General features: G+C 50.7%; 50 protein-coding genes, 3 tRNA genes and 1 pseudogene (1 of these 54 running past the window's edge). 30 read left to right on the forward strand and 24 right to left on the reverse strand.

Translation table 11 applies throughout. The features are described from left to right. From RBT11_14665 to RBT11_14675, 3 genes are all read right to left on the reverse strand, one after another. Positions 1-413, reverse strand: a 413-nt coding sequence (locus RBT11_14665; protein ID MDX9788024.1) for a recombinase family protein, incomplete at its 3' end; no start/stop codon positions are given. Further along, positions 410-949 carry a DUF2924 domain-containing protein gene (locus RBT11_14670; GenBank protein MDX9788025.1) on the reverse strand — a complete coding sequence of 180 codons (540 nt, stop codon included), beginning with the start codon at positions 947-949 and terminating at the stop codon, positions 410-412. The genes RBT11_14665 and RBT11_14670, both read right to left, overlap by 4 nt. A gap of 65 nt (positions 950-1,014) precedes the next feature. Continuing rightward, the gene (locus tag RBT11_14675; GenBank protein ID MDX9788026.1) at positions 1,015-1,236 is read right to left on the reverse strand and encodes a hypothetical protein; all 222 of its coding nucleotides are present in this window, start codon (positions 1,234-1,236) and stop codon (positions 1,015-1,017) included. 792 nt (positions 1,237-2,028) lie between these two features. On the opposite strand from RBT11_14675, the gene RBT11_14680 reads away from it, so the two are divergent. The 7 genes from RBT11_14680 (at position 2,029) to RBT11_14710 (ending at position 9,817) form a co-directional block, all read left to right on the forward strand. Then, entirely contained in the window at positions 2,029-3,174 is a 1,146-nt protein-coding gene (locus tag RBT11_14680) for a site-specific integrase (protein MDX9788027.1), read from the forward strand. Then, positions 3,164-4,066: a hypothetical protein gene (locus RBT11_14685; protein ID MDX9788028.1), complete on the forward strand. Its 903-nt coding sequence runs from the start codon at positions 3,164-3,166 to the stop codon at positions 4,064-4,066. The genes RBT11_14680 and RBT11_14685 overlap by 11 nt, the downstream gene beginning before the upstream one ends. A gap of 161 nt (positions 4,067-4,227) precedes the next feature. Continuing rightward, entirely contained in the window at positions 4,228-4,428 is a 201-nt protein-coding gene (locus RBT11_14690) for a helix-turn-helix domain-containing protein (GenBank protein ID MDX9788029.1), read from the forward strand. A 74-nt stretch (positions 4,429-4,502) separates the two neighbouring features. Beyond that, a complete protein-coding gene (locus RBT11_14695) occupies positions 4,503-6,968 on the forward strand; it encodes a phage/plasmid primase, P4 family (protein MDX9788030.1) in 2,466 nt (821 codons plus the stop codon). 604 nt (positions 6,969-7,572) lie between these two features. After that, positions 7,573-8,241 carry a hypothetical protein gene (locus RBT11_14700; protein MDX9788031.1) on the forward strand — a complete coding sequence of 223 codons (669 nt, stop codon included), beginning with the start codon at positions 7,573-7,575 and terminating at the stop codon, positions 8,239-8,241. 173 nt (positions 8,242-8,414) lie between these two features. Beyond that, on the forward strand, positions 8,415-8,777 hold the full coding sequence (locus RBT11_14705) for a hypothetical protein (GenBank protein ID MDX9788032.1): 363 nt from the start codon (positions 8,415-8,417) through the stop codon (positions 8,775-8,777). Between the two features lie 569 nt (positions 8,778-9,346). Then, on the forward strand, positions 9,347-9,817 hold the full coding sequence (locus tag RBT11_14710; GenBank protein MDX9788033.1) for a hypothetical protein: 471 nt from the start codon (positions 9,347-9,349) through the stop codon (positions 9,815-9,817). Between the two features lie 319 nt (positions 9,818-10,136). Here RBT11_14710 and RBT11_14715 read toward each other — a convergent pair. Both RBT11_14715 and RBT11_14720 read right to left on the reverse strand, forming a co-directional pair. Further along, positions 10,137-10,212, reverse strand: a tRNA-Asn gene (locus tag RBT11_14715). A gap of 184 nt (positions 10,213-10,396) precedes the next feature. Beyond that, positions 10,397-12,706: a PAS domain S-box protein gene (locus RBT11_14720; GenBank protein ID MDX9788034.1), complete on the reverse strand. Its 2,310-nt coding sequence runs from the start codon at positions 12,704-12,706 to the stop codon at positions 10,397-10,399. 306 nt (positions 12,707-13,012) lie between these two features. Here RBT11_14720 and RBT11_14725 point away from each other — a divergent pair, with 306 nt between their 5' ends. Then, positions 13,013-15,490: a glycogen/starch/alpha-glucan phosphorylase gene (locus RBT11_14725; protein MDX9788035.1), complete on the forward strand. Its 2,478-nt coding sequence runs from the start codon at positions 13,013-13,015 to the stop codon at positions 15,488-15,490. 97 nt (positions 15,491-15,587) lie between these two features. Here RBT11_14725 and gptM read toward each other — a convergent pair whose 3' ends face one another. The 3 genes from gptM to RBT11_14740 all read right to left on the reverse strand — a co-directional run bounded on the left by gptM (position 15,588) and on the right by RBT11_14740 (position 19,297). After that, positions 15,588-16,901 carry a geopeptide radical SAM maturase gene (gptM, locus tag RBT11_14730; protein MDX9788036.1) on the reverse strand — a complete coding sequence of 438 codons (1,314 nt, stop codon included), beginning with the start codon at positions 16,899-16,901 and terminating at the stop codon, positions 15,588-15,590. A gap of 269 nt (positions 16,902-17,170) precedes the next feature. Continuing rightward, positions 17,171-17,302 carry a hypothetical protein gene (locus RBT11_14735; protein MDX9788037.1) on the reverse strand — a complete coding sequence of 44 codons (132 nt, stop codon included), beginning with the start codon at positions 17,300-17,302 and terminating at the stop codon, positions 17,171-17,173. Between the two features lie 66 nt (positions 17,303-17,368). Continuing rightward, positions 17,369-19,297 (reverse strand): TonB-dependent receptor, encoded by a 1,929-nt coding sequence (locus RBT11_14740; protein MDX9788038.1) that lies wholly within the window; start codon positions 19,295-19,297, stop codon positions 17,369-17,371. A 280-nt stretch (positions 19,298-19,577) separates the two neighbouring features. On the opposite strand from RBT11_14740, the gene RBT11_14745 reads away from it, so the two are divergent. The 6 genes from RBT11_14745 (at position 19,578) to RBT11_14770 (ending at position 28,437) form a co-directional block, all read left to right on the forward strand. Beyond that, positions 19,578-20,471: an ABC transporter substrate-binding protein gene (locus RBT11_14745; protein MDX9788039.1), complete on the forward strand. Its 894-nt coding sequence runs from the start codon at positions 19,578-19,580 to the stop codon at positions 20,469-20,471. A 14-nt stretch (positions 20,472-20,485) separates the two neighbouring features. Next, entirely contained in the window at positions 20,486-22,477 is a 1,992-nt protein-coding gene (locus RBT11_14750) for an ATP-binding protein (GenBank protein MDX9788040.1), read from the forward strand. Between the two features lie 49 nt (positions 22,478-22,526). Next, positions 22,527-24,191, forward strand: a complete 1,665-nt coding sequence (locus RBT11_14755; GenBank protein ID MDX9788041.1) for a PAS domain S-box protein — start codon at positions 22,527-22,529, stop codon at positions 24,189-24,191. A gap of 120 nt (positions 24,192-24,311) precedes the next feature. Beyond that, complete coding sequence (locus tag RBT11_14760; GenBank protein ID MDX9788042.1) at positions 24,312-26,405, forward strand: PocR ligand-binding domain-containing protein; 2,094 nt, start codon at positions 24,312-24,314, stop codon at positions 26,403-26,405. Positions 26,406-26,980: 575 nt separating this feature from the next. Beyond that, positions 26,981-27,514, forward strand: coding sequence for a cyclic nucleotide-binding domain-containing protein (locus tag RBT11_14765; protein ID MDX9788043.1), 534 nt, complete (start codon positions 26,981-26,983; stop codon positions 27,512-27,514). A gap of 359 nt (positions 27,515-27,873) precedes the next feature. Next, complete coding sequence (locus RBT11_14770) at positions 27,874-28,437, forward strand: hypothetical protein (GenBank protein MDX9788044.1); 564 nt, start codon at positions 27,874-27,876, stop codon at positions 28,435-28,437. Positions 28,438-28,767: 330 nt separating this feature from the next. On the opposite strand, the gene RBT11_14775 is transcribed toward RBT11_14770, so the two are convergent. Both RBT11_14775 and RBT11_14780 read right to left on the reverse strand, forming a co-directional pair. Beyond that, positions 28,768-28,842, reverse strand: a tRNA-Cys gene (locus RBT11_14775). Positions 28,843-28,850: 8 nt separating this feature from the next. After that, positions 28,851-28,925 (reverse strand) — tRNA-Gly (locus RBT11_14780). A 186-nt stretch (positions 28,926-29,111) separates the two neighbouring features. On the opposite strand from RBT11_14780, the gene RBT11_14785 reads away from it, so the two are divergent. Both RBT11_14785 and RBT11_14790 read left to right on the forward strand, forming a co-directional pair. After that, positions 29,112-30,317 carry an MFS transporter gene (locus RBT11_14785; protein MDX9788045.1) on the forward strand — a complete coding sequence of 402 codons (1,206 nt, stop codon included), beginning with the start codon at positions 29,112-29,114 and terminating at the stop codon, positions 30,315-30,317. A 96-nt stretch (positions 30,318-30,413) separates the two neighbouring features. After that, complete coding sequence (locus RBT11_14790) at positions 30,414-31,649, forward strand: hypothetical protein (GenBank protein MDX9788046.1); 1,236 nt, start codon at positions 30,414-30,416, stop codon at positions 31,647-31,649. A 58-nt stretch (positions 31,650-31,707) separates the two neighbouring features. Here RBT11_14790 and RBT11_14795 read toward each other — a convergent pair whose 3' ends face one another. The 7 genes from RBT11_14795 to RBT11_14825 form a co-directional block, all read right to left on the reverse strand. Further along, positions 31,708-32,136, reverse strand: a complete 429-nt coding sequence (locus tag RBT11_14795) for a response regulator (GenBank protein ID MDX9788047.1) — start codon at positions 32,134-32,136, stop codon at positions 31,708-31,710. A 52-nt stretch (positions 32,137-32,188) separates the two neighbouring features. After that, a complete protein-coding gene (locus RBT11_14800) occupies positions 32,189-32,848 on the reverse strand; it encodes a histidine kinase dimerization/phospho-acceptor domain-containing protein (protein MDX9788048.1) in 660 nt (219 codons plus the stop codon). Next, complete coding sequence (locus RBT11_14805) at positions 32,845-33,228, reverse strand: response regulator (GenBank protein ID MDX9788049.1); 384 nt, start codon at positions 33,226-33,228, stop codon at positions 32,845-32,847. Before RBT11_14805 ends, RBT11_14800 begins: the two co-directional genes overlap by 4 nt. Continuing rightward, complete coding sequence (locus RBT11_14810) at positions 33,197-34,963, reverse strand: ATP-binding protein (GenBank protein MDX9788050.1); 1,767 nt, start codon at positions 34,961-34,963, stop codon at positions 33,197-33,199. Before RBT11_14810 ends, RBT11_14805 begins: the two co-directional genes overlap by 32 nt. A 108-nt stretch (positions 34,964-35,071) precedes the next feature. Beyond that, complete coding sequence (locus RBT11_14815; GenBank protein MDX9788051.1) at positions 35,072-36,286, reverse strand: response regulator; 1,215 nt, start codon at positions 36,284-36,286, stop codon at positions 35,072-35,074. Between the two features lie 27 nt (positions 36,287-36,313). Then, entirely contained in the window at positions 36,314-38,440 is a 2,127-nt protein-coding gene (locus tag RBT11_14820) for a SulP family inorganic anion transporter (protein MDX9788052.1), read from the reverse strand. 12 nt (positions 38,441-38,452) lie between these two features. Next, on the reverse strand, positions 38,453-39,043 hold the full coding sequence (locus RBT11_14825) for a TetR/AcrR family transcriptional regulator (protein MDX9788053.1): 591 nt from the start codon (positions 39,041-39,043) through the stop codon (positions 38,453-38,455). Positions 39,044-39,253: 210 nt separating this feature from the next. Here RBT11_14825 and RBT11_14830 point away from each other — a divergent pair, with 210 nt between their 5' ends. From RBT11_14830 to RBT11_14840, 3 genes are read left to right on the forward strand one after another with little or no spacing between them, the layout of a single operon-like run. After that, positions 39,254-41,695: a TolC family protein gene (locus RBT11_14830; protein ID MDX9788054.1), complete on the forward strand. Its 2,442-nt coding sequence runs from the start codon at positions 39,254-39,256 to the stop codon at positions 41,693-41,695. Further along, the gene (locus RBT11_14835; GenBank protein ID MDX9788055.1) at positions 41,692-42,819 is read left to right on the forward strand and encodes an efflux RND transporter periplasmic adaptor subunit; all 1,128 of its coding nucleotides are present in this window, start codon (positions 41,692-41,694) and stop codon (positions 42,817-42,819) included. Before RBT11_14830 ends, RBT11_14835 begins: the two co-directional genes overlap by 4 nt. Then, positions 42,816-45,884 (forward strand): efflux RND transporter permease subunit, encoded by a 3,069-nt coding sequence (locus RBT11_14840; protein MDX9788056.1) that lies wholly within the window; start codon positions 42,816-42,818, stop codon positions 45,882-45,884. The genes RBT11_14835 and RBT11_14840 overlap by 4 nt, the downstream gene beginning before the upstream one ends. 844 nt (positions 45,885-46,728) lie before the next feature. On the opposite strand, the gene RBT11_14845 is transcribed toward RBT11_14840, so the two are convergent. The 3 genes from RBT11_14845 to RBT11_14855 are packed head-to-tail and all read right to left on the reverse strand — an operon-like array spanning position 46,729 to position 49,743. Then, positions 46,729-47,730: an electron transfer flavoprotein subunit alpha/FixB family protein gene (locus tag RBT11_14845; protein ID MDX9788057.1), complete on the reverse strand. Its 1,002-nt coding sequence runs from the start codon at positions 47,728-47,730 to the stop codon at positions 46,729-46,731. A gap of 8 nt (positions 47,731-47,738) precedes the next feature. Then, positions 47,739-48,605, reverse strand: a complete 867-nt coding sequence (locus RBT11_14850; GenBank protein MDX9788058.1) for an electron transfer flavoprotein subunit beta/FixA family protein — start codon at positions 48,603-48,605, stop codon at positions 47,739-47,741. Positions 48,606-48,612: 7 nt separating this feature from the next. Beyond that, complete coding sequence (locus RBT11_14855) at positions 48,613-49,743, reverse strand: acyl-CoA dehydrogenase family protein (protein ID MDX9788059.1); 1,131 nt, start codon at positions 49,741-49,743, stop codon at positions 48,613-48,615. Positions 49,744-50,089: 346 nt separating this feature from the next. Between RBT11_14855 and RBT11_14860 the strand changes: the two genes are divergently transcribed. The 4 genes from RBT11_14860 to RBT11_14875 all read left to right on the forward strand — a co-directional run bounded on the left by RBT11_14860 (position 50,090) and on the right by RBT11_14875 (position 52,135). Beyond that, entirely contained in the window at positions 50,090-50,290 is a 201-nt protein-coding gene (locus RBT11_14860) for a hypothetical protein (protein MDX9788060.1), read from the forward strand. 280 nt (positions 50,291-50,570) lie between these two features. Then, complete coding sequence (gene yedF, locus RBT11_14865) at positions 50,571-51,167, forward strand: sulfurtransferase-like selenium metabolism protein YedF (protein ID MDX9788061.1); 597 nt, start codon at positions 50,571-50,573, stop codon at positions 51,165-51,167. Positions 51,168-51,252: 85 nt separating this feature from the next. Next, positions 51,253-51,417, forward strand: coding sequence for a desulfoferrodoxin family protein (locus RBT11_14870; protein MDX9788062.1), 165 nt, complete (start codon positions 51,253-51,255; stop codon positions 51,415-51,417). Between the two features lie 343 nt (positions 51,418-51,760). Next, a complete protein-coding gene (locus RBT11_14875; protein ID MDX9788063.1) occupies positions 51,761-52,135 on the forward strand; it encodes an STAS/SEC14 domain-containing protein in 375 nt (124 codons plus the stop codon). A 306-nt stretch (positions 52,136-52,441) separates the two neighbouring features. Here the strand turns inward: RBT11_14875 and RBT11_14880 are convergent. Further along, positions 52,442-52,693: pseudogene (locus tag RBT11_14880) on the reverse strand (superoxide dismutase [Ni]). Positions 52,694-52,883: 190 nt separating this feature from the next. Beyond that, on the reverse strand, positions 52,884-53,078 hold the full coding sequence (locus RBT11_14885; GenBank protein ID MDX9788064.1) for a hypothetical protein: 195 nt from the start codon (positions 53,076-53,078) through the stop codon (positions 52,884-52,886). A gap of 747 nt (positions 53,079-53,825) precedes the next feature. Between RBT11_14885 and RBT11_14890 the strand changes: the two genes are divergently transcribed. The 4 genes from RBT11_14890 (at position 53,826) to RBT11_14905 (ending at position 56,025) form a co-directional block, all read left to right on the forward strand. After that, complete coding sequence (locus tag RBT11_14890; protein ID MDX9788065.1) at positions 53,826-54,164, forward strand: hypothetical protein; 339 nt, start codon at positions 53,826-53,828, stop codon at positions 54,162-54,164. Then, on the forward strand, positions 54,164-54,454 hold the full coding sequence (locus RBT11_14895; GenBank protein ID MDX9788066.1) for a hypothetical protein: 291 nt from the start codon (positions 54,164-54,166) through the stop codon (positions 54,452-54,454). The genes RBT11_14890 and RBT11_14895 overlap by 1 nt, the downstream gene beginning before the upstream one ends. Positions 54,455-54,549: 95 nt before the next feature. Next, the gene (locus RBT11_14900; protein ID MDX9788067.1) at positions 54,550-55,284 is read left to right on the forward strand and encodes an SDR family oxidoreductase; all 735 of its coding nucleotides are present in this window, start codon (positions 54,550-54,552) and stop codon (positions 55,282-55,284) included. Positions 55,285-55,860: 576 nt separating this feature from the next. Continuing rightward, the gene (locus RBT11_14905) at positions 55,861-56,025 is read left to right on the forward strand and encodes a hypothetical protein (GenBank protein MDX9788068.1); all 165 of its coding nucleotides are present in this window, start codon (positions 55,861-55,863) and stop codon (positions 56,023-56,025) included. A gap of 28 nt (positions 56,026-56,053) precedes the next feature. Here the strand turns inward: RBT11_14905 and RBT11_14910 are convergent, their stop codons facing one another. Continuing rightward, a complete protein-coding gene (locus tag RBT11_14910) occupies positions 56,054-56,329 on the reverse strand; it encodes a hypothetical protein (GenBank protein MDX9788069.1) in 276 nt (91 codons plus the stop codon). A 312-nt stretch (positions 56,330-56,641) separates the two neighbouring features. Here RBT11_14910 and RBT11_14915 point away from each other — a divergent pair, with 312 nt between their 5' ends. Genes RBT11_14915 through RBT11_14925 form a run of 3 tightly spaced genes read left to right on the forward strand, consistent with a single transcriptional unit; the run spans position 56,642 to position 57,632 of the window. Next, on the forward strand, positions 56,642-56,890 hold the full coding sequence (locus RBT11_14915; protein MDX9788070.1) for a hypothetical protein: 249 nt from the start codon (positions 56,642-56,644) through the stop codon (positions 56,888-56,890). Between the two features lie 31 nt (positions 56,891-56,921). Continuing rightward, positions 56,922-57,197 (forward strand): hypothetical protein, encoded by a 276-nt coding sequence (locus tag RBT11_14920; GenBank protein MDX9788071.1) that lies wholly within the window; start codon positions 56,922-56,924, stop codon positions 57,195-57,197. 12 nt (positions 57,198-57,209) lie between these two features. Beyond that, complete coding sequence (locus RBT11_14925; GenBank protein MDX9788072.1) at positions 57,210-57,632, forward strand: hypothetical protein; 423 nt, start codon at positions 57,210-57,212, stop codon at positions 57,630-57,632. Here the strand turns inward: RBT11_14925 and RBT11_14930 are convergent. Beyond that, positions 57,629-57,671 carry the 3' portion of a hypothetical protein gene (locus RBT11_14930; protein MDX9788073.1) on the reverse strand. 164 nt of this gene lie beyond the right edge of the window, so only the last 43 of its 207 coding nucleotides appear in the window; its start codon lies beyond the right edge, outside the window; its stop codon occupies positions 57,629-57,631. The two genes, RBT11_14925 and RBT11_14930, sit on opposite strands and share 4 nt — an antisense overlap.

Consider the following 57,671-nt stretch of genomic DNA (forward strand, 5'->3'; position numbering starts at 1 on the left):
GTGTTGAACTGCTGGGTGACCGAGACGAAGCTCACGGCATGCTTGTCGAAAAGCTCCATGATGCGGGCGAAGTCGAGAAGGGAGCGGCTCAGCCGGTCCACCTTGTAGACGACCACGCAATCGATGTCACCGGCCTCGATATCGGCGAAGAGTCTCTTGAGGGCGGGCCGCTCCATGTTGCCGCCGGTAAATCCGCCGTCGTCATACCGATCGGCGATGCACAGCCATCCCTCGTGCCGCTGGCTCGCGATATATGCCTCCGCAGATTCCCGCTGGGCATCGAGGCTGTTGAAGTCCTGGTCGAGACCTTCGTCGGTGGATTTCCGGGTATAGATGGCGCAGCGAACGGTCGCTCGCCGGTTATCCATAGATTGGTGGGTGGGTGTATTGCTTCTTTCGTATTGCCTGCTCATCCGTTCCTCCCGTCCGGCTCGTCGCCTTGATCTTGCGGTCCCTTGGGTTCCGCAAGCCCGAAAAAGAGGAACCCGTTCCACTTGCTTCCGGTGGCCTCCTGTGCGACAGCGGACAGGGACTTGAACCACCGGCCGTCATACTCGAAGCCCTTGTCCAGCACCTTGGCCACGATGTCCCGGCCCCTGAACTCCCTGACGAGCAATGTTCCCGGAAGCGGCAGTCTTGAATCGCGCTGCGGTTGCAGCCTGCCGCTCACCGACCGTTCCCTGACTTCCATCAATCCCGGCTTAATAGGGTCCCGCAGCATGCGGATTCGGAGGTCAGCATCATTGGCGATCTCTTCCGCCCTCCGCCTGGCCCGTTCGGATAGGCTGCCTTCGGCCAGGGCCTGCAACCGCCAGGCGATACGCTTCCGAAGAAAATCCTTGTGGTGGGACCTCGTCTCCTCTCCGAAGACATCGATATACCTTTCCCGGAGTTCCCCGACGGTCATTCGGGAAAGGGCCTGCACCTGCTGATACGTCGTTTCATTCATGACAACCTCCAAAGGTTTAATGGTCAGTATCCGAAAAAACTCGGCAATCCGGCCGTCTCTCGGCGTTAACCGCTGCTTGAATGAAGGCTTCTATCGGCGGAACAATCAAGTCGGTTCTCTGTAAACGCCTCGGATTCTTTGGTTTGCGTTACATGGCCGGCCATTTCGGGAGTGGATGTCGGCAACCGACGCCCCGCTCTGTAGCGGAGGTAGCCTTCCCCCAGGATCGAGGCGATCTCTGCAATCGTTTCCGCGAGATCGCGTTCTGCGGATTCTCTGAATTCCATCGTGCCCTCCTTGCGGCGACCGCTGAGCTATTGTGGATGCCGTCGAGGAGGGATGGGTCAGCCGCGAGGGTATCGACCGCGGAGCCCATTGGTCCGCCCCGAAGGGCTGACTCACCGGCACCCACAACGGTCTCCGTTCTTACGGCCGATTCCGCTGTCTGGTGTTTCTCTTCCGCCGGGCGTAGTTACCCGGCTTCGGTCGATACCTACTGGAGGACCCATCGGGGTGTCGGGCCGAGTTGACCAGGCGGGCGTTAACAGCGTCCGAAAAAGGAATGGAGAATCGGAGAATCCGGGGGGCACATCCGAGTGTGGCGGGCGCGAACGTCAACGTCCTTGGTTGAAACTCGAAAGCTGTGAGGGGAACGGAGAATCTGGAAAAATGTTCGGGCGGGCGTAAGTCGGCGTGAACACGCTGGAAACGACAAAACCCCGAGGGGAGAATCCCACGGGGCTTTGTGCTAACAAATGACCGTCGAAATCGACGGATTGAATTTTGGCTCCTCGAGTAGGACTTGAACCTACAACCTAGTGGTTAACAGCCACTTTTCTATTGATTACCGCTATTTACTTCATTTTAATTTATGATATATTTTACCATATATTTCAAATAGGTTATGGTCTTTACTTTTTTATTGACTTACTTTTTGATACCTGTATATTGGCCTTGCGGGTTGGAAATACGGTTGGAAAATAAATCCGCCTTTTCTGTAAACCAGTAACGGCGTAACCACCGGTTTTCGGCTTTCCAACAGGATGATAATATTTAATCTTTTGAAAAGGTGGTGGTCAATGAAACGCTTCAAAACGGACTATCCGGGCGTTTTTTTCCGGGAAGCAAAACGAGTCGGATCTAAGGGGGTGGACCGGGTTTATTATGTCGTTTTTAAAAAAGACGGTAAGGTCATTGAGGCAAAAGCCGGAAGTCAGCACCGCAACGACATGACACCGGCAAAAGCCGCACTTAAGCGGGCGGCTTTGATTGAGGGGAAGGCAGAAACGCCGGCCGAAAAGCGCGAAGCGGAAAGGGCCGCAAAAGACGCCGAAAAAAACCGGTGGACTATTGCTAAAATATGGGACCAATATTGTGAATCTTTCCCGGAAAACAAGGCGCTTCGACATGAACAAGGCAAGTTTGATCGTTATATTCGAGATGCTATCGGTGGCAAGGAACCGGCCGATCTTTTGCCACTTGATGTTGACAGGATACGCTTGTCACTTCAAAAAGCCGGGAAAAAAACGATGGCGGCAAGAGTCATAGAGCTTCTTCGAAGAACGATCAACCACGGTGTGAAACGCGGATTAATCCCTGCCCTGCCCTTTAAAATCGAAGTCCCAAAGCTCAATAACCAAACGACAGAAGATTTAACATCGGAACAGTTGGCGCGGCTCATTGACGCTTTAAATGGCGATGTGGACCAGGTAGCTGCAAACGTGATGCGGCTTGCTCTTTACACTGGCATGCGGCGCGGCGAAATTTTCAAGCTCAAATGGTCCGATATCGACTTTGACCGGGGGTTTATATCATTGAAAGATCCTAAGGGCGGCAAGGATCAAACAATACCCTTGAGTGAAAAGGCAAAGCGGATCTTTAGCGATATCAAAAAAACAGATGACTTTATATTTCCAGGTCGCATTCAGGGCTCGCATTTAAACGATTGCCGGAAAAGTTTTAACCGGATTGCCAAAGCAGCGCAGCTCCCGAAAGGGTTCCGGCCGCTTCATGGCTTGAGGCACGTTTACGCCTCAATGCTGGCGAGTTCCGGCCAGGTGGATATGTACACTCTTCAGCGCCTTTTAACTCACAAGAGCCCGTTAATGACGCAACGCTATGCCCATTTACGCGACGATACAATGAAGCGCGCGTCCGATGTGGCGGGCGATATCATCGACAACATAAGCAATTTGCAAAAACGGAAGAGCGAAAATGCCGAATAATTACAATCAAACCAAACTCTTAGGCAAAGCTGCCGTTGAATTTTTAAAACGCAATCCAAAGCAGTTTAAAACGTATTTGGATGAAACTGGCTTCGGGGATTTTTTTAAACAGCTTCGCGTGAAGTATCCAAATATTTCAGAGAAAGAGCTTGAAGACATACTGGCGGAATCGCTTGTAAGCCCGGCGGTTGTTTCGGATCGTGCGGCGGCAAGTGATGCTTATTATAGGGCCTTTAAGCGGCTTTGTGCTGAGATGGGATGGAGTAGGCAGGAAGAAGACGATTGGATATTTTTCGGAAAACCAGATCCTTTTGAAGATAGGCTCAATCAGTATTACGCGGAAGAGCTTTGCATGGATTCGGAAAAAATCATAAAAAATCTTATGGGCGATCACCCAACAAAAACACTGCTGGTGGCGATCGACACAGACCGCCCGATGGATGCGATTTTGTCAGAGGTCAAAGCCCTTGTGGCTACCGAAAAACACGGCCGATTTTTAAACGAGAGGCGGACGTTTTCTCGCGCCAAGTGGCTTCCAAAAGCCGAAGAATTGCTAAAGGTTTGGGACCTATACGGGCAGGCCGGGAAAACTCCGGGGACAGTGACTTTTAACATAATTTCAAAAATCGTGAAACGGCCGCTTTCAACCGTTAAAAGCCAGTGGCGATCAGCTTATGAGAAAATTTATAATGTTCCATATGAGCCCGCACAAAAGTTTTCAACCGAAGAAAAAAAAGAATCCGCGACGGAGCTTTGCGCCAAGTGCCCATATGGTGCAAAGTGTTACAAATCCGGCGATTGGTATCCTTGCGCTGATTATTTGCGGATTGCCGGAAAAGAGCGCGGCCTAAAAACGGTAGAGCTTTCCGAAAGCCTATTCGCCGACGACTAAAACAAAAACACACCTTTTATATAGGGCTCCTGGATTTTTTTTCCAGGGGCCTTTTTTATTGGCTGCGAAATAAACACCCCCCCTTATTTCACCCTTTTACATAAGTAAGAACGCGGAAAAAAAACTACGCGGACAACGCTTAAAAAGGGAGAAGTCAAAAAATGGACCTACATCTACTTGACGAAAAGCAAGTCGCCGAAGAATTACGTATAAAAGTTCAAACCCTTCGAAATTGGCGGCACCTGGGAAAAGGACCGGCTTATTTGAAACTCGGCAGTCGAGCGATTCGTTACAGAAAAGAGGACTGCGAAGCATTCGCATTTCAACGTCGAATCGATCCGAACGGCCAGTCAGCAGCCTAAGCCCATAAAACGCCGAAAAGCCCGAACCGGGGAAGGTTTACGGGCTTTCCGAAAGCAGCTTGAAGAGGTAGATAATGCATATCGCAAATGAAGCAGAAAGTCAATTAAAACTTAATTGGCAAAGTGTTTTCGACGCCATGAAAAAGGTGCTGACCGACCGGCGAATCGTTCTTGACCGCGAACCGAAATTCGATGGCAATATTGAACGATATCCGGTTGATGGCAGAAAACGCGGGAACCGTGACGCGTGGTTTGTCGGGCACATAGACGATTATCCCGTCCTTTACGGCGGAATTCATGGTGGAGAAGACTTTAAGTATTCGCCACTGAACGGCAGCCGTCAATGCTCGCCAGAAGAAAAACGCCGAATGGACGAGCGCATAGCAGAAGCAAAACGGAAGCGAGCCGAAGAACTTAAAGCGCAACACAGCCAGGCCGCAAAAGAAGCACGGGCCGAATTCGAAGCGGCAATACCGGCAACGGATGATCACCCCTACCTCATTAAAAAACAAGTCAAGGCGCACGGTATCCGGCTGGACAGCGACGGGCGGTTACTTATACCCGTTACGAGCGAATCGGGCGAAATTCGAAGCCTACAGCGCATTTACGCCAATGGAGAAAAGCGGTTTCTATCTGGTGGCGAAGTAAAAGGCAATTACTTCACCATAAATGGGAACGGACCGCCCATCATCTGCGAGGGATATTCAACGGGCGCAACGCTCTTTGAATGTACCGGGCGAAGCGTGTTTGTCGCTTTCAATGCCGGAAACCTTGAACCGGTTGCGCTGAAAATCCGCAAGCAATACCCGAGCGCCGAAATTCTGATAGCTGCCGACAATGACCAATGGAAACCCGAAATCGGCAACGTCGGCGTCAAAAAAGCGAAAGTGGCCGCGTCTGTTATAAATGCGCGGGTCGCGATTCCTGAATTTAAAGACGTTTCGAGCGAACCGACCGACTTCAACGACCTGCTTACGCTGGAAGGTGCCGACGAAGTTATCCGGCAATTATCGCCACAAAGCGAGCAGGAAGAAGACACGGAAGACTTTGACCAAACAGTAACGCGGGCGGAACTATCCGCGTTAATTGAACAATGTGCGGATTTTGACGAGCTTATCACCGGAATAGCGGAAAAGGTTAGCACCAGCGGGCTTCCCGCTACGCAAATATTATCACTGCGAAAATACATTGTAAAGCGATCGAAAGAATTAAATCCGAATGGTGGCGTTTCCGTTTCTTCGCTTGAAGCAGACGCCAAAGAGTTTAAACACATAAAGGCCGAAAAGGATTTTCAACACTTACAGGCAGCACGCGCGGTTATTGCCATGGTTGGCGCAGAAAACCTTATCCATGACGGCGTGTTTACCTGGAAGTATAACGGCCACGGTTTGTGGGTACAAGCTGATGATCGTGAGATAAAGAAAAGCGTTCACAAAATATCTGAATCCGAAGAATTGACGAAGACCATCGTCGGTTCAATTCTCGACCTTTTCAAAACAGAAATTTATAAAAGCGGACATGTTTTTGATGTGGATCGGCGGACAATAAACTGCCCCAACGGTGAGCTGCATTACGTTGATCACGATTGGGTTTTAAAGCCACATTGCCGAGAAAATTATCGCACAACGCAGATTGCAACGGCCTATGATCCGGCGGCAAAAGCGCCCCGGTTTTTAAGGTATCTCCAAGAAGTATTCCGCGATGATTCCGACCGGGTAAACAAGACAGCTCTGGTTTTGGAGTGCATCGGATACAGCTTGCTATCAAGCTGCGAGTACGAAAAGTTTTTCATTTTGAGCGGATCAGGCGCAAACGGTAAATCGAAGTTGATGAACGCGGTTCAGTCGCTTGTCGGAGTGAAGAATATATGCGCGGTACAACCGTCACAGTTTGACAATAAGTTTCAGAGGGCGCACCTGCACCACAGGCTGGTAAATTTGGTGACCGAAATAGCGCAAGGAGCCGAAATCCCCGACGCACAATTGAAAGCTATCGTTTCCGGGGAACTCACAACGGCCGAGCATAAACACAAGAATCCCTTTGATTTCAGACCTTACGTGACATGTTGGTTTGGTACGAACCATATGCCACACACAAGGGATTTTTCCGATGCGCTGTTTCGCAGGGCAATTATTATTCCATTCAATCGCATTTTTCAGGAAGAAGAGCAAGACAAGCAGCTTGACAAAAAATTAGCAGATGAGGCTCCAGGTATTCTTTCCTTAGCGCTTGAGGGCCTCACAACATTGTTTGAGCGGGGCAGCTTTATTGAAACGCAAGAGTGCTTGGCCGCCAAAAAGGCATGGCGTTACGAGTGCGACCAGGCGGCGCAGTTTGTTGACGAATGCTGCTTGCTCGGGCCGGGCTTATCGGTTTTAAGCGCGGACTTATATGTCGCTTATCAAAAGTGGGCCACGGATTCAGGCGTCCGGCGAACGCTTGGCAGGAATTCTTTCTCCAGTCGGGTTATCCGGTTGGGGGCCGAGGCCGGAAAAGGAACCGCCGGGGCTCGAATGCTCTATGGCGTCGGGCTAAAATGACAGCGCAAGTGGCGTTAGTGGCACATGTTTCGAGATCACCCCTGTTGTAAAATGTGTGTGTAGGAAAATACAACAGGGAGAAGATTTATATAGAGCTTAAATAGGATTTTGCGCCACAAGCGCCACTCACCCTGGAAACTTGATAAAATCATCGGAAATGCTGGCAGTATAACCGATTGGTCAATCGAGCTGGCCGTAGAACTGGCTTGTGACAGCGCGGATATCAGCACGGAGACTTTCCGCGAATACGGCCGGGTGGCATACAAGTCCGGGTTGCTCGACAGCATAGAAGACGACGCCACCATAGGCGGTCTTGGTTGTGCCCATTTGACCATATCAGAGGACTTTAGAGAGCGTATTTACCGACTTCGGCCTACTGGACATAGGAGAGTATAGCACATTGAAAGCACAAAAACCAAATAAACACTTGGAATATTTCATGAATCCAAATCACACCAAAAGTATTGATATTGAATGTCTATCGCTCATTGGCCGAATATCAAACACTATCAGCGTGTTAGAGTGCACGGACGCGAACAGGCTCGAAGAGTTCAAGCGTAATTGCTTGGAATTGTTACAATAAACCAACAAAGGAGAAAGTAAGATGATTGAGAAATTCGAAGAAAAAGTTAAACAAATGTTTGAAAAGATTCAGAAAAGCCCGATGTTGAAGAAGATGGAAGAAGAAGAAAAGGCGGAACTCTTGACGCGGCGCCATGAGACGGCCGGACGGATCAAGGAAGCCGAAAAGGCACGCGATGCTGAAATCCCGAGGTTGAAAGCCGATGTGGCAAGATTGGAACAGCGGGTTAAAGCCGCACAAAAGGCGTTAAATGAGGCGGTTGACTCTTTCCGGTTGGCAAAAGCTGGGTTGATGGGCGCGGGGCATCGGTTTGAAACTGAAATCGCCGGGCTTCATGCGGTTTTGAACGAAACCTATGACCGGCGGATTGACGAAGGCCTTGCCTTTTTTCAAGATAGGCTGGCGCACTTGCGCGAACCGGGCCGGATTTCCCGCGTTTCAGGGGGCGCCCGACGGAATTTGATCGGCATGACAAAGACCGTAAAAGAGGCATCCAATAGGCAGGCGGTTTTGTCAGCTTTGACCTATTGCCAGGACTCTCTCCGGCGGCTTGAAGACATGAAGTTGTCACCGGAATTTGACCTGGATGCCATTGACTTGCTGAAAAAAGGCATCCCGTCAATTGATGCTTTCACAGAAATCGAAAGCGAACGGCCGATTGGCGAAAACCTGAAACCGGTTTATGCCTGATGTGATTGTTGCCCGCTTCCTTTCCGGGGCGGGCAATCTATCGCATATGATAGTTGAGCGTCCAGGGGGTAGGGGGGGGCGAAATCTTAAGAGATCGACGAGCCGCTAACCGGAGCGGCAGGAAAACGCGTGAGAATCAAAGTTTTCACTTTTAAAAATTTGGAGGTCACACCATGACAAAAAAGACACAAAAAGCGATGGATATCCCACAGGTCAATGGCTCTCAACCGCCGGACCACTTAAGTTCTGAATCGAAACAGATCTGGAATGATATCATAGTGGAGCATGGCATTAATGATCCGGCAGGTTTGCGGATCTTGAGGGTTGCCTGCGAAAGCTTTGACCGGGCACAATCAGCCAGGACACAAATCGACCTGGACGGGCTGACAATTTTGGATAAATGGGGACAGATTAAGCCTCATCCTTTGCTTGCATGTGAACGAGATAGCCGGGCCGCTTTTCTTGCCGGATTAAAGGCGCTTTCGTTGGATCTTGAACCTGTTAAGGCGATAGGCCGACCGCCAAGGGGGTATTAATGCCGACCAATCGAACGCGAAAAAATAGAGGCGCGGGGGTCCTGAACAGTTCGTCAATCTTGCATTTTTTGACTGGAACATGCCTCCTTGCGGATTGCCAGATATGCAGCGGTGGGCATGCCATGTCGCGCGCAATCGGTCGTGAACCATATTCCTTAAATCCTGATGCCGGTGAAATATGGCGACGGAACAGGCGGCGGTTGCTCGAATTATGGCGAGATCCAAACGGGCCACCAAAGAATTCAAGCGGGTTTAGTCCTGAAAGCGCCAGGGGTATGGGGTGCGACGGCACGCCGTGTTGGGCTGAAACTTATATCGATGGGTAGAAGGAAGGCGGTGACCTAACACCATGCGCAACGAGTCATAAAAAACTGTCTCAAAGCAAATTGCATGCCTTCATGTAAAACTATCCTGTCTCATTAGATTAAAATTCACTCGGCACAGAATTTGAAAGAGACATGACATTTAGCGTTATGCGTCACGCACAGGCTCATGGTGGCGCGATCTATGCCGGGTGCATAGGGGCATAAGGGCTTAGTGCCGTTCGTGGCGCGGTGGCTGTGCTGTCCATGACCAAAAGCCAGCTTTCTATGTTGGCGGTTGAAGTGGAGAGGGTTTATGGGGAGATGGCTAAGGAGGAACAGCGGAAGGCTGGCAAAATAGTAGGCCAAATGACCAAAGAGGATTTTGGCAAAAACAAGCTTGAGGAAAAAGTACCTCAAGCTAAAGATGGGGAGAAGCCGGAACGGCAATATCTAAAATGTAAAGTATGCGGTGATATGTTTGATGGGGATATGGGCCATTTATGGCATTGTCCGGTATGCGACCATCATTGGCCTCATGGATTATACAGCATGTGTAAGAACTGCGACGCTGAAGAATCAGCAGAACATGACACAATAACCATAAGCAAAGAAGAATTTTTAAACCGTATTAACGAGTTAAAAAAGCGAGAGTTACAATCCCGCGACAAAGCCGCTAAAGCAGTAGGCGTATCCGGCAAGATGGTCAGCATGGCGAAGGCTGTGGCCATTTCCTGAAGTGGGTTGAGGGGTGCTTTCCTTGGATGACTCACAGAACGGCTACCAACTGGATGTCTGTTGCCGAAACCTTTAAATTGGAAACGGTTTCCAATTTCACAAATTTTCAAGCCAAAGCCCTCTACCTATTAGCCGCACCCTCAACGCCGGAACCGGCACGGCAAGATGGCGCGACCTTATAACCTGTCTTGAATGAGACATTGACCGGCTCCTTATTAGGGGGCCGGTTTTTTTGTTGGCGGCGGGTTGATAGGTTGGAAATATGGTTGGAAACGAAAAAAAGGCTTAGAGGTTTTTTTCTCTAAGCCCTTGATTTTATTGGCTCCTCGAGTAGGACTTGAACCTACAACCTAGTGGTTAACAGCCACCCGCTCTGCCTATTGAGCTATCGAGGAATATTTCTGAGCCTGTTCCCCCCACTGACGTGGAGATTTGGCTTTTAACCCATGCGATGAGGGATGTCAACAGGAAAAAACAAACACAGGAAAAAACAAACAATTGCTGCTTTATCGCGTCAGCCATTCGGCATAGAGGCAGTTTTAAGACATTATTTCTATATCGGTGCCGAAGGGGACGGCATCATCCCCGTGATACCGGCCGGCCCTGCGCTCGCAACTCCTGCTGAACAGCATATCCAAGAGTTCCCACCAAATAGGGCTTTTTTAAATAGGTGCCGGCGCCGAGCTTTTGCGCCTGGCGCACACGTTCGGTTTCCGAAAATCCCGAGACAATGATTGCCTTTTGGCCGGGATGAAGCGCCAAGGCTTTCTCATAGGTCTCAAGGCCGTCCATTCCGGTCTCCATGATCATATCCAACACCAGCAGGTCAAAGGCTTGCCCGGACAAACATGCAAGGGCCTGCTCACCGCTTTCGGCGGTAAAGACGGAGTAACCCAGTTTTCTCAGGATGCCGGAGGCGATTTCCCGTTGCTCCTTGACGTCATCCACCACAAGGATTGATTCCGAATTCCCGCTCAGGGTGTCGATATTCAAGGCTTCGGCAGGTTCAGCCACCTCCTCCCGTGTGGCAGGAAAAAAGAGCGTAAAGGTAGTGCCGAGGCCCGGGTTGCTTTGCACTTCAATGTGCCCTTTATGATCTTGAACGGTGTTCCAGACAACCGTCATGCCGAGCCCGGTGCCGCTTCTTCCCATGGCTTTTTTGGTATAAAACGGCTCAAATATTTTGTTGATGTCATCGGGCAAAATACCGTTGCCGTCGTCCGTCACGCGAAGTGCGACGTAATCCCCCTCCGGCAGATTGCCCGGCCCCGGCGCTTCGCTTTCGACATATCGATTTTCGGTTTCAATGGTCACAACGCCCTTACCGGTAATGGCTTCGGCCGCATTGGTCACCAGGTTCATGACCGTTTTGGCCAGATGCATCCGGCTGCCCTGAATGTTGAGAAGGGTGGGTTCAAGCCAAAAAATAAATTCAATGTCCGAATGGTGGGCCATCAGATTCTGATGTTCCGGACTCTCCAGATACTCCATAATCGTTAAATTCAATGGGACGATTTCAAAGGTGGGAACTCCCCTTCGAGCCAGGGTTAACATATCCTGTACAATCGCAGCGGCCTTTTCGCCCGACTTTTGAATGAGCCGAATCGAATCGCGCATCGGGCTGTTCTCGGGCAAATCCATCAGCAACAATTGCGGGTAACTCACCAATCCGGAAAGAATATTATTTAAATCATGGGCAACCCCACCCGCCAGTGTTCCGATGGCCTCCATTTTATGCGCCTGTTCGAGTTCGGCTTCCAGAAGCTTTCGGTCCGTTATGTCCGTTAACACCCCCTGAATCCCGACGGCAAGGTGGTTGATATACCTGGGGCGGCTTGAAATACGCACCCAGCAATAATCGCCCGACTTTCGCCGCATCCGGTATTCCTGGGGTGTTAGTTCTCCTGCCAAAACTTTCTGAAATCGGTTTTGAACACGGGCGTAATCCTGTTTATGAAAAACGGGAAGAAACGATTGCCCCACCACCTCTTCGGGCCGATACCCCAGAACGTTTTCAATGGTCGGGCTAACAAACTCCAATATGGCGTCCTTGTTCGCCGAGTAAATAACATCATTAATATTTTCCACCAAAAGGCGATACTTTTCCTCGCTCTCCCGCAAGGCATCTTCAGTCTTTTTCCGCCCCTCTATCTCCAGGGACAGCATCGAGTTGGCGTTTACCAGGGCTGCCGTTCGCGCCTCAACAATATCTTCAATCCGCTTCTGGTGTTCGCGCAGCTCGGCCTCGGCTTTTTTCCGTTCGCCGATCTCTGAACGCAAATCGGCAATAAGCCCCGTGTTTCTATACTGCAGGGCAATTGAGGTTTCGATCGTCTGATTGAGTCGTCTAGCTGCAAACCACATGAGCAGCCAGAACAATAAAGTCATTGCTGCCATGCCGGTGTGTATTTCGTCACCCGCATAAAAGAATCGCCAAATCAGCGGAAGCATCGCCGGCAGGCTGAATGATAAAAATGTGCCGGATAAAACAGAAAAAGCGCCCACGGAGCCGGCAATCATACCGCCGACAACAAAAGCGATAACAACTTGATGGACAAACGAATCCGAAGGGAATAACAAAACAGCCGCGACCCCCCATAAGCTGCCGGCTAAAAACGAAGAAATAAAAATCAGATGCTTCCATTTCGATACATCCGCCGGTTGCACGTCCGCTCGCAGGAAACGCGCCTTTAGAATGAGCCTAAAACAAATAACCGCCATAAGCGCGCCCAACCACGAGAGCAATGCAGGCGCCGAGACAACCGGCAATAAAATCAATGATAGCACGCCTGCATTGAACAGTGTCGCACTAACGGCCAGCGTGGTTTGCTGGTAACTTTTCTTCACTTGCTCGAAAAGGATATATGCCTTTTCAGATTCGGTATTCAAAACTAACAGCCCTTTCCTTCAGGGGGGACGTCATTGTCAAAAAGCGGCCTGGAATTCGGGTTATTATATAATTTAACGAGTTACCGTCAATGATATAATGGGCGCGTAAGCCAATTTCCGATATCATACGGGGTATTCGGTCGTTCCCGAAGCTGTCGCGAAAAGGAGGAAATTAATGCTGGTCTTAAAAGAAAATTCTTCATATAATGTAGAAATTGATATTCAGGACAGCGGGCCTGGAATCTCCTCTTCCGGCAGGCTGCTCCAACAAACCACACTATTCTTTTTTTCCTCACGGAGGTTTTAATGGCGCAGCCCCAACCCAACCGCAATGGCACCGTTTCCAAACCCGAAACCAACGCCCTGGTCACCGATATCCGCAGGCATATTCGCTCAAACCTTGGAAACGACCCCTTCAAGCCGGACAAATATTCCTGTTTCATGGGACTGGCTTATAGCGTGCGAGATCGGTTAATTGAGCGATGGATCCGCTCACAACGCGCCATGTATGACACCATGGCCAAGCGCGTCTATTTTCTCTCTCTGGAGTTTTTACCGGGCCGTTTTTTGAAAAATTACCTCATCAGCCTTCAAATGGAGGAAGAAGCCCGCATCGCACTGCGGGAAATGGGTTTTGACATAGACGAGCTTGAGGAAGAAGAATGGGATGCCGGCCTCGGTAACGGCGGCCTCGGCCGATTGGCCTCCTGCTATATGGATTCCATGGCCTGCCGGAATTTGCCTTGTTACGGCTATGGCATTCGATACGATTACGGCATCTTTCATCAAACCTTGGAAAACGGGTACCAACGCGAGAGTTGCGATAATTGGCTGCGCCGGGGCAATCCGTGGGAAATCAAGCGACGCGCACACCTTGAGGAGATCCGTTTTTACGGCCGATCAGAGTCCTATTCGGGCGATGACGGGCGACTTCGGTATCGCTGGGTGGATGGGGAATCCGTGATGGCGATGGCCTGCGATATTCTGATTCCCGGTTTCGGGGACGATTTCGTAACGAATATGCGGTTGTGGATCGCCCAATCGAGCCGTGAATTCAACCTGGATGACTTTAATCAAGGGGACTACATCGGCGCCGTAGAAAACAAAGTGTTGACCGAAAATATTTCCAAGGTGCTCTACCCCAGCGATGAGGCGGAGCAGGGAAAAGCGCTTCGCTTAAAACAGCAGTACTTCTTTGTCGCCGCCACCTTGCGGGACATTATTCGCCGGTATAAAAAACAACATTCGTCCTTTCTGGAATTTTCGAATTACATCGCCATTCAGCTAAATGACACGCACCCGGCCATCGCCATTCCGGAACTCATGCGCGTGTTGATGGACGAGGAGCTGTTGGACTGGGAACCGGCATGGGAGATTTGCGAAAAAACATTTGCCTATACCAACCACACGGTTCTGCCTGAAGCGCTGGAAACGTGGCCGGTCGCCCTGATCGGCAGTATATTACCGAGGCACCTGGAAATCATTTTTGAAATCAATCGCCTTTTTCTGGAAAAAGTTCAACGACAGTACCCGAATGATCCGGCGCTCTATGAAAAGCTGTCCATTGTTCAGGAAGACGCCGGCAAACACATTCGAATGGCGCATCTGGCCATCGTGGGCAGCCATTCGGTCAACGGCGTGGCGGCCCTGCACAGCGAGATTCTGAAAACTTGTCTTTTCAAGGAGTTTGATCAACTGTATCCGGGCCGTCTCGGCAACGTCACCAACGGCATCACCCCCCGCCGATGGCTCTGCCAGGCCAATCCCACACTCTCGCGGCTCATCACTTCCGTCATCGGCGCCGGCTGGATCACCGATCTGGAACGGCTCCGAGAATTGGTTCCCTATGCCCGGGATCCTGAATTCCGGTTTGCCTGGATACGCACCAAGCTTGAAAACAAAAAACGGCTGGCCCGCTATATTCTGCGAAAAGTGGGCATGGAAGTCACCCCGGAATCCTTGTTCGATGTTCAGGTCAAACGAATTCATGAATATAAGCGGCAACTCTTGAACGCCCTGCATGTGATAACTCTTTACAACCGAATGCTCGAAAGCCCGAAGACTCCGGTGTGCCCCCGCACGGTCATTTTCTCGGGGAAAGCGGCGCCTGCGTATCATCAGGCCAAACGCATCATTAAGCTCATCACCTCGGTGGCAGAGAAGATCAATTCAGACCCCATGGTCGCCGGGCGGCTTCGGGTGCTTTTTCTGCCGAATTATTGCGTTTCCCAAGCGGAAAAAATCATTCCGGCCGCGGATCTCTCAGAGCAGATCTCAACGGCCGGCATGGAGGCCTCCGGCACCGGAAACATGAAAATGTCCCTCAACGGCGCGCTGACCATCGGCACGCTGGATGGCGCCAATATAGAAATCATGGAAGAAGTGGGGCGGGAAAATATTTTCATTTTCGGCCTGACCACGACTCAAGTCACCCATTTAAGGCAAAGCGGATATGATCCGATGTCTTATTATGCCAATGATCCGGAATTGAAAAAGGCTATTGACATGATCGCGTCCGGCTTTTTCTCGCCACAGGATTCAAGATTATTCGCCCCCCTTCTGCAAACCCTCTTTGATAAGGGCGATTATTATATGCTCATGGCCGATTATCGCGCCTATGTCACCGCTCAGGAAGAAGCGGCGCGGTTATTTCAGAATCCGGATGAATGGGCCGAAAAATCGATTTTGAACACGGCCCGCATGGGTAAATTTTCCAGTGACCGGGCTATTCTCGAATATGCCGACACCATCTGGCACACCGTACCGGTGAAAATGACGCCATAGCATTCGTGTGCCATCGGCTGAAACTGGAGGAAGTAAGAATAAGCGCGGCGTCACTATCCGCTGTGAGTGGGGCGCATCTGTTGAAGACCGTCAACGCTTATTCAGCCGGTTTTTTCTTTTTTCGGTAATTAATATCTTGCCTCACCAGGGTTTCCAGGGCTGCGTCAAAATAGGATTTCCTGCAATCCACGGTTCCGATAGCGCCGTTATTTTGCAAGAAAGCCATGTACCGACAGCCGCCGAAACATAGCGGTAAGTATTCGCAGTTCAGGCATTCCTCGTTTTTCCAGTTATCAAGCCCGTAAATTGTATCCGCTTTCGTCCCATCGGTGCCGACATCGCCGACGGCGAAATTTTCATGCCCCGCAAACGCGGGACATTTGAAGAGCCCGCCATCATAGTTCACCACAAAGGTGCTCCGGTTTTCAATGGCGCACATGATGGGCTGAATCTTCGGTGTGAAATACCCCCTTTTTAAGATCTCTTTTCGTAAAACGCTTTCCGCCTCGAGAATCCAGGGCGCATGCGGCACCAAGCATCCCCCCTGATATTTAGCCAGCAGATGCGGATGGTTGGCGGGCTTCAGGATGGGGTCGAATTTCACCCCATCGAGAACATTCGGCGTCAGCCCGTTCGCTTCCAGAAAATCAAGCAGGTGCACAAACTGCGGCCAGGACTGCTGGTCGTAATTCCCGCCAATACCGATTTTGACGATATCACTGACCGCCTTTACGTTGTTTATCAATACATCGAAACTTGCCGCTCCGGATTTAAACGGCCGGTAGCGATTATGAACCTCGCCGGGACCGTCCAGCGTGACTTTGGCCGAAGTAAGCCCCAGGGGCACCAGCCGTTCGGCGACCTTTCGCGTCAACAGACTACCGTTGGTCACCAGGTTAAATGAAAACGCGGCCTTCCGGGATGCCGCAAACGATTTGAGCGCGAATGCGATATATTCGATGCGCGGCACGCTTAACAGCGGCTCTCCGCCGTAAAAGGTAACCAGCAGTCTTTTCCTTTCCGCTGTAAACCGCCGCTTGATGAACCCGATGAGCCGATCCGCGGTTTCGGCAGTCATGTACCGGTCCCCTTCGGGATCACCCTCAAAACAGTACACACAGGAAAAATTACAGTCCAGATTCATCACGGCAATAATTTGCAGATCCGGGTTTGCGGTATTTAAACGATTCATCATCCCGCATACGGACGCCTTTTCCATTTGCGTGTCTTCAACCAGAATACCGAGCCTGGAAAGCGTTTCGCTTTCAGCGGCGGTTACATTCCCGGCTTTGATGCGCTGAAAGGTCTCCCTTGAAACGCGGATTTTTGAAATGGTCCGGGTGGAAAAGACGACAAGATCATCCGGTGACGCTTGACCGGCAAAGATTTTGAGATATCGGGATAAGGGCATGGCAGCCTAACCCGGCAAAGCCGGATGCTGGGATGCTGGGATGCTGGGATGCATGAAAGCCATCTTTCACCTTCAGCGAATATACACGCAAAAGCGTGCATATTTCTGATAAGGGGTCTAAAGGGATAAAAAAAGGGGAGAAGAATCTCCCCTTTCGGGAAAGCCGATCGAATTACCAGTCCGCACATAATGGTATGGACACTCTCGATTGAAAACGTATGAAACGCAACTGATGGCGCAGAGAATATGTCTATACGATTTTGGCCTCATCAGTACTTCCATAGGGGCATGTAAGAGGCAATGCAGCAAATCGCCCTGATATCGAAATCACCATCCATTCCCTCGTCCAATACTTCAATGGCCGGTACTTCTTCCGTGACTTTGTGGGATGTCGTTTCCATTTTGGTTCCTCCTTTAACGCTAAGATGGTTATCGTCTATTAGGCAAACCCGTTTTGCCTTTATCACCTAAAACTCACAGCGTATTCCCGCTTCCATCCATCTTTCCGGATTATTTAATTGGGTTAAAAAATACTGTGATCCGTTCAACAGATTATGAGCGGTCATAAACAAATGACTGCTCATTGTTTTATGGGTAAATATTTTTTTGCTGATAGTTAAATCCCATATCACATCACCGTAACTTGCGCCATAGGATTCCGGAAGATCCCAATCCACATACCGGCCGAAAAGCTGGGCCTGGCAAATCCGCGGGTTGCTGTATTCCATGCCGATCCCCGCTGTGTGCATGGCATTGGAAAAGGTCTCATTTGCCGGGTCGATATCCACATAAGTCCAATGTCCGAACAGCGACACATCATAGACCGGCCTGGTTTTTACCTCCAGTTCGATTCCCCTACGATCCCGGCCGCCGGAATTGATGAAAATGGAATTATACGCGGGCGGTCCGCCCCCGCCGGGCGCCACCTTCAAGGCTTTATCCTGGTCATGAAAAAACGCGCTGAACCGTAACCAGAGATATGGAATCTTGACGGTTTCAAAGCCGAGCTGATAGGACCAGGCGTCTTCGGGTTCCAGATCCGGATTGGGGTCCAGGAAAAGACCGCCGCCGGACAGCAAAGATAAAAAGGGGTAATTAAACCCGCGTGCCAGCGTGGCACGAATAATGGTGTTGTCCTGATGATTGTACGCGATCCCCAGGCTGGGGCTGAAAAAGGAATCCGCCACGCTGTTGTGATCGAATCGCGCGCCGGGCGTGATCGAAAAATCTCCGAATGTGATCGTATCGTTTAAAAACACGGCCCAGCGATCCAGGTCGGACCGGCTCAGATCGGATTCCGGCACCCCGAACGCTTGCAGGGTGGCGCCTGCCAGAATCAACTGATCCATTTCCCCGTGATCCGCATCGAAACCCAGCACGCCGACATGCGCGCCGTCTTTCCAGACGAGTTTCGCGCTACCGCCGTAGGTTTCCTCATCCCAGGCGGTATCGGAGAAAAGCTCACCGGCCGTGGTGCTCAACATGCCCAAACCTAAACCGAGGACGGTGACCTCCGTATCCCTGGAAAGATGAAAGCCCGACACCTTCAGCTCGATTGCTCTGGTCAGCGTCAAATCCAGCGATGCGAGGGTGTGGCGACTCTCGATCTCCCCCAGGCCGTAAATGTCCGCGCTTGAAATCTCCCCGCCGTCGTTTTCCGGCCGGCTGTAACCAAAGCTCAATTGCAGTCCCCCCCGGTCCGCAACCGGAATATTCACCTTCGAAAAAAAACTGCCATTGTCATATTCCCGGTCATTCCACAACCCGTCGGAGGCCTGTTTCCCACCGTAAAGATAATATCCCACGGGTCCGATCAGTCCGGCAACCTGGGCGTTATAATCAAAAGTGCGCGATTCTCCGACAGCGGCGCTCACGGATCCGGTCGGCGCCGGTTGCGTACCGGGCTGTTTGGTAATGATATTGATCACCCCGCCCAGGGAAGAACCCCAGGCGGAAGAAGCCGGCCCCTTGATGATCTCGATCCGCTCGATGATGCCGACGGGTATGGCGTTGGTTTCAGCATGCCCGTCCGATAAGAAATTCCACTGAATACCGTCCAGCATCACCCGGACATGCCGGTCTTCAGAACCCTGAAGGGTCAAAAGCGATGTCGCTCCGAAATCCTGAGTAAAATTGACAAAGAGCCCCGGCACCCGACTGAGTACATCGGCCACGGTATGGGCGTTCATTTTTTGAATTTCATCGGCCGTCACGATCGTCACATTTTCGGCGGTTTTTGAAATCGGTTTGGGATATCTTGTGGCTGATATCACCAGGTCTTTCTGGGGGAAATAAAGGCTCAAGAGCTTCATTTCATAAGAGGATTGCGCCGTCGCAACCGCACTCAGCCCGAAAAGAACCCAAAACACGATGAATTTGCCTGGAAACAACTTCATAGCAACCCGATTTGAAAGGAAAAAACAAATTCACAGCCGGGCGAGAGTCGAAAAAACGTTTTTTACATATCAGCTTTGATTAGCAATTACAAGCATTGCTAAAAAAATCCACGTCGCAAGAACCATTGCAAATTTGGAGAAAAACGATTACTGTTCAGTTCTGCCTACCGGGTTGGAATGGGTATGCCGTCGACTCAAGTGGCGGGCAATCGGAGGGAAACGGGGTCAGGTGTGTGCGGCATTTTAACGTTAATTTTACGACCCGATTATTACTGAATAGATGCTGATATTCATTCTTGCGATTCTAATGCTCCAGTTCACCAGCACGGCAGCAGCAAGTCCTCCGGCCGTAATATCTGTTCAGAGCCTTGATGTCCCCCCATACAATGAAGCCCTTCAGGGGTTTAAAAGCGTATGCCGCACCAATATTCAAAAAATCGTCCTCTCTGAATTTGCGCATGACGACCTCGTCAAAAAAATATCCTCCGTAAACCCGGACCTGATTGTGGCAATTGGGCCGGATGCACTCCAATCGATTAAATCAGCAACCAAAGCGCCGATTGTTTATCTTATGATTCTCGACCCGGGCCCGATGGTCGCCAACGCCCCCGATATCACTGGTGTCAGCATGAACATCGCCCAGGAAAAACAGGTGGCGATCATTCGATCCGTGCTGCCGAATGCCGCCCGCATCGGTTTGGTGTATAATCCCGAACAGACCGATCGCCTCGTCAAACGCGGTCAAAAGGCGGCCGAAGAATCGGACATGGTATTGTTGACATCCCCGGTCAGAGACCCGCGGGAGGTGCCAAGCGCTCTAACGAATATGAATCCAATACCGGATGCGTTGTGGTTATTGCCGGATATCAGCGTCATCACACCGGATACCCTGGAATTTATTTTCAGTTTCACCCTATCCAATAAAATGCCGCTTGTCCTGTTTTCTGAAAGATACCTGGCCTTAGGCGCATTTATGTCCATCAGTTTTGACCTGTTTGATATGGGTCGGCAGGGGGGAGAAATGGCAAATCAAATTCTATCCGGAAAGCCGGTGGAAACCGTGCCGCCGGTTGAAGCGCAAAAAACGGTCATCACTCTCAACAAGACAGTTGCCGAAAAGCTCGGGATTCCAATTCACGATATTACGCTTCCTGACATCAACATAATCGAATAGGCACCACACGCCGAATGAACCTTAATTTCAAAGAGAAGTTCCGGAAAAATCTGAATATTCAGATTTTCATATTTTTCAGCATCGTCATATGCGCCATTTCCACGGCGTTCTCCATTTTCAGCGCATTCCACCAGCATAAAGCGCTGGTAAACGGCATGCATGAAAGCGGCATCCTCCTGACCAAAACATTGGCCTATAGTTGCCGGATCGGTGTCTTTTCCGAGAATCCGGTGCTCTTGAAAACACCGGTTGAAGGGGCGTTTCAGCACGAAGATGTCTTGGAAGTAACCGTATTTAACCTAAAAGGAAAAGAAATTTTCCAAAAAATACATGGAACGGCTAAAACAACGGCGCATATTGCTTCCACCGGGAAGACGCCGCCGGAATCGTTTTCTCAAACCGAACAGCCAAGGCACCCCCCGTTGATTCAAATCGTGGAAAGGGAAAAGGAGATGGTGTTTTGGTCGGCAGTCCTGTCTGACAGTGCCTATAGCGTCTCCACGCCCCTGCTCGGCGAATTGGGCACACCTCCCTCGACATCCCATAACCTGCTCGGTTATCTGCGTTTGACACTGGATAAAAGCCGGATGAAAAGGCAACTTTTGTTTGTTCTCTTTAATAATCTGGTTATCGCTGTTTTCTTTCTCGCCGTTGGCACCCTAATCACATTTTATCTTGCCCAGCGCATTACGCAGCCCTTGCAGCGACTCACCGTGGCGGCGGTTAAATCCGGCAAAGATGGCATTTTTCATAGACTGCCGGTTGAAAATCAGAACGAGATCGGAAATCTGGCGAAGGCATTCAACAGTCTTGCCGAAGTTTTGGACAAACAAAATCTGGAAAAACAACAACTGGAAGATAAATTGTGGCAATCCCAGAAAATGGAAGCCATCGGCACCTTGGCCGGCGGCATCGCACATGATTTCAACAACATTATCGGGATCATCACCGGATTTTCCGAAATCGCGATGCTCTCGACTCCAGCGGGCAGCAAACTGCATGGCTATCTGCAGGAAGTTTTTAATGCCGCAAGCCGCGCCAAGGAATTGGTAAGGCAAATTCTCACGTTCAGTCGCAAAAACAAGACGGAATGCCAACCGCTGCAAATCGGCGTCGTCATCAAGGAAGCCTTAAAGATGCTCCGCGCCTCCCTGCCGAGCACCATTGAATTGCGCCAAAGCATTCAACAAGATCTGCTCCCCGTTATCGCCGATCCCATTCAAATCTACCAGATATTAATCAATCTGTGCACCAATGCGAGCCATGCCATGCAAGCAAAGGGCGGCGTATTGGATGTTCGTCTGGAAGAAGTGCTTGTCGATGAAACCCTAGCGGCAGCCCATCCGGGTCTAATGCCGGGTAACCATCAGAAATTGACGGTTTCCGATACCGGCCACGGCATGACCCGTTCGGTGCTGGAACGTATCTTTGACCCGTTTTTCACCACAAAAGGGCCCGGGGAAGGAACCGGCATGGGGCTGTCCGTCGTTCATGGCATTGTAAAAAGTCATAACGGCACGATCCATGTTCAAAGCGAACCGAATAAAGGCACCCGCTTTGACATCTTTTTTCCGTCTCCGGCGGGCGTGGCCAGGGTGGAACATAAACCTCAAGTACCTGTTCCGACCGGCGCCGAAAAAATTCTTCTGGTGGATGATGAGCCGTCATTGGTGAATCTCGGATATGAGATACTATCTTCATTCGGTTACCAAGTCACGACCCGAACCAACGGAATAGAAGCGCTTGCCATATTTGAAGAAACACCGGATCGGTTTGATCTAGTCATTACTGACTTGACCATGCCGAAAATAACGGGGCTTGACCTTTCAGGCAAGATACTGCAAATTCGACCGGACATTCCGATTATTTTGTGCTCGGGATATAGCGAAACCAAGCACCATGATATCGCAAAATCCCTCGGCATTCGAAAAATGATTACTAAACCGATTATCTGGCAGGATCTGGCACCATTGATCCACAGCGTTCTGCGCGCTACGAATGAGTAAACCACCCCTTGCACCGATTGTTCTACCCCGTTCATGAAAGGCCATTTTCATGCCACCGATAACTCAGCAGATGTTTCGTATCCTTGTCGCCGATGATGAAGAAAAATATCTCGAGCTATATCAGCATGTCCTTTCAGTGGATAGTCCTTTTCACACCGACTCGAGCGTCTTTGAAATTCCCTTTGCCGACAGCTACAAATCAAAATTTAAAATCACCACTTGCCGTCAAGGAGATACGGCGGTCGATACCGTGAAACAGTCCATTGCGGAAAACCGACCTTTTTCCGTCGCCTTTCTGGATGTCCGCATGCCCCCCGGGCCTGACGGCATATGGGTGGCGAAACAAATTCGTCAGATTGACCCGCTAATTGAAATTGCGATTGTGACGGGCTACTCGGATTACACGCCCGAGGACATCGTCAGCAGAATTCCACCGGTTCATAAGTTGATTTATATTCAAAAGCCCTTTCGGTTAAAAGAAATCTATCATTTTGCCAACGTGTTGAGTGCCAAACGCTTCCAGGAGCACAATATTCTGAACATCAATAAGAGCCTGGAGCAAAAGGTCGCGGAACGGACGAGGGAATTAAACGAAAAAAACGAACTGCTGACGGTTGAAATCAACCAGCGGATTCGTGCCGAAGAAGCGCTTCGCAAAAGCGAGCAAAGTTACCGCCTGCTGGTCGAAAAGCAAATGGATCTGATTGTCAAGTTCGATAAAAAGGGAAAGCTACTGTTTGCCGGCACCTCGTATTGTATCGCCATGGGAAAAACGCAAGCGCAATTGCTCGGAAAAAACTTCCTCTCACTTGTCCATAAAGATGAATACGCCCGTATCGCAGAGGCGATTGACAAAACCTTTGAGCCGCCGTTTTCATCCTATGTCGAGGAAAAAGCCCAAACGCGCCATGGGTGGCGTTGGTATGCATGGGTATTTACCGGCGTGCCGGATAAATCCGGAGACATCAATGCGACGTTGGCCGTGGGCCGAGATATCACCGAACGCAAACAAACCGAACTGGATTTAAAAGAATCCCGAAAAAAACTTCAGGTTCTCTATTCCCACCTCATAACCGCCCAGGAGGAAGAGCGCAAACGCATTGCTTCTGATCTTCACGATGATCTCGGGCAGGCCCTGGCGGTGCTGAAACTCCGCATTCAATCCATTCAAAAGAAGCTATCCAAAGACCAAGTCCACCTGAACAAAGAATGTGACGAAACCCTTCAACATGTCAACGGGGTTATTGCACAAATTCGACGGATATCCCATGACTTATCTCCCGCGGCGTTGCAGGACTTGGGGCTTGCAGAAGCGCTTAAATCCCTGGCGGATGAGTTTTCCAAGCACGCCCGGATAAAACTGATCATGGACATCGCCAACATCGACAACCTGTTGCCCCTTACCTCCGAAGTCATTATCTATAGAGTGTTTCAAGAAATTCTCACCAATATTCAAAAGCACTCGAATACCGCCTATGTAAAAATAAAGGTTAAAAGAGCACAGAACCAAATCAGTTTTTTGATTAAAGACGGCGGGAAAGGATTTGATAAAAACAAGCTGGAATCAAAGCCCGCCTATGAAAAAGGACTGGGTTTTTCCTCCATGGATGAGCGAATAAAAATGCTCGGCGGGCAACTGACCGTCAAAAGTCAAATCGACAAGGGAACGAGCCTATTGTTTACCATCCCCTTTCAATATCATTGCATCTCATAAAAAAAACGGCTATAGACGGTCCATCACCAACAAGCTTCAGCCCAGTCATACATCGATCATAGCCCTCAATTACAGGCACTTCGAGAAGGCGAACCGTGGAAGCGCTGGAAGTTGGAAAGCATGCCCATATCAGAGAATAGACCGGTCGATCTTGAACTTTCCGAAATCATCGATACACCGGCACTTCAACGGCTGATGGATTATTTTTATATGCTTTCCCGCATACCGATGAGCCTTATAGACATTAAAGGGCGAGTGCTGGTGGGCGTCGGTTGGCAGGATATATGCACGAAATTCCACCGTGTTCATCCGGATACCTGTCGCAATTGCATTGAAAGCGACACCTATCTCTCAGCAGGGTTGGCCCAGGGCGAAGGGCACCTATACAAATGCAAAAACAACCTTTGGGACATGGCAACTCCCATCATCGTGGATGGCGAACATATAGGCAATGTCTTTTCCGGTCAGTTTTTTTTCGAAAACGAGACGGTGGATTACGAGATTTTCAGAGCCCAAGCCCAAAAATACGGCTTTGATGAAAAAGAATACCTGGCCGCACTGAACCGTGTCCCCAGGATAAGCCGCGAAAAAATCACCATCGGGATGGAATTCCTCATCAACCTGGCTTACATGCTGTCCCGGCTTGGATACAATAACGAAGCGTTGCGGAAAGGTGAGCAACGGCTCAGACGCGCCCAGGAAATCGCTCATCTGGGCAGTTGGGAACTTGACCCGATCAAGAACGAGTTAACCTGGTCCGACGAAGTGTACCGCATCTTCGGTCTTGAGTCCCAGCAGTTCAAAGCCACCTACGAGGCTTTTCTTTCATATGTCCACCCGGACGACCGGGCTGCGGTGAATGCGGCGTATTTGAACTCCATTCGTGACGGAAAAGACCTATATGAAATCGAACACCGCATAACCCGTAAGCAAACCGGGGAAATTCGCTATGTCCAAGAAAAATGCCAGCATGTCAGGGATCATAATGGTCAGATAATCCGCTCTCTCGGAATGGTGCTGGATATCACAGAGCGTAAGCAGGCAGAAGAGGCCTTGCGGCAGTTGAATGTAACTTTGGAACAACGAGTTGCCGAACGCACCGAACTGGCGGAAACTCGGGCAAAACAGCTTCAGGCCTTGGCAGTAGAATTGATCGAGGCCGAGGAACAGGAAAGAAGGCGTATTGCACTGATATTGCATGATGATATCCAACAAATACTTGCCGCCGCCAAGCTACAGCTACAGTGGACTTATGAGAGCCTGCCACCCAAATCCCTGCTGGAGAAAGTTGAACAAATGATAGCGGAGTCCATTCAGAAATCTCGCCGTCTGTCGCACGAATTAAGCCCCCCGGTGCTATATCATTCTGATTTGTCTGCAGCCCTAAAGTGGTTGGCCCGGCATATGCATCAGGAATTCGGACTGGAAGTGTTGCTGCAAACGGATTCTGAAACGCAGGTTGAATATGAACCCTTGAAGAAATTTTTATTTCGGTCCGTGCAAGAGATGTTATTCAACGTTGTCAAGCATTCCGGTGTAAAAAGCGCCTGTATCAGACTGTCAGTCACTGACAAGGAGATCGGCATCACGGTCAGTGATGAAGGCCGGGGATTTGACACCGCAATCCTGCAATCCACAACGGTAAAATTCGGGCTCGGTCTGGTGAGTCTACGGGAGCGTACCCACGCATTCGGCGGCAGCTTCACGATTGAAAGCGCACCGGGCCAGGGCAGCCGCTTCTCAATATCCATCCCTTTTGACTTTGCAAAAACATATGAGTCGATAGAAACAACAAAATATAAACATATTAAACACTTGACCAGCCATATGCCGATAGTCAATGCACCCATCACCCGGGTATTGGTCGTTGACGATCATCAGGTTATGCGCAAGGGATTGATTAAATTAATATCCGGACAACCGGAGATCCAGGTGACAGGTGAAGCGGCAAACGGGCGGGAAGCCATTGAGCGCGTCCGGCAACTGAAACCGGATGTGATCATGATGGACGTTTTAATGCCGGTGATGGATGGCATCGAAGCCACCCGTCGAATTAAGATTGAGATGCCCGAGATGCGAGTGATCGGACTTTCGATGTACGAGGATGAACATGTAGAAAAGATGATGCGAGCGGCCGGAGCGGAGGCTTTTGTGAGCAAAACCGCTTCGCTGTCCGACCTGTTTAAGGTAATCTATGGGATTGCCCGTGATTAAGCGTCGCCCAATTGTGTCAGGAAAGATCCGCCTTCTTTAACCTCGCACATGAATCCAGCGCGGCCCTATCGGCCCCCCTCCGGCCGTCTGAAGCAATTTTTTTGATCCTTATTCAAAAATTTCTATCTGGGCGGAATGTTTGATATGGTCCTGTGAAAAGAGAAGTCTTAAGGCCCGCCACAACAACAGATAAGGAATTTTTTCATGAAGACCTGGCGCATCTGATACCCATCGCAGAAAGCCCGGTTTGATCCAATGATCCCAGCATACCCGTTTTTCTATCCTGTGCGAATGCTACCCTATTATAATTATTCATAATCGTTGTGATAGTCGTTTTTTTTGAGTTGTAACCGCCCGATAGATCAGCTATTCTTCGTACCAAGGGCAATAATACAAACACGTTCCTTTACTTATCCATCTCTAAAAGCCAGATATCACCCTGAAACAACGCAGCTTATTCAGCCCGGTAACCCTGGTTGCAAAGATGCCCAGTCATCTTTTAAGCGGGCGCCTTCGTGTTAAAACCGTAATGCAACCCTTTTTTCATTCATTAACATCGAAGTGTGGAGGTGGGTATGCTGAATGCGACCCTGTTATCAAGTTTTCCCATTTTTTCAGATTTCCCTCCTGATCGGCTGGCTGAGGTTGCCACCGAAGGAAAAATCATGCAAATGAACCCTTCAGATGTCATTTTCAGGATGAATGAAACTGCCGACAGTCTTTATGGTGTGATTGAAGGCGATGTCGCACTAACGCTGACTTTTAAAGAAAAAAAATTTTCGAACCGCATTGAGTATGAAAAAGCGATCGTGACCAAAACCCAAGAGCTGGAAAGAGAGATTGAGGTGGACTCCATCGGTCCGGGTGAAGTTTTCGGGTGGTCCGCATTCATACGAAACGGCAAGTGGACGACCTCAGCGCGTTGCACGCAGGGAGGGCGGATTTTTCAACTCCCCGTAAATTCGCTCAACGCCTGGTTTGAAAACGATGCGCTATCGGGCTATCGATTAATAGGGCGATTGTATGAAATTGTTTCAAAAAGGCTAAGCACGCGGACCGCCAGGCTGATTGAGGCCTGGGGCGAAGCGTTTGAAGTCTCGAGTATTTAGCAACGATTGTTCCCGCTGCGGCGGGATCGCCTGCCTGATGCCGCCTTCGAGCACTGAAAACAGCCTATCTCTAGCGTTTAACCGTTGGATAAAGACAAGTGTATTTTTTTGTGCACACTGCTAGTATAAATAGACACTATCTGATGACAGAGAGATAAAGGTTGGGATGACTGTTGCCAAAGTCAAAAAATCATATTTAGGTAATATGCAATATTATTGGGATGATACAATATCATATCGAAAAAAAATGACGCGATAGTCAAGCTTGGTATCCTTTTTGTATCCCTTTGAAAACGGCAGGACAATTACAAAGGGAATCAGTTTTTCAACAAACCAGAAACTATTATCGGGAGGATGCTATGGGAAAGAGAAATGCATGTGTTTTCGTTGCGATGGTATTTGTTATGCTGACGGTTAGTTCCGGTTTCGCAGAACCAGCACTGGACATTAAACCTGACTATGTGTGCACCAATTGTGCTCTGGATGATAATGGCAATTATATCATTGTGGACGATCAATTGGTACTCAATGAAGGCGAAGCGCCAATCTGGGTGGCCGCGGAGGACCCACCTGCAGTCAATCTATGGTCAAATGGAATGATTGCTATAGCTATTCTTGAAGCAAATCTGGTTGATTTTGTGAATGTTGGCAGCGCAACCTTTGCTGTGGCGGCACTCGGGGTCGATGCAGAGTTTGTGCGTTACTCTATTGAAGATGTAAACCACGATGGTGTGATGGATTTGGTATTGCATTTTTTTACCGAAGATTTGATTCCGGACGTACCAATGGAAGCCCCTGCTCCATTGGAAGGTTGCCTTACAGTCGCGATTGAAACAATGAATGGCCTGGTCGATTATAGTCTCTGTGATGAGGCGCTGTTTTTTAATGAGGGGAAAATAGACGGAAGGAAGAATAAAGAGTAAATCTTGATTAAATATCCTGCCAAATCTATTTACATTTCTTGCAACCGGAAGTGACGGCTCCTTCCGGTTGCCACCCCTTTAATAGTTACGTTATCATCATCAGGCATTAACCGGGTTGAGTGCGGACTATAAAATCACTACTTCGGTTATTTCCGACTTTTTCCAGTACATGAGCCGGGCGGGGCTCCCGGAGCGGTCATTTCAATCGATCCCAGACAGCAGCCCGCATGAACTTCCATGCTCGTTTCGGGATAAAGCCGGCAGTGGGTCAATTTGACGTCTAAAACACGAAGGGGTTAACTGATGCATCAATTAACCCCTTATTGTCTATGGAGGCGGCATCCAGATTTGAACTGGAGAATAGCGGTTTTGCAGACCGCTGCCTTACCACTTGGCTATGCCGCCAAAAAAAATGGAGCGGGAAACGGGATTTGAACCCGCGACTTCGACCTTGGCAAGGTCGCACTCTACCACTGAGTTATTCCCGCTCAGTCAAGAAGTGCATTCCTAACCGATTTCCACCCCGCTTGTCAACAGAAAAAATATGAAATGAGACGTCGATTCAAGTGGACTCTGGACAATTTATAAAATCATGTTAAAACGGCTCATGGGGGTCAAAATGGACACCAAACCCTTGGCATTTAATGCCGAACATCTTTCGATAGTGACTACACATGAGCCCAAGCCCGATCGACACGACGAACATGCCGCTTTCCCCCGACGCCAACTATATCAAAAAACTGATTATTTTCAGCATGATCGGTTTTTTGTGCTATATCGCCGTAAACATGCGCCTGCCGCTGGTTCCTGTGCATGCGGCCTCAATGGGAATCTCCACGGCCCAGATAGGGTTTATCAATGCCGTCTACTACCTGATTGCCTGTGTGATGTCCTTGCCGCTTGCATTTTTTTCCGATTCCTTCGGGAAAAAGGCCATGGCTTGCACCGGCCTTATCGTGCTTTCCATCAGCGCCTTTTCGCTTTGCATCGCCCATAATGTCATACAATTTGCAGCAATTTATGCTGGTCTGGGGTTAGGCCTGGCTGCGTATCTCCCCACCATGATGGCCCTTGTGGCGGATATTTCCCCTCTCTCTCACCTGGGTCGATCTTATGGCTGGTTCACCACTGCTCAAAATGTAGGGGCGGGACTGGGGCCTGCCATCGGCGCCCTGCTCGTCCGGCGCATCGGGTTCAGCTGCACCTTTATGGTCATGGGAATTGCAATTTTTTTCAGTTGCTTGTGGTCTTTTTTATCAATTCCAAATAGCCCGCCACCCCTCAGCCGGGTCTCTTCCAGTGGACTTTCCGGTCTTAGCGAACTGTATCGCAATCGCAGGTTGATGATCGGGTTTCTGGCGACCGTTATCAACTGCTTTGGGTTGGGAATGTTTACAACTTTTTTCCCCCTGTTCGCCCAAAACAGGCATCTTCAGATTGAACAAATTGGCTGGGTATTTCTCGCACAAGGCGTGATCAACGCGGTGTCCCGCATTCCGCTGGGAAGGATCTCGGATAGTGTTTCAGATCGAATCAGTCTGGTCGCATGGGGGAGCTTTATTATTGCACTGTCCATGGCGGGATTCGGGCTTAGCACGCAATTTGTCCCCTTTTTGCTTTCCGCTCTTGTACTCGGAGTCGGGGTGGCCTGCGCGTTTACGGCCATCGGCGCGTTGATCGCCGAGTCGGCGCCAACCGGTCACCGCAGCCTGGCCATGGGCTGCTATAACACCTGCATTTTTTTAAGTCTCATGATAAGTTCGGCCTGTATGGGCGGCGTGGTTGAATGGATCGGATTTGATATCGGCTTTTTGCTGACATCGGCCGGCATGTTGTTGACGATCTTTTTTATTCGATCGCCGGCTATCGGAAAACCATAATGCTTGCCTGCTTTCGATAGTTGAACACTATTAACAAATTTACAAAAATGATACTCAATGGCGTAAACGTTATCTATACCTATGATTGGAGCGCACATGGAACCCAAACTTCCGGAAAAAGCCCGTTTATTGCAGCAGCTCAAAGACGGTGGATTTAACGTACCGGATTTCATTTATATCCCCGCTGAAGACTTCAAAAACAACCGGCTGGCGGCCCTGGAATCTTTTCTGAATCACCACAAGGAGAGCTTTAAGGTCATTGCCAGAAGCGCGCACGTACAGGAAGAATTTTATAAAGGCGGCACCTTTGATTCCCTCGAAACCTATGCGGATTTAAGCGGTATTCTCTACGCCAGAAACCGAATGATTAAAAATGCCGACTCCAACCGAAGGCTTTCCATTCTCAGACAGAAAAAATTCAACCATGCGCCCGACATTGATCCGGATGAAATGGGCATTATCGTCATGCCGTTTATAGACGGGTCCAGCGTGATGGCCAAACTCATTGGAAAGCACTGGGAATTCGGTTATTGCCGAGATCGTATTCAAAAGGTTCAAAGCGACCCGTTCATAACCAAAACCCCCCATGATCGACGTCTGCTGGATGTTTCCAAAAAAATCCAGGCCCATCTCGGATTTCGATGCGAAATCGAATATATCATTTCAAAAGACAATGAAATCCATGTGGTTCAGGCAAAGGATATTTCAAACATCGAGATTCTGGAGTTACGGGAAAGCGAACGAACCATCAAGCTTGATGGCATTCGCCGCATTCGAAAGCAGCGAAACTTCCGGGAACGGCCGGTCTTTGTGATGGATAATCGCTCCATGTACATGAATATTATCAATATCTGCGAGGAAATGCTTTCAGGGAAAGCCGCCGCCTCGCCCAATCTGGCAGACATTCTGGCGATCATTCGCGGCCAAGAAGAAGAAATGGAGGCCTTTGCCCTGTCGAACCAACGGTTTGCCGTACTGGATCTGGCGGAGCATGTTCCTGAAGAATTGTATCACGTGGCAAATCATTATCTTGAGGAAATGCCGACATTGCAAAAGCAACTTTCCGCAGCGCTCTATCAAAACCTTTATAACTGCGACATGTTTCTGGCGGAATCGGATACGCTCCTGTCCAAGGACAGGATTCGCGTCAATCTGTGCAGTCATGAAGCTTACGGCATCAACACGGTTCGGAACCCCTTGTGGAACGTTTTCTGGCAGTGCGGCCGGCATGAACAAATTGTTAAAGACTTTCGAAGGCTGGGATTTAAAACCGGAGATACCATCGCGATTGAAATCGATGCGGAAGAAAAACCCATGGTTTCCCGTCATTAACAGATTACCGGGGGCGCGTTTCCGGTACTTATTTGCAGAAAACGCGCCTCACTCGCCCTTACCAGCCTTTCGAGGTGATAATCTGCTGAATTTTTTCCTCGGCCTTCTTTTCAACGATAATCATCCGCTGCGCCTGTGCTTTCTTGATTTTTTCGGTCAACACCTTCAAGTCGGCCGGTTTCTGTACCAAGTCCATGGCGCCGAGTTTCATGGCTTCGATGCCTTTTTCCACCGTGGCGTGCCCGGTCAGCAAAATAATCTGAAGTTCCGGCCTTTTTTCCTTAATGGCTTTCAGCGCCTGTAAGCCGTCCATCTCCGGCATCATCAAGTCCAGCACGACGGCGTCATAAGATTGGTTTTCAATCAGCTTAATGGCATCCAGCGCAGATGAGGCGGTTGTAACCTCCATGTCTCTGGCGCTCATCCGTTCACTCATAATGTCCAAAAAATCCTTTTCATCATCCACCAGAAGAATTTTTTCTTTCATAGAAAGACTCCTTTAGCTAAACAATTAAGCGTTGTTCAAAGGGCACCGCATATCAGTAGGCAGAACCCTGCGGCAATTTAAGCCGAATACACCCCGGGGCCATGGTTACCTCAGCGCCCAGTTTGCCAGTCAGAGCAGTTTCCGCATCACCGGGAAAGCCTTTGACTTGCTCCGGAATCAACGCATTCAACTGCTTAAGGTATATCGTAACATTCTGTTGATCCTTTGTCACGGAAAGCATCACGGCCTTGCTGTCACCCAGAACACTGACGGCAAAATCTATCAGATGCCACAGCAATGTCTGTAAAAAAAAGGGAGCGGTCGTCACCATGATCGGAGCGGTTGCGGATTCGCAGAGCACCTGAACGCCTTTCATGTCCGTGAGCCGCCGAGTCAGTACCGTCAAATGCGCCAAAAGCTCATAAACATCCACCGTGCTTAAGGGACGATCGATACTGTGACTGAAGTTATTCATATTTTTAATGATTTCATCCGCCCGTCCCACCTGCTGTTGAATCCTTTTAGCGGTCGTCTGAAGCCGGGTCGAATCGATAGGGGTGCCTTTTTGCGCCATGAAGGTCAAATCCTCTAATAACCCGGCGCTTTCATTGATGATGGAAAGGGCGTTTCTAAGTTCATGAGAAATAGAAGCTGAAATCCTTCCAAAAAATCTCAACCCCGCATCTCCTGCAATATTCAAAGAATTATTCATTCCAATGCTCCTCGCAAATGAAGCGCCTGATTTATTTTTTCAATAAGGGTGTCGATGCGAACCGGTTTTACCAGGTAAAACATATCGCCGGCGGCCGCCGCACCCGCCGCGAAATCCGCACCCGATCCATGACCGGTTAAAAAAATGAATTTCATCTCGGGGCACTTTTCCTGAAGCTTCTTCTTTAGTTCGATCCCGCTCATCTTGGGGAGTTTCACATCCAGAACAGCGATATCAAAACTACAGATGTCCATCCGGTTCATGGTATCAACCGCACTGGTCATCCACTGCGCTTCCATCCCCCTAAGGCTCAGCCGCTCAGCCAGCGTGGAAACCAATTCCATCTCATCATCCACCAAGAGTACTCGTATGGGTCGCATTCCCTTTCTCCTCTAACTTAATGGGCAGTGCAATGATAAATTTCGTTCCCACCCCTTCCCGGCTTGTCACCGAAATGCCGCCGCCGAGCTCATGCACCAGCCCGTAAGTAATGCTTAGGCCCAAACCGGTGCCACCCTGTCTGGTTTTGGTTGAAAAAAAGGGCTCAAAAATTCGTTTCAAATCCGATGCCGAAATGCCGCAGCCATTATCTGCGACCTCTATGAGCACGCGATTCTCTAAACTGCTGATACCGATGTCCAGCCGGCCGCCGTCACTCATGGCGGCAAAGGCATTGTTGAATAAATTAAGGAAAATCTGTTGAAGCTTGCCCCGGTCGCTAATGATTTCAGGCACTTTTTCCGAAGCGGAGATATTTATTTCGATGGATCGATATTCGGCTTCCTTTCCCAAAAAGCCCAGCACTTCCCTGATCAATGCTTCCAGACGAACCGGTTGAACGGTAACGTCCACATGCCGGGCAAAATTCAGTAACCGGTGCGTAATGGCGGCGCACCGATCCACCGAAGAAATCACAGAATTGATCAGCCCGATCAATTTGGGCTGAACCGGCAAATCCGTGTTGGGTAGAAGTAAGTCCTTGATCAATCCTGCTTTTTCGTTAATAATAGCCAGTGGATTATTGATTTCATGGGCCACGCCCGCAGCCAAACGGCCGACCGAGGCCATCTTGTTGGCATATTCCACATGGTGCAGCGCCATGACCCGCCTTTGATCCGCCATGAAAATACGGTTGACGAGATAGGTCGCGACACTCAAAATCACTATCACGATCAAGGTGAGGCTGATGCCCAAAAATCCGATCAATTCCCTGCGGGTCACATACCACGGCGCCATCAAATCGTCTTTCTTTTTGATGATCATCAAAATAAACGGCGTTTCTTCAATATACGCATAGCCGAAAATCAACGGATCACCATTGGCGCCGACACCTTCCCGCACGGTCGATTTTTCATTGTATTCGGGCACCGGTAATTGAAACTTATCCAGAACGCCCCCACTAAACCGTGACGGCGTCTGAAGCACCCCCTCATAGTTGATGATAAAGGCGTCACCTTCTCCGGTCAACTCCAACTCGCTCAACAAGTGATTAAAACGTTCAATATCCAACGTTGCCCGCAATACGAAGAAGTCCCCTTGCCCCAAAGACGATTTGACCGCTATCACCATGTGAGGCTCGTTGCGATACCCCTTAAATACATCGCTGATGTAAACCCCGCGGTCCCGAACCTCCTGAAACCATTCTTGTCCGCTATAATCCTTGCCGACCAGGTTATAGGGCCCTACATAGGTTTGTTGCCTACCGGCAGCATCGATCACCCCCAGATCGACAAACCCGCCAAAACTGGTTTTCAAATCTTCCAGTATGACAAACAACCGGTCCGGAGAGTTGAGAGCCGCAAAGGCGTTATCCCTCAGAATGAAATCTATGGCCGCTTTTCTCTCGATCAGAAAAAACGAGATGGTCCGGCGAGTATTGGACACCAGGCGTGTTGTGCGCAGCAGTATCTCGGATTCAATGGATTGCTGCGTAACCTTGTAGTCGACCAGCGCAAGAATGATGAGCGGTAACATGGCGACCGGGCAGACCCAGAGAATCGCCTGAAACCACAACCGTCTGAAATTAAACAGATGACGGCTCGCTTGCGTTCCCGAATCCAGGTAATCCCAGAATTTCGGTTTCATCTTGTCGATTAATGCCACAATGAGTTCCATGTGTCGGCAATCTACCGTCCGCAGCCACGAAATGGCATCGGTTGAAGGTTCTGGCGGCGCACCCCTAGTTGACGCGCTTCGGTTACGTGAATATGTCGATAAAAGAGACTACCGGCACTTTCTGATTTTCTCGTTGGCCTCTTTCAGGGTTTTGCTCAATAAATCGATATCAACGGGTTTTTGCAGATAGGCAAAGGCCCCGAGCTTCATGCATGTTTCCCGGTCTACTTCCGAGCCATGGCCGGTAAGAATGATGACCTCCAACCCGGGCCGGGTGCTTTTTACCCGCTTTAACACCTCAATCCCGTCGATACCCGGCATTTTCAAATCAAGAATCATGACATCAGGTTCATCCTCATCGATCATGCAAAGCGCGGACTCTCCATCATACGCCACGGCGGAACTGACATCGCGCATAATCAAGCGCTCGGAAAGCGTTTGAACGAATTCCCGCTCATCATCCACCAGCAGGACTCTGGACGGGGCCTCAAAATCAAATTTTCGATAGATATCCGCCTGATGGTACCCTTTACCCACTTTCGTGACCACCGAGGTCACCCCATCGACCTTACCGGCAATCTCCTTGAGTTCCTCTTCCAGCCGGCTGAGCAGCAGCACATGCTTGTTGATCGTAAGCGTCACCACACCGCTCTCTGCGGTCACTTCAACACTATGCCCCTCTTTTCCAAGGGCCACTTCCGTTCTTGCGGCCAGGAGAAAATCAGCCACTGCTTTTCGGGATTGCGCATCGGTTTTGAGTACTTCCTTGGCGAGGTTGTCCGTGATCAACTTGACGGCCGCCGCTATGCTCGTGCGGTTCATGGGAATGACAATATCATATAAATCCGCCTTCCACGGGTCATCTTGTTCGTAAAGGGTACGAACCCAGGCGGCACATTCCTCATCTTGCCGATGAATCAGCTTAAGCACTTCCTGCGAGGAACTTTGCCGGCTTGCAAGCCCCTGCGCTTCCCGGTACGCCACATCCGCGATTAAACAAATCCTCAGCACATGGCTGACGGTGCGGGGAATCAACTGGGCGCAAAAACCGTGAAGGAGCAGATTATCTTCTGAAATCAGCTCCGCCATCGCCAGTTTTAAACCGGCAATCGCGCGTTCTTTTTCATGCGTGAAATTATTAAATATGGACGCTTGAGTCGAAAACGCCCGAAAGAGTTTGGCTTCGGATAGGCCCGCAATGCCTTTGGCCCGGGTAACCAGATCCTGATCCGTATATATCTTATAGTTGGTCGCAAGCGCGAGTTGTTCAATAACCGCTGCTTCATTGCAAAATATTCCGTTGAAAATTGTAATATTCGACATGGTAAACCCCTTTATTCCTAAATGTGATCAGGCAATCTGCTGAACCGTTCGAAGCGGACAACATTCCTCGGTTGAATCTTTATGCGTTTCCTCATGAATGCAGGCAATCGCCTTTTCCATGGTCGGGAAAATATGATCCTCTCCGATTTTTTCCTTGAGATGGGTTCGAACCAGCACCGCCATCATCGATTCGTTCACACCGGAAAAAGAAATGTCAATGCCGGCACTACGTACCCGATCAATCAGCAATGATAGTGTTTCTTCACCGGAAGCGTCAATATCATTTATCCCGTTGGAGACAATAATGATATGCCTTAGCTGCCTTTTCTTCATCATGAAGTCCATGATCTGGTCTTCAAGATAGCTCGCGTTGGCGAAAATCAGCGGACCGTCGAATCGAACCATGGCGATATACATGCATTCCATAAGCCCATGGGTAATGGCACAGCGAAGCGCCTCATCCGCAGTTCTGGCCAGGGAGGCCACCTTGGGCCGCATGCTCTTATACAAAAAAACCAGAATGGAAAGCGCAACCCCCACCATGATCCCCTTGTCCAGATGCGGGGCAAAAGCCAGTGTGCAGAGAAAAGAGACAATCGAGATCGCACCGTCATACCACTGGGCTTTCCAGGCATGCACAAAGCCGGAAACATTGATAAGACCGATCACCGCCATCATGATAACGGCCGCCAGAACGGATTGGGGCAGATGATACAACAGCGGCGTAAAAAACAGCAATACGATAACGACCGCCATACTGGTAAATACGCTGGAAAGCCCCGAGACCGCACCCGCCTGAATATTGACGGCGGACCGGGAAAAGGAGCCGGATGTCGGGTAGCTTTTCCCGATGGCCCCGAGCATGTTGGCAATGCCCTGCCCGATCAGCTCCTGGTTCGGATCGAGGCGCTGACCGGTTTTCCCGGCCATGGCTTTTGCAATCGAAATGGCCTCCATAAAGCCAAGAAGAGAAATAATGGCGGCATAGGGAAACAATCTGCCCACCACCTTAAGATCGATTTTTGGAATACTCAACGAGGGAAGTCCTTTGGGAATGCTTCCCACCACCTCGCCGCCGCCGGATACCCTTATAGACTGAAGATCAAGCGGCTTGTTGCTCACTTTCAAGCGCCAAATTCGGCCGTCACTTTGCGCGCCTGCGGGAAGCTCTTTATTCGGAACCAGTCGCAAACCACCCCCCTCCGTTGTCACGCCGGCAAACAGAAAGTTCCGCAACGCCTCTCTGCAGACATGCGACTCCATTTTTAATGTTTCCATCTTCAGGCCGATCACCTTTGCTTCATGCTCGATCTGAAGAATCGCCATCGCGTTATGATTTTGCTGTGCCTCGTCCATCTTTTCCGTATTGGCCGCACGGGCTTTGGCCAAATCAGGAATACTCTTTTCCGCCGCGTTAAATCGCTCGATGAGTGACAGCACCTCCGGGGAATCAATATCGGAAATGGTCACGGCGGCATCATGTTGAAAACCGGTCGCCCAGGAAATCACCGTCGTAACGACAACAGCCACCAGTACGTTCGGAATTTTAGGCGAAATACGTTTCAACCCATACATGATGCCGAACGCCAACGCTCCCATGGCAAAGGTAGGCCAGTGGGTAAAATGAAACGCACTTTCGACAACCCTTAGAATTGTCTCATAGTGGTGCGTTGCGCTGTCGACGGACACTCCGAACATTTTGGACAACTGAGAGGAGGCGATGATGATGGCGGCAGCATTGGTAAATCCGTTCACCACGGGATGACTTAAAAAATTAACAACCAATCCCAACCGAAGCACACCCAGCAAAAACTGAAAGCCTCCCACCATCAAGGCCAGCAAAATTGCATAGGCAATAAAGGCATCGCTGCCGGCCGTGGCCAGGGGCGCGAGCGATGCGGATGTCATCAGGGACACCACCGCCACGGGACCGGTGGCAAGCTGCCGGCTGGAGCCGAACAGGGCCGCCAGCATCGGCGGCAGAAAAGCCGCATAAAGGCCATAGTAGGCGGGAAGACCGGCCAGCTGTGCGTATGCCATGGACTGGGGAATCAGTACCAAAGCGACGGTCAAGCCGGACAGTGCGTCAACGCGAAAGGAGGGTAGGTTATAGTCTTTAAACCAGCTGATAAAAGGGAAAATACGTTGAATCATAATGAATTACTCCTAAACTGGATGGCTTGTGAGCATTCTGCGCGTGGCGGCGATCAATTCGTTAATTAAGGTCGCCGCATGATAAAGGTTATAGGTATTGAGCCGGACCACGCCGTCCACCATGCTGAAAATGATCAGCGCCGTTTTTCTGTTGGCCGAATCGACAATGGAACCGTCCTGTTTCCCGATAACAATCGCCCGTTCAAAAATATCCGTAAGACAATTATAAATTTCCTCCAGCATTTGCCTGCAAACGGGATTGACCTGTGCCAAATCGTAAGGATGGTGCCGATGCAGCAGGCGAAACCGAAACTCATGGATTCCCGCCTGGTACAGATAAAACCCGATGACCCCTTCCATCATGTCCAGTCCGGATGGAAAGGCTTTTTCTCTGAAATAGGTATCAAACTCCTCAACCAGCAACTCTTTTACGTTTTCAAGAACCGCCAGGTACAGGTCTTCCTTGGTTTTATAATGGTAAAACACCGTTCCGCCGGCCGTACCCGTTAATTTGGCCAGTTCAGCCATTGAAGTATCCCTGAACCCCTTCGTAGCAAACAAAACGGTAGCGGCTTCCAGCAATGCCTGTTTTTTGCTTCCCATACCTTCTCCATCAAGAAACTATTCTGAGTGCTCAGTCAGTTTTTTTCTTATGACAACAAAACGGCAATGTCAAGTCGTATTTATTGGTTTCAATTACAAGTTTCAATTACAAGTTGAAATCTCGGCCAAACTCGGACACAATAGCGGCATTCCTGTTTTCGCTCGCTGTTCCGTATGCCGCCGTTGAAAGCGAAGGGATCGATGCTAAAAATGACCCGGATCAGACTTCAGCTCCTCGTTTTTATTCTATCGGTGTCGGTCTACCTGTTCGCCTGGATCACTCCCAATGTATACGCTGCCAGGGACGTTACGATCGCCATTATCAAAGACGGCCCATCCTTCTTCCTTGACCAACGGATCAAAGGGGTTGTTCGGGAACTGAAAAGCCTCGCATCGCCTAGTTTCAATCTTCGCTTTAAGGGAATCGCCGGTTTTAACGCCCAATGGCAACCGGATCAAATTCGGCTGGCATTGCTACGCGCCCTGTCCGATCCGTCTGTGGATCTGGTCTATGCCGCCGGTATTCTGGTTAGCGAAGCCGCGGCCGACAGCGCATTGATGTTAAATAAGCCCGTGGTGGCAGGCGTTGGGCCGGAAAGCGAATTGGCGGGCCTGAAGGGAAATGACGCGGGGCATTCACCAAAAGCAAACCTTTCGTTTATCTCGTTTCCCAACACCGTGGAAGAAGACATTGATTCGTTTCAACGGCTGGTTGGGTTCTCAACCCTTCAAGTACTGATGGACCGCCGGATATTCTCCGCATCCAAACATGTGGCGGCGTATATCGCCCGCATTGAACGGGAAAAAAATATTCAGGTGACGGTGGTGCCGGTGGACGACTTGGCCGAGCCCGTTTTAGCGGCGCTTTCAAACGCAGACGCTGTTCTTCTCACCCTATTTCCCCGGTTATCGCCGGAGGAAACGCAAACCCTCATCGACGGCATCAACCGATTGAAAATTCCTTCGTTTTCCATTCTCGGCCGGCCGATGGTAGAAAAGGGCGTGATGGCCGGTAGGCTCCCACCCGTTGAAAACAGGATTCAACGCCGCACCGCGCTGAACATGCACCAAATTTTACTGGGAGAACCGGTCGGCCACTTAACTGTCAACATGGCGCTCCCCATGCACCTGTTTCTCAATATCGAAACGGCAAACACCATCGGATTTGAGGCGAACATCGCTACGCTGGTGGATCAGGTGGAATGGGTGGGCGAGCAAAAGGCAATCTCCCAAACGGCGCTCAGCCTGGAAGAGGCCATGCGCATGGCGGCCACAGAAAATCCCGAGGTCGCGATCGCGGCCGATCAGGTGGCGGGCGCCGATGCGGTGCACAAACTTGCCAAAAGCGGCCTTTTCCCCCATATTTACAATTCGGTTCAGTACCGGCAAATAGATTCGGACCGCGCCGCAAGCGCCTTGGGCAATGCCCCTGAGCAACTGACCACCCTTGGCGCCGGCCTTCAGCAGATGATTTATAGCGACGATATTATCACCGGGTTTAAAGCCGCCGGGCTGCGGCGCGAGGCCACCACATGGAATTTCGAATCGGTAAAGCTGGATCAAAGCGAGGCCGCCGGCAAACGATTTCTGCAATGTCTATCCGCCATGGCCCTACTGCGCATCGAAACCGACAACCTTGCAGTAACGCAGAAACATCTACGGCTGGCACAAGTGCGCCGTCAGGTGGGAACCGCCGGGCCCGAGGAACTCTTTCGATGGGAAGCTGAAGCGGCCATGCGCCAAAGCGCTGTGATCAGTGCCCGGCAAACCGTTGAAATCGCCTTTGAGGCCCTGAACCAGAGTATGGGAAAAGACCAGGCGCTGCGCTGGCAGCCGCAGGACATCGACATCGGCGAGGACCAATCTTATTTTCTGGGAAACCGCTTTCACCGCGTGGTGAAGAACATGGCCGGAATCACCCAACTTGCCCAATTCTCCACGCAGACGGCCCTTGAAAACGCGCCGGAGCTGGCGCAGATCGAAAAAGAACGCCTGGCCCTGAATCTGGAATTGGCCCAACAGCAACGCCGGTATTTCGTTCCCACCGTGTCGGCCGCTGCGGGTTATACCTACAATTTGGACAAATCGGGAAAAGGGGCGAATTTCGACATCGGTTTTGAGTTACCCGGCCTTCCCTCCCAAGACGATCATGAATGGAGCCTTTCTTTGAACCTGACCCTGCCATTGTATGAAGGCGGTGCCAAATCGGCCGACATTCAGCGCGCCGGCGCCATGCTGAACCGAATCCATCATATCAGGCAGCGCACCTGCCGTCTTCTGGAACAGCGTGCCCGAACCGCCGTGTTCAACCTTTCACAATCCTGGCCGAATATCTTTCTTAATCGAAAAGCAGCTGGGCAAGCCGCAAAAAACCTGGAACGGGTTCAACATCTTTACGCTCAGGGCAAGCTCGGCATCACCGATCTCATCAGCGCCCAGAATCACCACTTGCTGCTGGAACAAGCCTCAGCGCTCGCAGTTTATCGGTATCTTACGGATTTGGTAGCTTACCAGCGCGCCATCGCATGGTTCGAGTTTGAAAAAAGTGGGCCGGAAAAGGAGGCGTTGCTCAACCGGCTTTCCGCTTTTATGAGCAAAAATGCTTCCTCACCCGAGCCATTCACCGAAGTGCGTCAGGGAGACTTAAAATGAGCGTTTTCAGCATGACTCGCATCGCCATATTTTTCCTGCCCCTGGTGCTGATGCCTTTCATCAGCGCCTGCGAGGCACAAAAACCGGCACCCTTGGCCCCGGTAATTCGCCCGATCCGCACCCTTACGGTGGGGGAAGCGAATATCGACATGCCGCGCTCCTTTTCCGGCATTACGGCCGCCGCCTCGGACACCCAATTGAGTTTTCGCGTTTCGGGAAAAATAGATTCTCTGCCGGTTGTAATCGGTATGAAGGTTCGCAAGGGAGACTTGATCGCCCTTTTGGATTCAACGGATTACACCCTTTCCCTCAATCAAGCCCGCGCGCGCCTGGCCCAGGCCCTGGCCCAGCTGACGCAAGCCCGTGCCGAATACGACCGGGACCGGCAACTTTATGAAGCAGAAGATATTTCCAGAAGCCAAATGGATCGCGCGCTTGCCTTTTTTCACTCAAGCCGGGCGCAGGTGACCGCTGCCGAAGAAACCGTCAACCTGGCTGCCCGTCAGCTTGAATACACGAAACTCTTGGCGCCGTTGGCTGGCATCATCTCGATGGTCCCCGTAGAAGCGCATCAAACCGTCGCAGCGGGGCAACCCATCGCGCTGCTCTCGGCCGCGGGGAAGCTGGAGATGGCCGTGGGAATTCCCGAATCCCTTATCGCCATGCTGCACGTCGGCGATACGGCCCAAATCGTCTTTGACGCCTTTGCCGGAAACGTTTTTGATGCCGTGGTCATCGAGGTGGGCATTCAAGCCACCAATGCTGCCGTCTATCCGGTTCGGCTTCAAATTCAAAACGGGGATGAGCGGCTTCGGCCGGGCATGGTCGGGGAGAGTACCTTCACGTTTAAAACCGCGAAGCCGTTTCTGACCATCCCGCTGGAAGCGGTGCTGAGCCTGCCGCCGGGAAAACGCTATGTCTGGATTTATCGAGAAAAAACATCGGATGTCACCCGGCGGGAGATATCCGTGGGCAAGCTGACTCGATCCGGAATTCAGGTCGTCACGGGTTTATCGTCCGGGGATATTATCGCGATCCGGGGCGTCCACCGTCTCACGGAAGGTATGAAAGTATCCCTATTATCGGACACAGGGGCCGTGAACACGCAAGGAGTCGTCCAATGAATCTTGGTAGATGGTCCATTCAAAACAACGTCACGGTGATGGTTATCCTGGCGATTCTGTTATTGGAGGGCATCTACACCTACGCCACCATCTCCAGAAAGGAAAACCCGGAATTCACGGTTCGGACCGCTATGGTCACAACCATATTTCCCGGGGCCTCCCCCGGAAAGGTCGAGGCGCTGGTGACCGACAAGCTGGAAGAAAAAATTCGGGAAATGAGCGAAATCAAAGATGTCCGCTCCCAGTCTCTTGCCGATCTGTCCATCATCATGGTGGATATTCAGGATAAATATAGAAATGTTCCGGAAATCTGGCAAAAGCTTCGCAACAAGGTAACCGATGCCGTTTCCGCTCTTCCGGAAGGGGTGCTGACACCGGTTGTAAATGATGAGTTTGGCGATGTCTTCGGCATCGTGCTGGCCTTAACCGGAGACGGATACTCGTATCGCGAAATAAAAGACGCCTCCGACTACGTTCGAAACCAACTACTCAGGCTCGACACCGTGGGCAAGGTCGAGCGCTATGGCATTCAAGATGAGCGAATTTTCGTGGACTTTTCCAACGCACAGCTGGCTGAATACGGCTTCAGCCCGGCTCTTTTGGCCCAGGCGCTCAACAGTCAGAACGCCATTCAGCCGGGCGGCTCGGCTGTCGTGGGAACCGAACGCGTCATCATTTCAGCCACCGGCGAATTTAAATCGCTCGATCAGTTGCGCCAAGCCGCGCTTCAGATTCCGGGCCGTGCCGAATCCATTGCGTTAGCAGATATTGCAGACATTCACCGCGGGTTCGTGGACCCGCCGACAGCGTTAGCCCGATTCAATGGAGAGCCGGCCGTCTATATCGCGGTGAGCATGGCGGATGGTAAAAACGTGATGACCATGGGCGAAGCGGTTCAACAGCGCATCGCCGAAATTCAGGCCGAATTGCCGGTGGGTCTGGATTTTCATGTTCTTTCCTGGCAGCCGCGCTTCGTCGGTCGCTCCATCAACGAGTTCATGGTGAATTTGCTGGAGGCATTTGTCTTTGTGGTGGCCGTCGTCATGTTGTTTACAGGCCTTCGGACCGGCCTTATCGTGGGCTCGCTGGTGCCACTCGCCATGATGGCCTGCATCGCGCTGATGCCGTTATTCGGCGTGGAACTTCAGAAAATGTCCATCGCCTCTCTCATCATCTCTCTGGGCATGCTGGTGGACAACGGCGTCGTTGTCAGCGAAAACATGCTGGTTCGCATTGCCGCGGGAGAGAGCCGCCTCGCGGCAGCGGAAGCCGCGGTCAAAACACTCTGGAAACCGCTTCTTTCGGCCTCACTGACCACGATTCTGGCCTTTTTTCCGATCTATATCGCGCAATCCGATGTGGGTGAATACTGCGGATCTCTCTTTATCGTGGTCACCCTCACCCTCATGGCCTCCTGGCTCCTCTCCCTGACCATGACGCCGCTTTTTTGCTACCATTTCCTCAAACCCAAGCTGCAACGCCAAAATTTTGAAACCCGGTTTTACCGGCTCTATCGCGGCTCACTGCTGCTCTGCCTGAAATTAAGGCCTCTTTTTCTGCTGCTGGTGGTGGCCGCCACCCTGACGGCCCTATGGGGCATGAAATTCGTGCCCAAAATTTTCTTCCCGCCCAACGATCGGGAAATGTTTGTCGTGGATTTCCATCAGCCCTACGGCAGCGATATTGAAACCACGGTCCGGCGTCTGGCGCGATTGGAGCGGTTTCTTCTGTCGGATGAGGAAGTGCTTTCCGTCGGATCCTTTGTGGGCATTGCCGGGCCCCGATGGTACCTGTCTCTTTATCTGGAGGATCGGGGCGCCAATTATGCCCAGATCGTGGTCAATACGAAAAGCATTGCGGGAATGGACCGACTGGTGGCGGATGCGGCCCGTTACCTGGACGAGAATTTTCCGGATGCCCGCCATAGTGTGGTAAAGCTTGAGAACGGCCCTATTGTGGGCGCACCCATTCAGATTCGGCTTTTAGGCGATGACATTCAATCCCTTTATGCCATTCGGGATCAGGTAGTCAGCGCCCTTTCAACGATTCCCGGCACCACCAACATCCGTGACGACTGGGGAGAATGGCGCACCAAACTGGAAGTGGATGTGCGCCAGGAGCACGCCAAACGCGCCGGTTTCAGCAGCCGGGATATTGCCTTGTCCCTTCAAATGCAGCTCTCCGGGCTCACCGCCACCGACTATCGCGAGGGAAAGGAAATTATTCCCATCGTTCTTCGCTCAAAGGACGCCTATCGAAAGGACATCGGGAAAATCGACGGCTTAAATGTTTACTCATTTCAGGACGGCCGCAGCGTGCCCCTGTTGCAAGTGGCGGATGCACACCCGGAATGGGAGCCCAGTAACATTCGCCGCAGAAACCAGACCCGCTGCATGACGGTAAAAGTGGACGTCGCCGGCCGATTTACGAGTGAAGTCCTCTCCGAGGTGCAAGCGCAAATTAAAACGCTTCAGTCAAACGGTCTGCTGCCGGCGGGCTATTTTCTGGCCTATGGCGGCGAGGCCGAAGAAAGCGGGGATGCGCAGAATTCGCTCATCAGCGGCATCCCCCTCGCGTTCGGTCTCATGGCGATTCTTCTGATTACTCAGTTTAATGCCTTAAGGCCCGCGATCATCATCGTGTTGACCGTGTTTCCCATGTTCATCGGCATCACGATCGGGCTGCTTGTGACAGACTCACCGTTCGGATTCATGGCCATTTTGGGCGTGGTGAGTCTCTTCGGCATTCTGGTGAACAACGCCATCATGATGATCGATCAGATCGAAATCGAAACCGCAGCGGGAAAATCGACGCAGGATGCCATTTTGCTCTCAGCCCAAAAGCGCTTGCGCCCCATTCTCATGACCACGGGCACCACCATCATCGGCCTCATTCCGCTCTCGGTTCAGGGCGGCACGCTTTGGGCGCCGCTGGCAAACGTACTCATCTTCGGCCTGGCCTTTGCCACCGTGCTCACCCTCGCCCTATGCCCGGTGCTCTATGCATACCTCTACCGCGCCGGATTTAAGGACTACCAATGGCGGGGAATAATCGGGGAAAGTTAACGGATGGGCGATACCGCAACATAAAAAAGGCAGGGCCAAGGAGAAGCCCTGCCTGCGAAGGCTTAGCCGGCTTTGAGCCCACCAACGGACTCGTTGCCGACCCAGCCGAATTTGCTCAGCTTCCCGGAATGCAGTTTTTTCCGGCCGCCAAACGCAGCCGAAAAGATGCACTCGCACCCGAGAAGCTTTCAAAAACGCCACTTCCAACTTCCCTCATTCATCATAACCTTTGGAGGTTGGTACCTTCACATGGTTTTTCATTGATATTGAAGTTGAGTGGCATTTTGATCCCTGTTTAATTTAGGTTAAATACCCTTGATCACAAATGTCAAACACAAAAAAATAATTTTATAATATTATATGTTTTATCAGTATGTTGTTGATAAAAAAGCCTATACAAAACGCTATCTACCCGTAACCATATGGGATAGTTTGAAAGCCACCCAAACAGAATCGCAAGTCGCGCTCATTTCAACGAGAACCATCTGAATATAAGACGAATTACAGATATGTAGGGATAAACCACACGCGTTGATTTCCATTGGCGCACCACGGGTTACGAAGGGTATGTACCACCGGGTTTATCAGAAACAGGCCTGACCCGGCAAAGCCGGAGGCTGGGAAGCTGGGAGGCTGGGAAGCTGGGAAGCTCGGAAATCTGAAAAAGGGTCTAATAGGCCCTTTACCAGAAACATGCACGCTTTTGTGTGGTTGTTCGAGGAAGGTGCAAGATGGCTTTTATGCATCCCAGCGTTCCAGCATTCCAGCATCCGGCTTTGCCGGATTAGGTGAAGGTCGTTGGCCGCCCAGCCGCCCGGCGGCCCAGCCTTCGGCTGTTACCGGATCAGGAGCGAAGCCGTTTTTTCAGTTCTTTCATCAATGCGGTGCAGAGTTGACCGGCATCCGCCACCATGGCCACATCGGCCATTTTCATCATGGTCGCCTCGGGGTTTTTATTGACGGCGACGATAAAGTCGGCATGGGTGATGGCTGCCGTATGCTGAATGGCGCCGCTGATCCCGAACGAGAGCAGGAGTTTTGGCTTGATCTGGCGGCCGGCCTGGCCGACCAGGGCGTCATGGCCCGCCCAGTCCGCATACACCACAGGGCGGGTAGCGCCGACTTCTCCGTTCATCATTTTTGCCAACTCATAGAGTTTCTTAAATTTTTTCTTAGATCCCATTCCCCGGCCGCCGCAAACCACCACAGCGCTCTCTTCCAGGCTCTTTTCCGATTCAGTGATCCGTTCGTACCCTTTTACCCGGATTCTCGGTTGGGGCAAATCCTCCGGATAGCGCTCGTTGAATACCCTTCCGGTGCAATCATAATCATGGGGCCGTTCACTGAAAACACCCGGCCGCACGGTCGCCATTTGAGGCCTTTGTTCCGGGGTAACGATACGGGCCACCAGGTTTCCGCCAAAAGAGGGCGCGGACTGGACCAACCGTCCCTCTTCATCGATATCCAATCCGATGCAGTCGGCCGTCAGTCCGGTTCCCAGTCGTTTTGCCAACCGGGGGGCAAATTCCCGTCCGAAATCGGTCGCCCCCACCAGAAGCATCTCGGGTTGATGAATGCGGGCCAGACGCTCAAGCAGATGCACAAAGGTTTCAACATGATACCGGTCCAACCGCGAATCTTCGATCACATAGACCTGATGCGCACCATGCGCGATGTATTCGCCCACGTATTCCGCCGTATTTGAACCGAACACCACGGCGCACACATCGGCGCCGATCCTTTCAGCCAGTTCGTTGGCCCTTGCCAGCAGTTGCAGTGTGACCCGGTTCTGAAAGTAGTTCCGGTAATCGCCGAATACCCATATGCTTCGCTGGCCCGATATCATGCGTGCTCTTATCCTTCCGAATTGCCCGCGCCGCTCTCAGCGTCTTTTAGGGCCGAAAGATGGTCGCGGGTGATCAAATCCTTGCCGATAGCGCTGGTGATCTTGTCATCGAAGGCATCCAGAAATTGATCGACGATTTTTTTCGGGGTGCCTTTCAGCAGAATATTCTTTTTTTCCGCGGTGGGCGAAAAAACGGTCAGAATTCGAGTCGGGGAACTGTTGATGCCGGTTTGCTCAGGGGAAAGCCCAAGATCATCGGCTGTTATTTTAAAAATATCCGCCCGGTTGAAGGCATCCTCAATTCCCGCCATATGCACATATCGGGGGTAAAACTGCCGGGTGGAAACCGTCACCAGGGCCGGCAGATCCATCTCGAGTTCCTCCAGGAAATTGTCGCAGACCCGCCTGACCGTTAACAGGCTCCGGTCAATCGATAGCGCTTCAATATACGCCACACCGGGAACATCAAGTTCTTCCGCCAATTGAGGACCGACCTGGGCGGTTTCGCTGTCACTGGTCTGGCAGCCGCAAAGGACCAGGTCGAAATCCTGGCAGTATTTTCGAATCGCCAGGGCCAGCGCGCGGGAGGTGGCAAAGGTATCGGCGCCGGCCAGGCGCGGATCGGTCATCAGAAGCCCCCGGTCTGCGCCCAGGGCAATGGCTTCGCGCAGAATCTCTTCCGCCATGGGCGGCCCCATCGTCAACACCGTGATCTCGGTATCGTTTCGTTTGAGTTGCAGGGCCGCTTCCAGCGCGTGACGGCAGGCCGGATTCATCATTCCTTCAGCCAGATGCCGCTTGAGTGTTCGGGTTTTTGAATCCCAGGGCAGCTCGGAAACCATGGGAACCTGTTTGATGCAAACGACCAGTTTCACGCGATCCTCATTTCAACTGACTCAATTGCGCGCGGGCGATCACCATGCGCTGAATTTCATTGGTACCTTCATATATTTCAGTGACCTTTGCGTCCCTGAAGTACCGCTCCACATCGTATTCCTTGCTGTAACCGTAGCCGCCGTGAATCTGTACGGCCAGTCCGGTCACCTTGCCGGCGACCGTGCTGCAGAAGAGTTTCGCCATGGCGGCTTCCCCGCTAAAGGGCCGGCCGTTGTCCTTATAAGCGCATGCGCGGTACAACAAGAGGCGTGCCGCATCGATCTCGGTCGCCATTTCCGCAAGATAACTTTGAACCATCTGAAACGAGGCGATCGGTTTTTGAAATTGCTGGCGCTCCTTGGCATAATTCAGGGCGGCGTCATAGGCCGCCTGAGCGATCCCCAATGCTTGAGCGGCAATGCCGATGCGGCCGGTATCCAGGGTCACGAGACCGATTTTCAGACCGTCTCCGGGTTGCCCGAGCAGGTGGCTGTCGGGCAGGCGGCAGTTTTCAAGAAACAGGGACGAAACCGGATTGGCCCGCATGCCGCAGAGGTCCTCCCGTTCACCCACCGAAAAACCGGGCGTCTCTTTTTCCACAACAAACACATTGGTAGATTTTTTTGAATCTTTCGTGACACCGGCGGCAAAGATCAGGGCCGTTCCGCAAACCCCGCCGTTGGTGACAAAAATCTTCGTGCCGTTAATCACCCATTTGCCGTTTTCCTTGACCGCTTGGGTTTCCACCGCTCCGGCATCGGATCCGGCATTGGCTTCGGTGAGGCAAAAGGCGCCGATTCGTTCGCCGCTGGCCATCGCTGGGAGAAACCGGCGTTTTTGCGCCGCCGTGCCAAACTTCACGATCGGGTAAGCCCCCACACTGTTGTGCACCGTAATGCACAGGCCCATTGCCGCACAGACCCGCGAGATTTCTTCAACGACAATGGCATAGCTGATGCTGTCCAACTGTGCGCCACCGTATTCCCGGGGAATTTGAAGCCCGAAAAAATTGAGAGGCCGCATTTTTTCGACCACGTCCCTGGGAAAGATCGCATCCCGGTCGATTTCGGCCGCAATAGGCCCCAGTTCGGTTTCCGCAAAGGACCGGACGGTTTTTCGTACCAGTTTATGTTTCATGCATGGATTAAAATCCAAACCAACACCCCGATGTTACCGGTAAAATTTCGAAAGACGCTATCTCAGCTTTCACGTAAAAGCAAGTTCTATGCGCTCTTTTTCTCCTCGAATTTCTCTTCTTTTCTTGACAAATTACTGATTTTTTAATAAAAAAATTTTCCATAAATCACAAGCGCATTCAAGGTGCCGCCCGGAAATGAACGCCCGCTTTTCCTTAAGGAGGTGCCTTATGATAAGCGCAGCATTTCATGTCCCGCATCGATCGGATCCACACAAATTATAGAATAGATATCAAGACGCCGCAAAAGCGCCTATCATTTCGCAAGCGTTACGGAAGCTGTTTAACATGAAACCAATAAGTGACCAAGCGGTAATCGCAACAGAAAAAAAAGCGCTCGGTATTGACGATGGCAAGCCCACTCTGGGTATCGCACTTTCCAGCGGCGGAATCCGCAGCGCCTCATTCGGGCTGGGAATTCTTCAGGCGTTATTGGAGAATCACATATTGCAGCGGGACGATTACCTTTTTATAAACCTGGGACTTTAAGAACTGATAGAGTTATATGACCGGGGACAACTATCATCGCCCGCAACCGCCACTTGACCGATAGGTCATGGGCTTACGCGGCCTTCCGGTTCGACATGGCGCTGTCTATATATTGGTAATCTCTATAAAAATAACGATACCTATCGAAATTTAAAATTTGACATCCTTATTCGGCCCGTGAGAGGAATAAATCAAAGGACATTCGCATGGTTTTTACCTTTATTTGCCCCCGAACCCATATTATGAACCCATGCCATATGAATACGCAACAGGAGCGTTTATGAAAGAGATCGATGCCAGGGGATTGGCCTGCCCGGGGCCCGTGCTTCAAACCAAAGCGACGCTCCAATCGGAAAACCCCGATCAGGTGAAAGTCGTTTTGGACAATGCGGCTTCCCAGCAAAATGTGCAACGCTTCCTGGAGTCACAAGGATATCGGACAACGCTTGAACAACACGGGGCCGACTATTGGGTCATGGGTTCAGGCGGTTCAACGCCGGAAACGCATGACGTGACCCTTGCCGAAACATCGGCGAATATCAAAAAGATCATGATCCTGTGCACCACGGACCGCATGGGCTTCGGCGATGATACGCTGGGTATGAAGCTGATGGTCAATTTTCTTCGAACCCTCAAAGAAATGGGACCTGATCTATGGCGGCTGGTATTCGTCAATAACGGCGTGAAGCTCGCCATCGACGATTCAGAAGTGCTCGATGATCTTAAGTCCCTGGAAAACGGAGGGTTCAAGATTCTGGTCTGCGGAACCTGTCTGACCCATTTTAATCTCCTTGAAAAAAAGCAAGTCGGCGAAACAACCAATATGCTCGATATCATCACGGCCATGCAATTGGCCGACAAGGTCATTACCATTTAAAAGTTGGTTACGGCCGGCAGATGTTCATCTCTTAAAAAGCATCACTTATAGATACAACTTTCTGATACAACTTGTATTTCATACCATGGAAGAAAAACATTTTATCGAGTGGATCGAAATCATTGCGGACGGCAAAGCCAACCGTCAGTTCCTAGCGCCGGGGATGGCCCCGGAAGCCCGGTTCATGGTGGATGCCGAACAAATTACCGCCCGAGAATTCTGCAATCTTCAGGGACTCTGGAAATCGTAACCGAGGGCGAGTCAAATTCCGGGTGAATTGCACAGGCGAGCACCGGACCATTCCATTGCCCTAAACGCTCAGCGGGTATATGCATGCTTTAATTTCAATTCCTTCATGTATATGCCCGTTGCCATGCCGGCAAACGCGCCTTCCCGTCAAAATGTCCCCCCGTTCGATCCCCCACAAAATACCGGATTCACCTTATTGGCCCAGGACGTAATATTTATTAGACTTTGCCACATGGTCCGAGGTCTTTTTAAAGTAGACCGCACTTGCCGGTTCCGCACGCGGGCCGGCACCGCCATCCGTCAATGGCCTGAACCCAATCAAACCATTCAGCCAGGGAGGAATTATGACGATCGGATTCAACGAAATAGATCTTAGACATATAAACGGCAAAAAAATTATACAACTAAAATTTGTCGGTGAGCTGACCAAAGAAGATTATGAAGCGTTTGTCCCGCAACTGAACTATATTCTGAAAAACAATAAAGATGTCCGCATTCTGGTTCAATTGATCGATTTCAAGGGGTGGACCTTAGGCGCCTTTTGGGAGGACACCAAATTCAGCGTCCGACACTTCGGTGATATCAAACGATTGGCGATTGTTGGGGACCGGAACTGGCAGAAGGGCTTCCCCCTGGTTATTGCACCGTTTACCAAAGCCGAAGTGCGTTACTTTGACACACATGAAAAGGATACTGCCCAAACATGGGTACAGGAATAAAACTTAACCGGTTGCGGGCCATTTTCAATGCGGCCCCAAATCGCTCGCGACAACCGATGACACCGAGAATGGAGAATACAATATGAGTAAAATCGCCGTCCTAATCCCGGACAGGTATCTAGTTTCGAAATATACGGATCCAGCCGTGGCATTTAAGGCAGCCGACCCCCAATTGGCCCACTTGGGGGTAGTGGCGGGAGATACGTTTAAGAGGTGATCATGAACACCCGAAAAGCCGTCAAGGATAAAACTCCAACAGCCGATTATTTTTCAATAGTTCCCATCCAGAATATGGATGGGAACTAACTATTTATGGCAATGGCCGAAATAAAGCGTTTCAAATGACTTCAGATAACCGCGCAAGGTTTTCACCTGGCCCGTGTCCGTGGATTGTTTGTATTTCATTGCCGAGATCAGGATCTTGTGCAGCAGGGTCAATTTTTCGACATATTTATCAGTATCCGGTTTTATCCGCTGGGCCATAAAATACTGATAAACAGCCTCCTGTATCTTGTTGGCGTGCCTTTCCTTGTTCACCACCCAACGCACCAGCTGATTGGAGTTGACCGGTTTCTGACCGCATTAGTAGTACCCTGTAAGCCTCCCTTTCGTCCCATTTTGGGCACCGGGCGCCGGAATCCATTGAAAACCTGTAATACGCGATTGCATTGCCAAAAGCGTCAGCGCATATGCCTACCTTGAGAATTTGATCAATCAAATCCTGGCGGCAACTGAACCGTGCTGTTTTTTAAGGAAAATCGGCAAAAAAGAAGTGGCCCTGACCAGCGTTGGCGCGTAATAGGCCAATCTCCATCGTTGTATCTAAAAGATAGATCGCTTTGTTTTGGAAAACGCTATGTTTGATGCGGATTCGAGCGTCAAATCCGCAAAACGGCAAAACGCCGCCGGTTTGACCCTCGAATCCGGCAAATTTTATCACCAAAAGTAGCTATCCAGGCCCATTACCATTTCAATAATCAGACATGGCCGCCGAGCCATCCTGGAGGGCTTTTCCTCTTCCAGGCATTCGGCGCATTTGGATAGAAATCCGGTGATGCCACTTTTATATGTTCAAGGGCTGACTGTCGTGATCTCATTCCCTCCAGGACACGATCACGGCATTCTCCTTCACAAACACCCGTGATGTCTCTGCTTGGTATTTTTTCGGACATGACAGACCTCCTTTCTTTGGTTGTAACCTTCCGGCGGTAATGGTTCCGCCGTTATCATACTTTCAATATAATGCCTGTCATCATTATCGTAAATACGGGATTTACCGTAATCCAAAACAACCGGCCCCGCATGGATCAAAAATTTCGGGCATTATGTGTCAAACCATTTTGTTTATTTCTCCCGGCATTGCGGAAGCCTGTCTGCGCCTTTTATCTAACGGTGTACGATGCCTTCGGCATCTTGTTCTCACGATGTTGGCGTATACACCCTTATCACACACAAAATCCATGATTGCCTTTATTCAAAAATGGAGAGGAAAATACTAAAATTAACGGTGACTACTCAGGAATACAGAATTCAGGAGCCAGAATTCAGAATAATGCACTAACCGCCTGAATCTTCATTCAACTATATTAATCCGGCTGCTTTCAGCGGTTTTTCCCGAACGGCAGAAATTTTCCGGTTATTTTCAATCTCAAGCAGGAGAGTGGGATTCAAACGGTCAGGTTCTCTGGATATGGGGTCGTTATCAACAGGTCACCGGCCGACCTGTTGGGCAGGAGATGCTGACAGCTCTGATCAAGGGCGCATACCGGCCTCTCCCTACCGACGAATGGATGCCGGCGCCATCGGTTCCATGGTGGCGGATTATCCGTTACGGCTGATGCCCATCGGAGATCCGATGGTAGCCGGCACCCTGGCCCTTGGTGATCCCCGATTTAAGGCGCTGATTGATACCGTCGCCGAACTTGCCTCCCCCACCGGTCAATGGAATGGCCGGAGGCGATTCATCCCCTCACCGGCGGCGGTTGCATGGGGGACGGTCAGCATGGATGGGCCGCGGCGGAGTGGGTGATGATGATTCGGAATTTGTTCGTAAGAGAAGAGGCCGACCAGGTGATCCTGGGGGCCGGCGTCTTCCCGGAGTGGCTGAAAAAAGGGGAGTCCATTGAATTCGGTCCAACCCCCGTGCCCGGCGGGGCACTGACAGTCGCTTTCACCTCTGTACCGGAGGGCCTGGCGGTAAATCTCAAGACACAAATCAACCCCCAGGCTGTGAACGTAACGGTGGCGGTACCGAACTTTGAGCAACGGGAATTGGCGCAATTCAACCGACCTGTCCTGTTGGCACCCACCCCCGGCTGAGGTGAGTGCGGCACCCCCGGGACTCACAATAACCCGATTGCCGAACCGCTGATGCCACTGGGATGTGCTCGGACAATAAAAAGGAGGTTATACCCATGACAAATAACGATCATAAAATCGCACTGGTAACCGGTGCCAATAAAGGAATTGGCTTTGAAATTGCCCGGAAACTCGCCCAACAGGGGATAGAGGTGCTGATGGGGGTTAGAGACCCATCAAAAGGCGCATCGGCAAAACAAAAACTGGCGGCCGAAAATCTACCGGCGAAGATGATCGAGATCGATGTCACCAATCCCATGGCCATTCAAGCCGCCATGGGGAAAATAAAGGATACCTACCGGCGGCTGGACATTTTGGTCAACAATGCAGGAATTCTGATCGATTCCGAAACCAGCATTCTCAATCTTGACAAAACCATATTTCTAAACACCCTTGAAACCAATACTTTCGGCCCACTGTTGCTGAGCCAGGCCGCCATTCCCATCATGAAGGCCGGCGCTTACGGTCGAATCGTCAATGTGGCCAGCACCTTGGGGTCTCTTAATGACATGGCCAATCCGGACAGCTCATACCAATCGGTCACGGCCGGTGCCTACCGATTGTCCAAGACCATTCTCAACGGCATTACCATCCTGCTGGCCAATGAACTGCGCGGCACCAACATTCTTGTCAACTCCGCCTGCCCCGGATGGGTAAGAACGGATCTCGGCGGCAGAGAGGCCCCGCTGTCACCGGCGGAAGGCGCGGATACCCCGGTATGGCTGGCCACCCTCCCCGATGACGGGCCCACAGGGGGCTTTTTCCGGGAGAGGCAACCCATCCCCTGGTAAACGGGGAACGTTGATGCAGGCTATTATGGATCATTTGCATCGCCTCAAACGGGCCTGGATACAGTGGTTGCGATCTTTCAAAATGAGCACCTCTCCGGCATGCTCGGCATATCGCCATGCAATAATGCCGGAAAAGGCCCCGGAATCGTTCTGCTTCAAATGGACGGCCTTTCATGCCCCCGGTTGGAGTATGTGGGAGAGGCGGCTTCAGATTCAGGAAATCCTCGTGAAAGACTGGATCATAACACCGCACAGAAACAGCCTCCCGTTGATCCAGTGCGGCGACTTCAAAGCCGGCCCCCAGTCGTTTGTGTATAAAAAACTATCCCAATATTTTTTCGAGGTACCATTGGCCGCATTGCCGTCCCAACCCAAAGCCACTTTTCCATCACACCGTCCATTGCTCAGAATCGACCATATTTTCATTTCACCCCATTTCCACCCCACATCGGTCCGCGTGCCGGAAGATAATGAAAAACCAATCGTTTCAGACCATCTGCCGGTTTATTGCGAATTGGCATTGCCCTCTCAAGGTCGCCCGGTGAAGGCAAAAGGGATTGATGCGGTTAAAAAATTGTGCGGCTTGCAAGCTCCCATTCAACCTGGGGGGATCCGGAAGTTCTGGCATGCGGCGCCTGGGACGGGCCGCCAAAATTGATTCACGCGAATGAGGCCGTTTACGATGAAGAGACGGCAGGCTACACCGAGCGGAAATGCTATGAGGCGCGGCTGAAGAGTTGACGACAGTGCGCTGACTTGAGCGATCTTTTCAGTCATCGTTATCAATCAGATGATCCAGCAGAAGCGACTGAATTCGCATCCAGTCTTCACTATCGGCAACTACGGCTGTCTCTTTTTCCGAAAAGGCGTACTCGTTGCAGCATTGGTTGATTTCCGGATGGGTGCGCTTGAGTTCCTCCCATATGATGTCTGGCGCTTCGATTTCATCGCTCAGTGCAGCTATCGCATCCACTACGGCGATGCGGCCGTCCGGGGTAAATCGGACCTCACTATCCTCGAGCTCCAGCGTCACGAAGTTGTTCATAAGCGCTATCCTCCTAGAGATGATGATTTCGGTTTCAGAGCAGCCTGCTTAAATCATGCCCCTCTCTCTTGAGGATATCCGTTCGGCGTCAAATGTATATGGGGTCCATGCTGTATTCGCGGTCTCGTATTCAGGAAAGTCGAGTGACTCCTGGAAAAGGGAAATACAAATACGTTAAAGACCCCATAGCCACACCGTTGATATTGCTTTACGTTGATGTTAAAGACTGCGGCGCTTTTGAAGTCTTAGGGATTTGAAGGCCACCCGACGGATGGCCGAATAACCACCTGTTAAACCCCTAAGGAGGCTTCCATGATCGATAAGGAAACACTATGTCAAAAAATAAGAGAGATCTATCCGGATATTGGTGAATGCGGAATTGATGTCAAGGTTGCGTTTGATCAGACCAACCAGCGCTGGACGGTAGCGTTAAAAAAAGGGGGGCATCAGTTGAAAACTTTCCTGGAAGAAAATGACGCGGAGCTATGCCTGGCGGGCAAGCAATGCGTCAGTTTAGGAATCGAAATCAGTCAGTTAAAATATAATATCGAACGGATGTAGGTTATTTTCGATTGTAAACAGGGAGGTAAACATGGCACCGAAAGCTCCGTGCAACGGCGAATGGGATGAGGAAATTCAAACGTGCCTCCTGAGATATGAAAAACTCAAAGCGGTGGCGATCAAGTTGGAAGGGCAAAAGAGAACAAGCATAGAGCGGGAACTCGAACAACTCCGCAAAAAAAGAGTGGCGCTGTGGGAAAAATATAAACAATCTCGACAGTCAAATACTGCCGGAAAGGACACGAAGAAGCCCCTTTTGGAGATGCAGGAAGCGCTGGACAAATCGTTTTCCAGGTTTAACGAATAGATAGGAGAAGATATGATGACGAAAACAATGGGTATCTTAAGTTTCCTGATCATTTGGATCGGTGTGACTTCCGCTGGGTATGCAGATATCCAGAGTTCAATTGATATTATTACAAAAATGAAAGCGGCCAACGAGACAGCTCTTGAAATGGCGCAAAAAATAGAAATAGAGATTCAGGCCAATGGCAAAACCGTCAGCAAACTGCTGGCTGGTAAAGCCCAGAAAATAAAAACGCCTGCAAACAGGCGCCATCGTGCAGGATGGCAAGACCGAAGAAAGGGACCTGATAGTCGTTTCCGTCTGTCGGCGGCAGTTGTAAAGAAATTCTTTACAACTGATTTTTCATCTAACTCATTTTCTTTCAGTATGTTAGCTATAGCTGACCAGCATTTTATTTGGAGGTGTCAAAAAGTTTGGCCAGTTGGTTCTGGCTAATCCAGACCATTGCCTTCCTTTGCGTAGAGAGATACGGAG

It is taken from the genome of Desulfobacterales bacterium (genome assembly GCA_034003325.1).
Lineage (GTDB): Bacteria > Desulfobacterota > Desulfobacteria > Desulfobacterales > JAFDDL01 > JAVEYW01.

Coding starts and splice junctions, on each gene's coding strand:
- RBT11_14820 (MDX9788052.1), bottom strand. CDS start 38,440: ATGATTCAACGTATTTTCCCTTTTATCAGCTGGTTTAAAGACTATAAC.
- RBT11_14805 (MDX9788049.1), bottom strand. CDS start 33,228: ATGCGACCCATACGAGTACTCTTGGTGGATGATGAGATGGAATTGGTT.
- RBT11_14690 (MDX9788029.1), top strand. CDS start 4,228: ATGGACCTACATCTACTTGACGAAAAGCAAGTCGCCGAAGAATTACGT.
- gptM (MDX9788036.1), bottom strand. CDS start 16,901: ATGCCCTTATCCCGATATCTCAAAATCTTTGCCGGTCAAGCGTCACCG.
- RBT11_14860 (MDX9788060.1), top strand. CDS start 50,090: ATGAAACCAATAAGTGACCAAGCGGTAATCGCAACAGAAAAAAAAGCG.
- RBT11_14760 (MDX9788042.1), top strand. CDS start 24,312: ATGCCCATATCAGAGAATAGACCGGTCGATCTTGAACTTTCCGAAATC.
- RBT11_14910 (MDX9788069.1), bottom strand. CDS start 56,329: ATGAACAACTTCGTGACGCTGGAGCTCGAGGATAGTGAGGTCCGATTT.
- yedF (MDX9788061.1), top strand. CDS start 50,571: ATGAAAGAGATCGATGCCAGGGGATTGGCCTGCCCGGGGCCCGTGCTT.
- RBT11_14840 (MDX9788056.1), top strand. CDS start 42,816: ATGAATCTTGGTAGATGGTCCATTCAAAACAACGTCACGGTGATGGTT.
- RBT11_14895 (MDX9788066.1), top strand. CDS start 54,164: ATGATGATTCGGAATTTGTTCGTAAGAGAAGAGGCCGACCAGGTGATC.
- RBT11_14710 (MDX9788033.1), top strand. CDS start 9,347: ATGACCAAAAGCCAGCTTTCTATGTTGGCGGTTGAAGTGGAGAGGGTT.
- RBT11_14835 (MDX9788055.1), top strand. CDS start 41,692: ATGAGCGTTTTCAGCATGACTCGCATCGCCATATTTTTCCTGCCCCTG.
- RBT11_14675 (MDX9788026.1), bottom strand. CDS start 1,236: ATGGAATTCAGAGAATCCGCAGAACGCGATCTCGCGGAAACGATTGCA.
- RBT11_14785 (MDX9788045.1), top strand. CDS start 29,112: ATGAGCCCAAGCCCGATCGACACGACGAACATGCCGCTTTCCCCCGAC.
- RBT11_14740 (MDX9788038.1), bottom strand. CDS start 19,297: ATGAAGTTGTTTCCAGGCAAATTCATCGTGTTTTGGGTTCTTTTCGGG.
- RBT11_14705 (MDX9788032.1), top strand. CDS start 8,415: ATGACAAAAAAGACACAAAAAGCGATGGATATCCCACAGGTCAATGGC.
- RBT11_14920 (MDX9788071.1), top strand. CDS start 56,922: ATGGCACCGAAAGCTCCGTGCAACGGCGAATGGGATGAGGAAATTCAA.
- RBT11_14890 (MDX9788065.1), top strand. CDS start 53,826: ATGGGGTCGTTATCAACAGGTCACCGGCCGACCTGTTGGGCAGGAGAT.
- RBT11_14875 (MDX9788063.1), top strand. CDS start 51,761: ATGACGATCGGATTCAACGAAATAGATCTTAGACATATAAACGGCAAA.
- RBT11_14680 (MDX9788027.1), top strand. CDS start 2,029: ATGAAACGCTTCAAAACGGACTATCCGGGCGTTTTTTTCCGGGAAGCA.
- RBT11_14795 (MDX9788047.1), bottom strand. CDS start 32,136: ATGAAAGAAAAAATTCTTCTGGTGGATGATGAAAAGGATTTTTTGGAC.
- RBT11_14900 (MDX9788067.1), top strand. CDS start 54,550: ATGACAAATAACGATCATAAAATCGCACTGGTAACCGGTGCCAATAAA.
- RBT11_14695 (MDX9788030.1), top strand. CDS start 4,503: ATGCATATCGCAAATGAAGCAGAAAGTCAATTAAAACTTAATTGGCAA.
- RBT11_14670 (MDX9788025.1), bottom strand. CDS start 949: ATGAATGAAACGACGTATCAGCAGGTGCAGGCCCTTTCCCGAATGACC.
- RBT11_14915 (MDX9788070.1), top strand. CDS start 56,642: ATGATCGATAAGGAAACACTATGTCAAAAAATAAGAGAGATCTATCCG.
- RBT11_14800 (MDX9788048.1), bottom strand. CDS start 32,848: ATGAATAATTCTTTGAATATTGCAGGAGATGCGGGGTTGAGATTTTTT.
- RBT11_14765 (MDX9788043.1), top strand. CDS start 26,981: ATGCTGAATGCGACCCTGTTATCAAGTTTTCCCATTTTTTCAGATTTC.
- RBT11_14815 (MDX9788051.1), bottom strand. CDS start 36,286: ATGTCGAATATTACAATTTTCAACGGAATATTTTGCAATGAAGCAGCG.
- RBT11_14855 (MDX9788059.1), bottom strand. CDS start 49,743: ATGAAACATAAACTGGTACGAAAAACCGTCCGGTCCTTTGCGGAAACC.
- RBT11_14770 (MDX9788044.1), top strand. CDS start 27,874: ATGGGAAAGAGAAATGCATGTGTTTTCGTTGCGATGGTATTTGTTATG.
- RBT11_14810 (MDX9788050.1), bottom strand. CDS start 34,963: ATGGAACTCATTGTGGCATTAATCGACAAGATGAAACCGAAATTCTGG.
- RBT11_14745 (MDX9788039.1), top strand. CDS start 19,578: ATGCTGATATTCATTCTTGCGATTCTAATGCTCCAGTTCACCAGCACG.
- RBT11_14925 (MDX9788072.1), top strand. CDS start 57,210: ATGATGACGAAAACAATGGGTATCTTAAGTTTCCTGATCATTTGGATC.
- RBT11_14755 (MDX9788041.1), top strand. CDS start 22,527: ATGCCACCGATAACTCAGCAGATGTTTCGTATCCTTGTCGCCGATGAT.
- RBT11_14825 (MDX9788053.1), bottom strand. CDS start 39,043: ATGGGAAGCAAAAAACAGGCATTGCTGGAAGCCGCTACCGTTTTGTTT.
- RBT11_14685 (MDX9788028.1), top strand. CDS start 3,164: ATGCCGAATAATTACAATCAAACCAAACTCTTAGGCAAAGCTGCCGTT.
- RBT11_14790 (MDX9788046.1), top strand. CDS start 30,414: ATGGAACCCAAACTTCCGGAAAAAGCCCGTTTATTGCAGCAGCTCAAA.
- RBT11_14845 (MDX9788057.1), bottom strand. CDS start 47,730: ATGATATCGGGCCAGCGAAGCATATGGGTATTCGGCGATTACCGGAAC.
- RBT11_14830 (MDX9788054.1), top strand. CDS start 39,254: ATGACCCGGATCAGACTTCAGCTCCTCGTTTTTATTCTATCGGTGTCG.
- RBT11_14735 (MDX9788037.1), bottom strand. CDS start 17,302: ATGGAAACGACATCCCACAAAGTCACGGAAGAAGTACCGGCCATTGAA.
- RBT11_14700 (MDX9788031.1), top strand. CDS start 7,573: ATGATTGAGAAATTCGAAGAAAAAGTTAAACAAATGTTTGAAAAGATT.
- RBT11_14725 (MDX9788035.1), top strand. CDS start 13,013: ATGGCGCAGCCCCAACCCAACCGCAATGGCACCGTTTCCAAACCCGAA.
- RBT11_14870 (MDX9788062.1), top strand. CDS start 51,253: ATGGAAGAAAAACATTTTATCGAGTGGATCGAAATCATTGCGGACGGC.
- RBT11_14750 (MDX9788040.1), top strand. CDS start 20,486: ATGAACCTTAATTTCAAAGAGAAGTTCCGGAAAAATCTGAATATTCAG.